The organism is Cyanobium sp. Aljojuca 7A6 (assembly GCF_024346455.1).
Classification (GTDB): Bacteria; Cyanobacteriota; Cyanobacteriia; order PCC-6307; family Cyanobiaceae; genus Cyanobium.
In genome coordinates, this window is sequence record NZ_JAGQCY010000007.1 from 1 (window position 1) to 56,319 (window position 56,319).

Annotated in this window: 50 protein-coding genes and 1 pseudogene (2 of these 51 cut by a window edge); 20 read left to right on the forward strand and 31 right to left on the reverse strand. The window is 67.8% G+C overall.

Features of this window, described 5'->3' with window-relative positions:
- Positions 1–210: 210 nt before the first annotated feature.
- From KBY95_RS07875 to KBY95_RS07905, 7 genes are all read right to left on the reverse strand, one after another.
- Positions 211–3,303 (reverse strand): type I restriction endonuclease subunit R, encoded by a 3,093-nt coding sequence (locus tag KBY95_RS07875; protein ID WP_254964411.1) that lies wholly within the window; start codon positions 3,301–3,303, stop codon positions 211–213.
- A 2-nt stretch (positions 3,304–3,305) separates the two neighbouring features.
- A complete protein-coding gene (locus tag KBY95_RS07880) occupies positions 3,306–4,043 on the reverse strand; it encodes an abortive infection family protein (RefSeq protein ID WP_254964412.1) in 738 nt (245 codons plus the stop codon).
- Positions 4,036–5,334, reverse strand: coding sequence for a restriction endonuclease subunit S (locus tag KBY95_RS07885; protein WP_254964413.1), 1,299 nt, complete (start codon positions 5,332–5,334; stop codon positions 4,036–4,038). Before KBY95_RS07885 ends, KBY95_RS07880 begins: the two co-directional genes overlap by 8 nt.
- Entirely contained in the window at positions 5,327–7,009 is a 1,683-nt protein-coding gene (locus KBY95_RS07890; RefSeq protein ID WP_254964414.1) for a class I SAM-dependent DNA methyltransferase, read from the reverse strand. The genes KBY95_RS07885 and KBY95_RS07890 overlap by 8 nt, the downstream gene beginning before the upstream one ends.
- Positions 7,010–7,260: 251 nt before the next feature.
- Positions 7,261–7,878 carry a hypothetical protein gene (locus KBY95_RS07895; protein ID WP_254964415.1) on the reverse strand — a complete coding sequence of 206 codons (618 nt, stop codon included), beginning with the start codon at positions 7,876–7,878 and terminating at the stop codon, positions 7,261–7,263.
- Positions 7,879–7,981: 103 nt separating this feature from the next.
- A complete protein-coding gene (locus KBY95_RS07900) occupies positions 7,982–8,698 on the reverse strand; it encodes a hypothetical protein (RefSeq protein ID WP_254964416.1) in 717 nt (238 codons plus the stop codon).
- A 188-nt stretch (positions 8,699–8,886) separates the two neighbouring features.
- Positions 8,887–9,858, reverse strand: a complete 972-nt coding sequence (locus tag KBY95_RS07905; protein ID WP_254964417.1) for an integron integrase — start codon at positions 9,856–9,858, stop codon at positions 8,887–8,889.
- A gap of 88 nt (positions 9,859–9,946) precedes the next feature.
- Here KBY95_RS07905 and KBY95_RS07910 point away from each other — a divergent pair, with 88 nt between their 5' ends.
- The 4 genes from KBY95_RS07910 to KBY95_RS07925 are packed head-to-tail and all read left to right on the forward strand — an operon-like array spanning position 9,947 to position 12,257.
- Entirely contained in the window at positions 9,947–10,201 is a 255-nt protein-coding gene (locus tag KBY95_RS07910) for a type II toxin-antitoxin system Phd/YefM family antitoxin (protein ID WP_254964418.1), read from the forward strand.
- On the forward strand, positions 10,185–10,586 hold the full coding sequence (locus KBY95_RS07915; RefSeq protein WP_254964419.1) for a type II toxin-antitoxin system VapC family toxin: 402 nt from the start codon (positions 10,185–10,187) through the stop codon (positions 10,584–10,586). Before KBY95_RS07910 ends, KBY95_RS07915 begins: the two co-directional genes overlap by 17 nt.
- Entirely contained in the window at positions 10,583–11,467 is an 885-nt protein-coding gene (locus KBY95_RS07920) for a GNAT family N-acetyltransferase (protein WP_254964420.1), read from the forward strand. The genes KBY95_RS07915 and KBY95_RS07920 overlap by 4 nt, the downstream gene beginning before the upstream one ends.
- Positions 11,468–11,504: 37 nt before the next feature.
- Positions 11,505–12,257 (forward strand): phytochelatin synthase family protein, encoded by a 753-nt coding sequence (locus KBY95_RS07925; RefSeq protein ID WP_254964421.1) that lies wholly within the window; start codon positions 11,505–11,507, stop codon positions 12,255–12,257.
- Here the strand turns inward: KBY95_RS07925 and KBY95_RS07930 are convergent.
- From KBY95_RS07930 to KBY95_RS07965, 8 genes are all read right to left on the reverse strand, one after another.
- Positions 12,190–13,296 (reverse strand): glycosyltransferase family 4 protein, encoded by a 1,107-nt coding sequence (locus KBY95_RS07930; protein ID WP_254964422.1) that lies wholly within the window; start codon positions 13,294–13,296, stop codon positions 12,190–12,192. The genes KBY95_RS07925 and KBY95_RS07930 overlap by 68 nt on opposite strands.
- Before the next feature lie 20 nt (positions 13,297–13,316).
- Positions 13,317–14,852: an amidophosphoribosyltransferase gene (gene purF, locus KBY95_RS07935; protein ID WP_396094929.1), complete on the reverse strand. Its 1,536-nt coding sequence runs from the start codon at positions 14,850–14,852 to the stop codon at positions 13,317–13,319.
- Positions 14,852–17,227, reverse strand: coding sequence for a phosphoribosylformylglycinamidine synthase subunit PurL (gene purL / locus KBY95_RS07940; protein ID WP_254964424.1), 2,376 nt, complete (start codon positions 17,225–17,227; stop codon positions 14,852–14,854). Before purL ends, purF begins: the two co-directional genes overlap by 1 nt.
- 28 nt (positions 17,228–17,255) lie before the next feature.
- Positions 17,256–18,128: an RNA methyltransferase gene (locus KBY95_RS07945; RefSeq protein WP_254964425.1), complete on the reverse strand. Its 873-nt coding sequence runs from the start codon at positions 18,126–18,128 to the stop codon at positions 17,256–17,258.
- Between the two features lie 4 nt (positions 18,129–18,132).
- Positions 18,133–19,305, reverse strand: coding sequence for a DNA polymerase III subunit beta (dnaN, locus tag KBY95_RS07950; RefSeq protein ID WP_254964426.1), 1,173 nt, complete (start codon positions 19,303–19,305; stop codon positions 18,133–18,135).
- 387 nt (positions 19,306–19,692) lie between these two features.
- Positions 19,693–20,751, reverse strand: coding sequence for a threonine synthase (gene thrC, locus KBY95_RS07955; RefSeq protein ID WP_254964539.1), 1,059 nt, complete (start codon positions 20,749–20,751; stop codon positions 19,693–19,695).
- Between the two features lie 94 nt (positions 20,752–20,845).
- The gene (locus KBY95_RS07960) at positions 20,846–21,472 is read right to left on the reverse strand and encodes an alpha/beta hydrolase (RefSeq protein ID WP_254964427.1); all 627 of its coding nucleotides are present in this window, start codon (positions 21,470–21,472) and stop codon (positions 20,846–20,848) included.
- Positions 21,473–21,508: 36 nt separating this feature from the next.
- Positions 21,509–23,449 carry an AarF/ABC1/UbiB kinase family protein gene (locus KBY95_RS07965; protein WP_254964428.1) on the reverse strand — a complete coding sequence of 647 codons (1,941 nt, stop codon included), beginning with the start codon at positions 23,447–23,449 and terminating at the stop codon, positions 21,509–21,511.
- 103 nt (positions 23,450–23,552) lie between these two features.
- Between KBY95_RS07965 and recN the strand changes: the two genes are divergently transcribed.
- The gene (gene recN, locus KBY95_RS07970; protein ID WP_254964429.1) at positions 23,553–25,271 is read left to right on the forward strand and encodes a DNA repair protein RecN; all 1,719 of its coding nucleotides are present in this window, start codon (positions 23,553–23,555) and stop codon (positions 25,269–25,271) included.
- A gap of 47 nt (positions 25,272–25,318) precedes the next feature.
- Here recN and KBY95_RS07975 read toward each other — a convergent pair whose 3' ends face one another.
- The gene (locus tag KBY95_RS07975) at positions 25,319–26,917 is read right to left on the reverse strand and encodes a B12-binding domain-containing radical SAM protein (protein ID WP_254964430.1); all 1,599 of its coding nucleotides are present in this window, start codon (positions 26,915–26,917) and stop codon (positions 25,319–25,321) included.
- Between the two features lie 269 nt (positions 26,918–27,186).
- On the opposite strand from KBY95_RS07975, the gene KBY95_RS07980 reads away from it, so the two are divergent.
- Complete coding sequence (locus KBY95_RS07980) at positions 27,187–29,157, forward strand: amylo-alpha-1,6-glucosidase (protein WP_254964431.1); 1,971 nt, start codon at positions 27,187–27,189, stop codon at positions 29,155–29,157.
- Here the strand turns inward: KBY95_RS07980 and KBY95_RS07985 are convergent.
- From KBY95_RS07985 to KBY95_RS07995, 3 genes are all read right to left on the reverse strand, one after another.
- Complete coding sequence (locus KBY95_RS07985; protein WP_254964432.1) at positions 29,123–30,520, reverse strand: glutamate decarboxylase; 1,398 nt, start codon at positions 30,518–30,520, stop codon at positions 29,123–29,125. The two genes, KBY95_RS07980 and KBY95_RS07985, sit on opposite strands and share 35 nt — an antisense overlap.
- Before the next feature lie 72 nt (positions 30,521–30,592).
- Positions 30,593–31,987 carry an autotransporter outer membrane beta-barrel domain-containing protein gene (locus KBY95_RS07990; protein WP_254964433.1) on the reverse strand — a complete coding sequence of 465 codons (1,395 nt, stop codon included), beginning with the start codon at positions 31,985–31,987 and terminating at the stop codon, positions 30,593–30,595.
- A 59-nt stretch (positions 31,988–32,046) separates the two neighbouring features.
- On the reverse strand, positions 32,047–32,580 hold the full coding sequence (locus KBY95_RS07995; RefSeq protein ID WP_254964434.1) for a hypothetical protein: 534 nt from the start codon (positions 32,578–32,580) through the stop codon (positions 32,047–32,049).
- Positions 32,581–32,656: 76 nt separating this feature from the next.
- Between KBY95_RS07995 and KBY95_RS08000 the strand changes: the two genes are divergently transcribed.
- From KBY95_RS08000 to KBY95_RS08020, 5 genes are read left to right on the forward strand one after another with little or no spacing between them, the layout of a single operon-like run.
- Positions 32,657–33,556 carry a helix-turn-helix domain-containing protein gene (locus KBY95_RS08000; protein ID WP_396122716.1) on the forward strand — a complete coding sequence of 300 codons (900 nt, stop codon included), beginning with the start codon at positions 32,657–32,659 and terminating at the stop codon, positions 33,554–33,556.
- A gap of 14 nt (positions 33,557–33,570) precedes the next feature.
- Positions 33,571–34,125, forward strand: coding sequence for a DUF4334 domain-containing protein (locus tag KBY95_RS08005; RefSeq protein WP_254964436.1), 555 nt, complete (start codon positions 33,571–33,573; stop codon positions 34,123–34,125).
- 59 nt (positions 34,126–34,184) lie between these two features.
- Entirely contained in the window at positions 34,185–35,120 is a 936-nt protein-coding gene (locus KBY95_RS08010) for an oxidoreductase (RefSeq protein ID WP_254964437.1), read from the forward strand.
- Between the two features lie 51 nt (positions 35,121–35,171).
- Positions 35,172–38,177 (forward strand): excinuclease ABC subunit UvrA, encoded by a 3,006-nt coding sequence (gene uvrA / locus KBY95_RS08015; RefSeq protein WP_254964438.1) that lies wholly within the window; start codon positions 35,172–35,174, stop codon positions 38,175–38,177.
- A gap of 3 nt (positions 38,178–38,180) precedes the next feature.
- Positions 38,181–38,672, forward strand: coding sequence for a TerB family tellurite resistance protein (locus tag KBY95_RS08020; protein ID WP_254964439.1), 492 nt, complete (start codon positions 38,181–38,183; stop codon positions 38,670–38,672).
- A 4-nt stretch (positions 38,673–38,676) separates the two neighbouring features.
- Here KBY95_RS08020 and KBY95_RS08025 read toward each other — a convergent pair whose 3' ends face one another.
- Both KBY95_RS08025 and purT read right to left on the reverse strand, forming a co-directional pair.
- Positions 38,677–39,615, reverse strand: coding sequence for an LCP family protein (locus tag KBY95_RS08025; protein WP_254964440.1), 939 nt, complete (start codon positions 39,613–39,615; stop codon positions 38,677–38,679).
- A 126-nt stretch (positions 39,616–39,741) separates the two neighbouring features.
- A complete protein-coding gene (gene purT / locus KBY95_RS08030) occupies positions 39,742–40,947 on the reverse strand; it encodes a formate-dependent phosphoribosylglycinamide formyltransferase (RefSeq protein ID WP_254964441.1) in 1,206 nt (401 codons plus the stop codon).
- A gap of 61 nt (positions 40,948–41,008) precedes the next feature.
- Here purT and KBY95_RS08035 point away from each other — a divergent pair, with 61 nt between their 5' ends.
- Positions 41,009–41,179 carry a hypothetical protein gene (locus KBY95_RS08035; RefSeq protein ID WP_254964442.1) on the forward strand — a complete coding sequence of 57 codons (171 nt, stop codon included), beginning with the start codon at positions 41,009–41,011 and terminating at the stop codon, positions 41,177–41,179.
- A 40-nt stretch (positions 41,180–41,219) separates the two neighbouring features.
- Here KBY95_RS08035 and KBY95_RS08040 read toward each other — a convergent pair whose 3' ends face one another.
- From KBY95_RS08040 to KBY95_RS08050, 3 genes are all read right to left on the reverse strand, one after another.
- Positions 41,220–41,468, reverse strand: coding sequence for a hypothetical protein (locus tag KBY95_RS08040; protein WP_254964443.1), 249 nt, complete (start codon positions 41,466–41,468; stop codon positions 41,220–41,222).
- Between the two features lie 61 nt (positions 41,469–41,529).
- Positions 41,530–42,606: a phospho-N-acetylmuramoyl-pentapeptide-transferase gene (gene mraY, locus KBY95_RS08045; RefSeq protein ID WP_254964444.1), complete on the reverse strand. Its 1,077-nt coding sequence runs from the start codon at positions 42,604–42,606 to the stop codon at positions 41,530–41,532.
- Between the two features lie 34 nt (positions 42,607–42,640).
- Positions 42,641–42,892, reverse strand: coding sequence for a DUF3134 family protein (locus KBY95_RS08050; protein ID WP_216907275.1), 252 nt, complete (start codon positions 42,890–42,892; stop codon positions 42,641–42,643).
- 65 nt (positions 42,893–42,957) lie between these two features.
- On the opposite strand from KBY95_RS08050, the gene KBY95_RS08055 reads away from it, so the two are divergent.
- Entirely contained in the window at positions 42,958–43,215 is a 258-nt protein-coding gene (locus tag KBY95_RS08055; RefSeq protein ID WP_254964445.1) for a hypothetical protein, read from the forward strand.
- 8 nt (positions 43,216–43,223) lie between these two features.
- Positions 43,224–44,471: an argininosuccinate synthase gene (locus tag KBY95_RS08060; protein WP_254964446.1), complete on the forward strand. Its 1,248-nt coding sequence runs from the start codon at positions 43,224–43,226 to the stop codon at positions 44,469–44,471.
- On the opposite strand, the gene KBY95_RS08065 is transcribed toward KBY95_RS08060, so the two are convergent.
- The 4 genes from KBY95_RS08065 to KBY95_RS08080 all read right to left on the reverse strand — a co-directional run bounded on the left by KBY95_RS08065 (position 44,434) and on the right by KBY95_RS08080 (position 47,069).
- Positions 44,434–45,138 (reverse strand): hypothetical protein, encoded by a 705-nt coding sequence (locus KBY95_RS08065; protein ID WP_254964447.1) that lies wholly within the window; start codon positions 45,136–45,138, stop codon positions 44,434–44,436. The two genes, KBY95_RS08060 and KBY95_RS08065, sit on opposite strands and share 38 nt — an antisense overlap.
- Positions 45,139–45,195: 57 nt before the next feature.
- The gene (gene rpsF / locus KBY95_RS08070; RefSeq protein ID WP_254964448.1) at positions 45,196–45,558 is read right to left on the reverse strand and encodes a 30S ribosomal protein S6; all 363 of its coding nucleotides are present in this window, start codon (positions 45,556–45,558) and stop codon (positions 45,196–45,198) included.
- Positions 45,559–45,651: 93 nt separating this feature from the next.
- Positions 45,652–46,119 (reverse strand): Tic20 family protein, encoded by a 468-nt coding sequence (locus KBY95_RS08075; RefSeq protein WP_254964449.1) that lies wholly within the window; start codon positions 46,117–46,119, stop codon positions 45,652–45,654.
- 35 nt (positions 46,120–46,154) lie between these two features.
- Positions 46,155–47,069, reverse strand: a complete 915-nt coding sequence (locus KBY95_RS08080; RefSeq protein ID WP_254964450.1) for a shikimate dehydrogenase — start codon at positions 47,067–47,069, stop codon at positions 46,155–46,157.
- Positions 47,070–47,245: 176 nt separating this feature from the next.
- Here KBY95_RS08080 and dnaK point away from each other — a divergent pair, with 176 nt between their 5' ends.
- On the forward strand, positions 47,246–49,156 hold the full coding sequence (gene dnaK, locus KBY95_RS08085) for a molecular chaperone DnaK (protein WP_254964451.1): 1,911 nt from the start codon (positions 47,246–47,248) through the stop codon (positions 49,154–49,156).
- A 92-nt stretch (positions 49,157–49,248) separates the two neighbouring features.
- Here the strand turns inward: dnaK and KBY95_RS08090 are convergent, their stop codons facing one another.
- Complete coding sequence (locus KBY95_RS08090) at positions 49,249–50,358, reverse strand: FAD-binding oxidoreductase (protein ID WP_254964452.1); 1,110 nt, start codon at positions 50,356–50,358, stop codon at positions 49,249–49,251.
- 157 nt (positions 50,359–50,515) lie between these two features.
- Positions 50,516–50,971, reverse strand: a pseudogene (gene psbQ / locus KBY95_RS08095) (photosystem II protein PsbQ); the annotation flags it as partial.
- A 124-nt stretch (positions 50,972–51,095) separates the two neighbouring features.
- Here psbQ and purU point away from each other — a divergent pair.
- Both purU and KBY95_RS08105 read left to right on the forward strand, forming a co-directional pair.
- On the forward strand, positions 51,096–51,950 hold the full coding sequence (purU, locus tag KBY95_RS08100) for a formyltetrahydrofolate deformylase (protein ID WP_254964453.1): 855 nt from the start codon (positions 51,096–51,098) through the stop codon (positions 51,948–51,950).
- Between the two features lie 8 nt (positions 51,951–51,958).
- On the forward strand, positions 51,959–53,260 hold the full coding sequence (locus tag KBY95_RS08105) for an O-antigen ligase (RefSeq protein WP_254964454.1): 1,302 nt from the start codon (positions 51,959–51,961) through the stop codon (positions 53,258–53,260).
- Here the strand turns inward: KBY95_RS08105 and KBY95_RS08110 are convergent.
- A complete protein-coding gene (locus KBY95_RS08110; protein ID WP_254964455.1) occupies positions 53,187–54,800 on the reverse strand; it encodes a radical SAM protein in 1,614 nt (537 codons plus the stop codon). The genes KBY95_RS08105 and KBY95_RS08110 overlap by 74 nt on opposite strands.
- A 149-nt stretch (positions 54,801–54,949) precedes the next feature.
- Here KBY95_RS08110 and KBY95_RS08115 point away from each other — a divergent pair, with 149 nt between their 5' ends.
- The gene (locus KBY95_RS08115) at positions 54,950–56,044 is read left to right on the forward strand and encodes a calcium/sodium antiporter (protein ID WP_254964456.1); all 1,095 of its coding nucleotides are present in this window, start codon (positions 54,950–54,952) and stop codon (positions 56,042–56,044) included.
- 59 nt (positions 56,045–56,103) lie between these two features.
- Positions 56,104–56,319 carry the 5' portion of a hypothetical protein gene (locus KBY95_RS08120; protein ID WP_254964457.1) on the forward strand. The gene runs 6 nt beyond the window's last position, so 216 of the gene's 222 nt are visible here — the first part of the coding sequence; the start codon lies at positions 56,104–56,106; its stop codon lies beyond the right edge, outside the window.
- A protein-coding gene (locus tag KBY95_RS16485; RefSeq protein ID WP_396094939.1) for a nucleotidyltransferase family protein crosses the window boundary here: on the forward strand, positions 56,235–56,319 show its 5' portion. 155 nt of this gene lie beyond the right edge of the window; 85 of the gene's 240 nt are visible here — the first part of the coding sequence; it begins with the start codon at positions 56,235–56,237; the stop codon falls past the right edge of the window. Before KBY95_RS08120 ends, KBY95_RS16485 begins: the two co-directional genes overlap by 91 nt.

Genomic DNA, 56,319 nt, shown 5'->3' on the forward strand with positions numbered 1-56,319 from the left:
GGCTGCGCGATCACGCAGCCCCCTAAACCAATTGGCATAGGCAGTCGTCTCCCGAACCTCCACCATTGGAGCATTGTATCCCAAGAGATACGAAAGCGCAACCCGCTCTTTTCGTCTGTCTAACGCTTCCGATCACCTGCCCGCCAGGCACTCTGCGAATGAAGATATGCCATAGGCGGCGGGTCAGGTGCATCGGATTGTTCGGCCTCCTTATGCATCTCCGGCAGAGACTGATGATTCACTGCCCACAGTCGAAAGCTCTGCCTGACGCAATACTAGAGCTGTTGCATCTTCAGCAAGATCTGGTGGATAGCCATACTTTGCTAGCAAACGCCGCACACTTCTCCGCAAGCCCGCTCTTACTGACTCGCGCTGCGTCCAGTCAAGCTTGGGCATTTTCTTAACCATCTCGGCAAGTTCACGCGCCATCAATCGGAGAGTGTCACTCTTCATTGCGGTTCTAGCTGACTCACTTTCGGCCAAGGCGTCGTAGAATGCAACTTCCTCACTGCTTAGGCCCAGTTCCTTCCCTTGGTTACGGACTTCTCGAAGGGTCTTTGCAAGATCGATCAATCTTGTGATCATCTCGGCAGTTGTAATCGCCTTGTTTGTGTAGCGAAGCATAGCGTCTTCAAGCGCCACGCGAAACTTCCTGCTCTGCACGAGGTTCGTGCGCTCCGTGATGCGTATCTGGTCGTTAAGCAGTTTGCGCAGCGTCTCCAGCGCCAGGTTCTTCTGCTCCAGTGCGGCCACACGCCCAAGGAATTCGTCGCTCAGGATGTCGAGGCGGGCTTCAGCCAGGCCCGCAACAGCGAACAAATCGATCACCTCGTCGGCTTCGACCGCGCCGCCGATCACCTGGCGTACAGCGGCGTCGATGTCACGCTGGCGGGCGTGGACTACGCCACCGCCTGAATCATCGGCCAGCCGCTTAAGGATCATCGCCACCACACGCTGGAAGAAGGCAAGATGCGGCGTAATCGCTTCGGCCTCGGGGCGAGGCACCGCAAGTGCGAAGGCCGCCGACAGTTCCTTGACCAGCGTGCGCAGGCGTTTCCAGCCGTCGTTCTGGCCGAACACATGATCGATCGCGCGCAGATACACCGGCAGTACATCCTGCGGTGAGGCATCAAGCGCCGGCTCGTAGGCGCAGCCGTGGAAGAAGCTGAGTAGCTTCTCGAAAGCAGCTTGCATCGCAGGGACGGCCTCGTCCTGCACGTTGCGGACAGCCTCGCCCGTTCCTCCGGCCTGGGTGTACGTCGCCAGGGCGTCGGCCAACTGGTCGGCCAACCCCAGTAAGTCCACGATCAATCCGCCGGGCTTGTCGCCGTAAACACGGTTCACGCGCGCGATGGCTTGCATAAGGTTGTGCCCGGCCAGTGGCTTGTCCAGGTACATGGTGTGCGCGGGCGGGCAGTCGAAGCCTGTCAGCCACATGTCACAAACAATCACCAGCCGCAGGTCGTCGTCCGCAGCCTTGAACCGTTCTGCAAGGCGCTTGCGCGCCGCCTTGGTGCGAACATGCTGGCGCAGCGGCTCTGGATCTTCGCTCGTGCCGGTGACGACGACCTTCATCGCCCCGCGCTCGTCGTCGGCGTCGTGCCAGTCCGGGCGCAGCGCTCGAATCGTCTCGTAGAGCCGAGCAGCGATGTCGCGGCTCATGGTGACGACCATCGCCTTGCCTTCCATCGCGGCTCGGCGCTTCTCCCAATGCTCGACGATGAATGCCGCAAGGCGTTCAATGCGCTCTTGGGCGCCAACCAGCAACTCCAACGGCACGCGGATCCGGTCCGGCGCCGGCTCCCCGCTACGGTCGGCGTTAACGACGCACTCGACCTCTTCCTCGGCGACACGCGCGCCCGCCTCGTCCAATCTAAGCTTGATGATGCGCGACTCGTAGTAGAGCGGCCGCGTGGCTCCGTCTTCCACCGCCTGGCGGATGTCGTAGACATCGGCGTACTCGCCGAATACGTGGATCGTGTTCTTGTCATCGCGCTCCAGCGGCGTGCCGGTGAACCCGACGAAAGTGGCGTTGGGCAGCCCCTCGCGCATCCAGCGAGCGCCGCCTTCGACGAAGCCGTACTGGCTCCGGTGTGCCTCGTCGGCCATCACCACCACATTCGAACGCTCCGAGATCACGCCGTGCGCCTCGGCGAACTTCTGGATCGTGGTGAACAACACGCCGCCCGCCGCGCGGTCGAGCAGCGCCTTCAACTGCTCGCGGCTCTCGGCCTGGACCGGAGACTGCCGCAGCAGCGCTCGCCCGGCGGCGAAGGTGTCGAAAAGCTGGTCCTCCAGGTCGTTGCGGTCGGTAATCATGACGACCGTCGGGTTGGTCAGGCGTGGCTCTCGGATCAACGCACCCGCCAGCATCAGCATGGTGAGCGACTTGCCCGAGCCCTGCGTGTGCCAGATCACGCCGCCGCGTCCGTCGCCCTCACCCGAAGGCGGCTTGAGGCGCGCCAGCACGCTGACCCGCGCCTTGCGCATTGCGCGGAACTGGTGATAACCCGCGATCTTCTTGGCGATCTCGCCGCGTTCGTTCTCCTCGAAGGTGACGCAGTTTCGCAGATAGTCCACCAGCGCCCGCGGCTCGAACAGTCCGCGGATCAGCGCCTCCAGCGTCGGCGCGCCGCCGCCGTCGTCGGCCAGCGGCCGCCAGGGCATGAAGCGGCTGCGCCCGCTGGTGATCGAGCCGACGCGGGTCAGCATCCCGTCCGAGACCGCAAGCACAATGTTCGGCAAAAACAGGTCGGGCGCGGCTTGCGCGTATCGGTCGAGCTGGTCAATGGCGACGCCAAGGTCGGCCTGGGTGTCGGTCGGGTCCTTCAACTCGATGACCGCGACCGGCAGACCGTTCAGGTACAGGGTCAGGTCCGGGCGAATGATCTTGCCCGACGCTCCGGCGACACTGAGCTGGCGCACGGCCAGCAGTTCGTTCGCGGCCGGATTGTCAAAGTCCACGAGCCGCGCCCGCCCGCCGCGTGTCTCGCCGGACTTCGGGTCGCGGTATTCGATCTCGACGCCATCGCTGAGCAGGCCGTGGAACCAGCGGTTGTTCTGGATCAGCGTCGGGTGCGGGGGGCGCGAAAGGATGCGCACGACCTCCTCTATGGACTCGTGCGGCAGATCGGGATTGAGACGATGCAGTGCCGCGCCGAGGCGGCCCTTCAGTAGGACTTCCGTCGCACTGCCGCGCTCGCCGGCGTCGTCGATCTCGACACCGCGCTTGATCGCAGCGCCGACGGCCCCGAAGTAGACGGCGGCGACATCTTCGACGAGCTGTTCGGTGGGTGAGGGCATCGTCATTCGGCCTCCTGCCCGTCATCACCGGGCTCAGCAGCGGTGGCGCCGATGCCGGCTCCACTGCCTTCGGAGAGGTACTCGTTCAGCGCGGCCTTGTACGCCTCTCGATCGCCGTGGAACAGCACCCGACTCGGCAACAGTTCAAGTTCACCTAGCCGTATCAATTCATTGTCACGGTCAAAAGCCTCATTGAAGTCGGTGTGGTCCTCGTAGTACACGCGCGCGCCGGGCGTCTGCATCAGCGCATCGCGGTGGATGCGGTAGAGAAACGACACGATGGTGTCCGCTGCCTGGGCCGCAAGCGTGGCCTGTCGAAGATCAAGCCGGGCGGAGAAGCCGTCGCGGCCATGGGAGGCCATGCCGTAACCGTTCCGGAGTTCACACAGTCCTTGGATGGTCTGGAGCAGCCCGCGGATCGTCTTCTCTACCGATTCGCGCGCCTTGGTCGGGTCGGGATGGTTGCGCGGCAGCAGCGCCAGGCGGTTGGTGGTCTCCCTAAGGAGCTTCGGCGCGTCCCAGTTTGTGTCCGCCTGCTGACCGATGTCTGCGAGCACCGTCTTGCACACCGACTCGACCAGCGTCTTGGAGAGGTCGAAGGCGAAGTCGGGCACGCTTTCCAGCGCGTTCTCTATGGCGTGGATCTGCTGTTCGATTGTCTCGGAGATGGGGCCATCGAGCACCGCCGCGCGGGCGCCGACCATCTGAAAGCGCGCAGGGGCTGTGGAGGGTTCAACCATGGCGCACCTCCACACGCAACTGGCCACTCAAGAGCTTAGGAAGCAAATAGTCGCGCATTTCGGCAAGCCTGCGAGATTCAAGTTGCGCCATCGCGCGAATCTCGAACAAAGGCGCGATCACCTGATTGCTTCGTTCTAGAAACATAGGCGGCGGCACCGCCACAAGCGCTTGGCTCAGATGGCCCCGCTTGATGTGGCCCATGGTTGTTGCCTTGCTCGCGGCGATGAGGCGAAATTCTGGCAGATGATGCTGGACCCACTCGAATACCAGCCATTGTGGGTACTCGTCCGAAGTTACCTTGAACAAGTGCTGATTCAATGCTCCAGGACCGCCAAACCAAAAAGCCGCTTCAAGCGTTCCGGACCAAGAGAACAGCAGGTCGCCGTCCCGTATCTTGTAAATCTCGCTGATGGAATCGTTGGAAGTGTCGGCTCCTTCCGTTGAACCCTTGCGAAGCTGGGCGATCTTGATGACCGGGAGATCGGTGCCGTCCTCGCGTGGAGGGTACTTCTGGAGTGCCAGTCCGTTGAGAAACTCTGCGACGCTATCGAGAGGCTTTATCTCCCACCCCAGCGGAACAGGGCCTATGGCGGAATCTACGAAGCGGGTTGGAAGGGCGTCGAAGACAGGCTGGGGCATTCCGGGAAAGGCAGAGCTGCCTTCGGCCTTGGCCTTGACCGGCTCGAAGTCCACGTACCACGCCCGGAAGATCGCCCGCCCCAGCCGCTCCAGCGCCCGCGCGGTCTGCCGGTTCTGTTCGATCTTGTCATCCAGCGCGCCAAGGACTCCGGCGATGGCGCGTTGTTCATCAATCGGAGGTAGCGTAGTTTCAAACTCGCAAATACGACCGGGGGATGTGTGGCGCACCGACGATCCTGACGCGGTGGCCAGAATGTGGTGTCTATAGTCGTCCGCACGTAGCCGATAGAATAGAAAGCGCTTATCCGCCTCGGCATCGTGTTTGATCTCGATGAGCCCTACTCGCTGATTGTGCAGGTAGCGTCTACCGACAGATTCGGGGATCAGAGCAGGATAGCCAAGAGTATCGCCAGCCTTGCTGAGATCGGTCATCGTCACAACCAGATCGCCAGCCTGAAGGACGTAGTCATCAGGCACCGGTCCCGCGTAATACTTCAATTTGGTGTCTTGGAAGCCACCACCGATGGCAAAGTTGCCTGGTGTGACGAGTACGTCTGGGGTCGTCTCGTCAGTGAAATACTCACCCTTGAATGCGAAGCCATGCTTCACATGGATGTAACTGCCAAGCGTGGGGCGACAAGCATCATTCATCTGCTTGGACCCTTGTGAGCTGCTCTCGAACCACCGCTGTAAACCGTTCGCTCTCCCCAAAGCACTCCTCCAACTCCGCCAGCAGGCGCGGGTACTTCTCCGCGAACGGCTCGCCATCGTCCTCCTGCTCCTCGGCGCCCACGTAGCGGCCGGGTGTGAGCACGAAGCCGCGCTTGTCTATGCCCGCGATCGTCTCGGCCTTGCAGAAGCCGGGGATGTCACGGTACTTCCACGCGCCGTGCTGGGCCTCGTTCCACCAGGCGGGCGCAGGCTCACCGCGCCACTGGCGGAAGGCGTAAACGATGCGGCCGAGGTCGGAATCGAAGTTTGGGTCGCCCATGCCGTCGGCCAGCATGCTCTCGCCGTCGTCGCCTCCGGTGAGGACGCGCAGCGTCCGGGTCTTCAGGGTGCCGAGCTTGTGGGCGTTGATGAAGAGGGTCTCGCCATTCCGCTCGCGTCCGCCGTGCTTGAGGTTCCTTCCACTCTTGTCGCGTGTAAGGAACCAGAGGCAGGCGGGGATGCCGGTGGTGAGGAAGAGCTGGGCCGGCAGCGCGACGATGCAATCCACCAGGTCGGCCTTGACGATGCGTTCGCGGATCTCGCCCTCGCCGCCGGAGCCGGTGGAGAGCGAGCCGTTGGCCATGACGAAGCCTGCCACCCCTCCGCCGCGGCCATTGGGCGGCGCGAGGTGGTGGATAAAATGCTGGATCCAGGCGTAGTTGGCGTTGCCGACAGGCGGCGTGCCGTATCGCCAGCGCCCGTCGTCGCCTAATAGCTTGCCGGACCAGTCAGAGATGTTGAACGGCGGATTAGCGAGGATGTAGTCGGCCTTGAGGTCGGGGTGGAGGTTGCGCAGGAAGCTGTCGGCGGGCTGGCTGCCGAGATTGGCTTCAATGCCGCGGATGGCGAGGTTCATGTGTGCCAGCCGCCAGGTGGTGGGGTTCGACTCCTGGCCGAAGATCGAGATGTCGGTCTTCTGACCGCCGTGCGCTTCCACGAAGCGTTCCGACTGCACGAACATGCCCGCCGAGCCGCAGCAGGGGTCGTAGACGCGACCTTCGTAGGGTTCGAGCATCTCGACCAGTAGCCGGACGATGCAGCGTGGCGTGAAGAACTCGCCACCGAGCTTGCCCTCGGCCTGGGCGAACTTACCGAGGAAGTATTCGTATACGCGGCCAAGGGTGTCGCGGGCCTTGGCGCGGTCGCCCTTGAAGCCGACGTCCGCGATCAGTTCGATCAGCCCCTTCATCTTCTCCGGAGCAATGCCGCGGCGGGCGTAGTCCCGCGGCAGCTTTCCCTTGAGGCCCGGGTTGTCTCGCTCTACTGCGAGGATGGCGTCGTCGATCAGCGTTGAGATGTCTGCGCGCGCGGCCTGGTTCTGAAGGTTCTGCCAGCGTGCCTCTGGGGGCACCCAGAAGACCCGTTCGGCGGTGTATTCGTCGCGGCTCTCCAGAAGGCTTTCTAGTTGCTGCCCTGTGATGCCATCAGCTTCCAACTCAGCTTGCAGCTCATCTCTGCGAGCTGCGAAAGAATCTGAAATGTACTTAAGAAATAGCAGACCTAAGACAACATGCTTGTATTCGGCTGCGTCGATTTGACCTCGAAGAGTATCAGCAGCCTTCCAGAGGGCTTCTTGATTGGCGAGGTCTGTGGGTTTGGATTCAGACGATGCCATAGAGGGGCTTAGCTTGACAGGGATTCTAGGCCGAGCAAGCCGAGGCAGCCAGAGGCAACGGAGCAGCCTTCGATGCGCATGGGCGACTGACCAGGAGTCTCGCCGGAGTGATACCGACAGAGCTACTAACATGAAAAACGCAATGGGTTCTTAAGGCTGTTGACGGGCAGGCCGAACGCTCAAGATCAGCGGCGGGCTTGAAGCTGGATCGCAAGTTGGTAACTCTTGCTCCCGTCCGCTGAATCTTGATGTTAGGCGGTCCTCGCTGAAGTGGATCCGTTTGGGCCGGCTGCTCGTGCCACAGCTCCGGGGAGGTCCTCAAATGAAACCGCTGTTGGGCAAAGCCTCTGAAGCGTGCCTAGAGAGATCATCTTTTGGTTACTACACGATTCGTTAAGTACGGGCGTTCCGAGCACATAGAACTCCCACTGATTCACATTGAGCGGATCGATCGATTCCTGTGCGATGTGGGCATGAACTGCGAAGACGTAGACGTCAGCTGGCCTGGCTGCTTCTGTAGCCGAAATGTTCGTTGAGGCATCCCAGCTGAGCTTGGGAGCAATGTCGAAGCCAACGCTCGAGAGCCTCGCTTGGGCCCAGGACTGAATAAAGCCTGAAGCCTTGACCTCAACTTTAATGCCGGAATCGGTGACCAAATCGTAGGCATCCCACTCAGTTTGAACGCCGCTATCGGCACCCAGCGCATGCGCTACCAGAAACTCAGCAAGGATGCCACGCTGCGAGTTGCTGATGAGATCCGAGCCTGACCATTGCCAGAACTGGTGCAGGGAGACACCTAGAGGTGCGCCATTCGCGTGCAGAGGCTCTAACCCACTCTTGCGCTCAGTTTCGATTCGTCCGAGGTTCATCTTGAGACTACTCCCATCTGCCTAACGCTCGCCATCACCAGGCCGCAGTGATACTGGACTATAGATAGTAACCATCCGGCGGCGGCTCTGGTGCATGGCGGTGTTAGGCGATTGCGCTCTTGGTGCACCTAACTGATGATATCAAATTGCCAATCTCATTGCCGAAAAGTGCAATGTAGCTGTCGCTTAGGCCTCGCGAACTGCTGGGGTGCGGCAGGGACACTATGCTGCACCTCTGAAAGCTTTGGAAGCCAATCCTGAATCTGCGGCCAGAAAACTCCTTCTGTACTTTTCGTAGCGGATTGGTCTCCGCGCCTACAATCGCGGAAAATCGAGCCAAGATCGACGACTTCTGAAGAACGTCAATCATTACAGACCCCATGAAGAGGATTACGGCTGGATCCAGCTCCGACACGAGGAATAGGAAGTTATCAACCTGCGCAGGATCAGAAAGCTTGGAGTTAAAGCTCCCCTCAATGTGGTGTCCATTGGTATTACACCAGTTGGTCTGCACAATGCATTTTTCAAAGGGGCCGCCCAGGCCCTCACGATCTAGCGGATGCCCCCATAGCTCGAACCACCGGTGTATGCGATTGTCATAGCGCCATGCCAATGCGCGACTTCCATGTGCCGGTGTTTTATTTGAGAAGGTGGTCTCTGCATCTGGATCAAAAAATGGCGCAGGGTTCCCTTCTGCAAAAAGACGCTGATCATCTAAGCTGAACCCCCACTCGTAGCCACAGATTAGAATCCCGCGCTTGTCGTTAAGCCCTAGAAAGAGACTGTTTGCGAGGTTTAGTTCTTTGGTCACCGTAGCCATCTCCTGATTCGCCTAACTCTTTATTGGGCGGTTCCGTGAACCACAGAACTTCCTGCGCCCCTTTCCGTGAACCACAGCTGACGCCAGCGAAACATCGGACGAAAATCCTTTCCTGCACAGCGATCTTAATTGGATGGCCAAGTCTTTTGGCAGTGGTTCACGGGTCCGATAACCACATGTAGCCATGACTACATCAAGTCTGCTGGACTGCAGACAGCCAGCGGCCCTCGGTTCAGCACATGGGTGTAGATCATGGTGGTGCTCACATCCTGATGGCCCAGCAGTTCCTGGATCGTGCGGATGTCTTGCCCCCGTTCCAACAGGTGGGTCGCGAAGGAGTGGCGGAAGGTATGGCAGCTGGCCGCTTTCGTCAGCCCCGCCTCAGCCACAGCCAGCTTCACAGCCTTCTGCACCACGCTCGGATCGAGGTGGTGGCGGCCCTGGGTTCCTGAGGCCCGGTCTCGCCAGCGGTTTTGTTGGGGAAACACCCATTGCCAGGCCCACTCCCGATCCGCCTTCGGGTATTTCCTCGCCAGGGCGTAGGGCATCACCACCCGGCCCCAGCCCGCCGCCAGATCACCCTGATGCAGCTGGCGCACCCTCCGCAGATGCTCCTGCAGCTCGGGCACCAGGCTCTGCGGCAGCAGCGTCAGCCGGTCCTTGCCGCCCTTGCCGTCGCGCACCGTGAGCTCCCGTCGCTGAACATCGAGATCCTTCACGCGCAGGCGCAGCGCCTCCATCAACCGGAGGCCACTGCCGTAGAGCAGCCCCACCACCAGTGCCGCCTCTCCCTCCAGTTGTTGGCGCACCGCCCGCACCTCCGCTTCGCTGAGCACCACCGGCAGCCGGCGCCGTGTTCGCGCCCGCACCACCCCCTCCAGCTCCAGATCCCGCTCCAGCAGCTCCCGGTACAGAAACAGCAGCGCCGCCAGCGCCTGGTTCTGGGTGGAGGCGCTCACCTGCAGCTCCACCGCCAGGTGGCTCAGGAAGGCGTTCACCTCGGCGCTGCCCATCTCGCGCGGGTGGCGCCTGCCGTGAAACCGGAGGAATCGCCGCAGCCACTGCTCGTAGGTGTTCACGGTGCGGCGGGCGTAATGGCGCATCTGCAGCTCTTCGCGATAGCGCTGGATCAGGCCTGGGGCGCGGCTGGCGTCGGCCATGGGCTCGAGAGTTTGGGGGCCTCTTGAGAGTTCCCCAGCCGGGCCCACTCCCCCTAATCTGTACAGACCCCATGTACAGACGCCCTCCATGGCGCGCGTCTCGGTGACCCACCTGCGCCAGAACCTGCCGGCCTGGCTCAAGCGCGTGCAGGCCGGGGAAGCGATTCAGGTCACCTCCCACGGGCGGGTGATTGCCCGCATCGAGCCGGAACACGACCCGGCCGAGGAGGCCCGCCGCTGGCTGGAAGGGCTGGGCGGCAGCGTCACCCTGGGGGATGTCGTCGCCCCGATCGCCGATGGCGACGCCGATCTCGAAGGCACCGGTGATGCTGACCATCTGTGACACCCATGTGCTGCTGTTCTGGGCCCATGAGCCGGCCCGGCTGTCCCGCCGTGCCGCGGCGGCTCTGGAGCAGGGGCGCGCCCAAGGGCAGCTGGCCATCGCCGACATCAGCCTCTGGGAGCTGGCCCTGCTCCACGAGCGCGGACGCCTGAGCCTGCCGGACGACGTGCCCCCGGCCCTCTACCTGCGCCGCCTGCTCGAAGCCCTGCGGCTGGAGGTGCTGCCGATCACCGCCGAGATCGCCCTGCTCTCCCGGGGCCCCCAGTTCCGCCATGGCGACCCGGCCGATCGCCTCATCGCCGCCACGGCCCTGCAGGGCCGCCGGCCCCTGATCAGCGCCGACGAGAAGCTCCGCGCCATTCCGGAGCTGGAGACGATCTGGTGAGCTCCCCCCTCGCCATCCGTCCCCTGCAGAGCGCCGACATCCCCGCCATCACTGGCTGGGCCAGGCGGGAGGGCTTCGCGCCGGGGGTGGGCGATGTGGCCATCTACCGCCAGACCGATCGCCAGGGCCTCTGGGTGGGCTGGCTCGGTGACGAGCCGGTGGGGTGCATCGCCGGTGTCCGCTACAACGCCGCCTACGGCTTCATCGGCCTGTTCCTGGTGGTGCCCGCCCAGCGGGGCCGGGGCTACGGGGTGCAGCTGTGGCGCCACGCCCTCCAGCACCTGGCCGACGTTCCCTGCGTCGGCCTGGAGGCCGCCCCCGACCGGATCGACGACTACGCCGGCTGGGGCTTCGCGCCCGCCTCCCCCACCACCCGCTGGCAGCGGCTCGCCGCCACAGACAACCCCGCCCCGCCGCCCGCCGCGCCGGAGCCCCCCTGGTGCCTGCTGGAGGGCGGCGCCATCCCAGCCGCCGCCGTGCAGCGTTTCGATGCCGAGCGGGAACCCTCGCCCCGCCCCCACTTCCTGCGCCAGTGGCTGCGGCATCCGGCCGGCACCGTGCTGGCCCTGGTGGATCGCAGCGGCGCCTGCCACGGCTTCGGCCGGGTGCGGCCCTGCCTGCTTCCCGACGGCGACGGCTGGCGCGTCGGGCCCCTGGTGGCGGACAGCCCTGCCGCCGCCCGGACCCTGCTCGAAGGCCTGCTGCAGCGCCATCCCGGCACGGTGCTGATCGATGCCCCCGGCGCCAATGCCGCCGCCGCCCCGCTGCTGGCGTCGCTGGGGTTCACCCCGGCCTCCCGCACGTTGCGCATGTACCGGGGCGTACCGCCGGCCGTGTCGCTGGCGGACGTGTATGGGCTGGCCTGCCTGGAGCTGGGCTGACCCCCAGCCCAGCAATGGCTCCCCTACCTTCGATCCCATGCCATCGCGCTCGATCCTCCCGTTCCCCGGCCTGGTGCTGCTGTCGCTGGCCCTGGCGGCGCCGCTGCGTGCCGCGCCGATCCCCCTGATGGAGCCGGCGGGCATGGAGCTGCTGGTGGCCAGCAGAGAGCGGGCCGACTACGGCCCCCTGGCCGAACAGTTCCTCACCCAGGCCAACCTCGCCTACTGCGGTGTGGCCAGTGCCGCCATGGTGCTCAACAGCCTGGCCGTGCCCGCCCCCGCCGTGCCGGGCTACGGCCGTTACCGCTTCTGGACCCAGGAGAACGTCTTCGAGGTGCCGGCCGGCCGCACGGTGGTGAGCGCCGAGGTGGTGCGGCGCCAGGGCATGACCCTGGCCGAGCTGGCCGGCCTGCTGGAGGCCCACGGGGTGACAGCCGAAGCGATCCACGGCGACCAGCTCAGCCTCGAGCAGTTCCGCGCCCTGCTGCGCGCCAACCTCAGCCAGCCCGGCGACCGCCTGCTGGCCAACTACCTGCGCCCGGCCCTCGGCCAGGCCGGCGGCGGCCACATCGCGCCGCTGGCGGCCTTCCATGCCCCCTCCGACAGGGTGCTGATCCTCGATGTGGCCCGCTACCGCTACCCCTCGGTGTGGGTCCCGGTCGCCGACCTGTGGAAGGCGATCCGCACCGTCGACTCCACCTCGGGCCGCAGCCGCGGACTGGTCACGATCCGGCAGGCGCCTGGGGCGACACCGCCTCCAGAAACCGTTCCGCCACCCGGTCCCAGCTGAAGGGCGTTACGTGCTCGCGGCCGTAGGCGCGGCAGCGGGCCTGCAGTTCGGGATCGGTGAGCAACTTCAGCAGGGCCTCGGCCAGCGCCTGAGGATCCCGCGGCGGCACCAGCAGGCCGGCCCGGCCGTGGGGCACCACCTCCGGTATCGCCGTGGCCGTGGTGCTCACCACCGGCAGCCCACTGGCCATCGCCTCAAGAAACACGATCCCGAAGCCCTCCTGGATCGACGGCAGGCAGAACACCGCGCTACGCCGGTACCACTCCCGCACGGCCCCGTCGTCGGCCAGGGCCCCCAACAGCTGCACCATCGCCCCCAGCCCCAGCCGCTGCACCAGCTCCCGCAGCGCCCCGTGCTCCGGCCCGTCGCCGATCACCACCAGCCGGGCACTCGGCAGCCGGGCGTGCACGCTCTGGAAGGCCGTGATCAGATCCCCCACCCGCTTGCGCGGGTACTGCCGCGCCACGCAAAGCACCGTGTGGGGCTCGCGGGCCCCATCCAGGGCGGCCAGGGCAGCAGCGTCCGCACCCGCCGGGTTCCACAGCCCGGTGTCGATGCCCTCCGGCACCAGCCGCAGCCGCCCCGCCGGCACCCCGTAGTGCTCTTCGATGCGTGCGCAGCAGTAGCGGCTGGTGGAGAACACCAGCGGCGCCCGGCGGGCGTTGAGGCGCTCCAGCCGCGACAGACCCCAGAGCATCCGCCGCGGCCAGCCGCTCTCGCAGCGCGACTCCTCCGCCAGCACTCCCTTGATGCAGCACACGTAGGGCACCGGGCAGCGGTGCGCCACCCGAAAGCCGTCGATGTCGAAGCCCACCACCAGGTCGTAGCGGCCCGCGGCGGCCGCCAGGCGGCGGGGCAGGCTGAGGTTGAACCAGAGGCGGCGCAGCAGCAGATTTCCAGGCCAGGCCCCCTCGGGCACCAGGCGCTCCACCTGGTGGCCCCGGGCGACTAGAGCCCCGGCCAGGCCGCCGATGGCGGCCGCGGTGCCGCTGCCCTCGGCCACGTCCTGCAGCCAGGAATCGAGAAAGGCGATGCGCATGCTGGGGCCGGCCGCCGGGCCTACACCCGCGCCGCCAGGCCGGTGGGCTCGAGCATCAGCTTGCTGTTGCGCACCTCCTCATCCATCTCGATCGGGTAGTTGCCGTCGAAGCAGGCGGTGCAGAAATGGCTGGAGTTGGCCTGGGCCGCCTCCACCATGCCCTCCTTGCTCAGGTAGCTGAGTGAGTCGACGCCGAGGTGCCGCTCGATCTCCTCCAGCGTCAGCCGGGCGGCGATCAGGTGGTCCTGGGTGTCGGTGTCGATGCCGTAGAAGCAGGGGTGGGTGACAGGGGGCGAGCTGATCCGCATGTGCACCTCGGTGGCACCGGCATCCCGCAGGGCCGCCACCAGCTTGCGGCTGGTGGTGCCGCGCACGATCGAGTCGTCGATCACCACCACCCGCTTGCCGGAGAGCACATCCGGCAGGGGGTTGAGCTTCACCCGGATGCCCGCCTCCCGCATCGCCTGGGTGGGCTGGATGAAGGTGCGGCCCACGTAGCGGTTCTTGATCAGGCCATCGGCGAAGGGGATGCCGCTGGTGTGCGAATAGCCGATCGCCGCCGGGATGCCCGAATCGGGCACACCGATCACGATGTCGGCCGCCACGGGGTTCTCCCGGGCCAGCACCTCGCCGATCCGCACCCGGTAGCTGTACAGCGATTCGCCGAAGAAGCGGCTGTCGGGACGGGCGAAGTAGATCATCTCGAAGACGCACAACTTGCTGGGCTCCTCGCACCAGCGCTGCCGCTCGGGGATCGGATCGGCCTGGCGGAAGTGGATCAGCTCACCGGGCTGGACGTCATCCACAAAGCTGGCGCCGATGATGTCGAGGCCGCAGCTCTCGCTGCTGGCCACCCACTGGCCCTGCTCCGGTTCGCCCAGCATCCCGAACACCAGCGGCCTTATGCCGTGGCCGTCCCGCAGGGCGAACAGGCCGTCAGGGGTGCCGATCACCAGGCTGAAGGCGCCGCGGCAGCGGGCCGCCGCCGCCCGGATCGCCGCATTCCAGCCCAGGCCGGAATCCACCGCCTCCTGCAGCGCGAAGGCGATCAGCTCCGAGTCGGTGGTGGAGGTGAACTCGCCGGCCATGTGGTCGAGCGAGACCCGCAGCTCCGCCGCATTCACCAGGTTGCCGTTGTGGGCCAGGGCCAGCGGCCCCAGGCGCGTCATCAGCACCACCGGCTGGGCGTTGCAGACCTTGCTGCTGCCGGTGGTGGAATAGCGGTTGTGGCCCACGGCCAGCTGGCCCGGCATCCGCTCCAGCAAGCCCTGGTCGAACACCTGGCTCACCAGGCCCATGTCCTTGTGCAGCCGCACCTTCACATCGTCGAAGACGGCGATGCCAGCCGACTCCTGGCCCCGGTGCTGCAGGGCGTACAGCCCGAAGTAGGTGAGATTGGCCACCGCCTGACCCGGAGCCAGCACGGCGAACACGCCGCAGGCCTCCTCCGGCTTGTCGGGGCGGTCGCTCTCGGTGATTCCCGTGGGCTGCGCATCGCGTTGATCGGCGCAGGGCACGGGGTGTCTCACTCTGGGGGAAAGTTCATCTTCGCCCATTACCTGTCGGGTGGGGGCCCGGCTTTCCGCAACCGGTCAGGGATCGCCTGCTCGTAGGTGTCGCGCAGCTGCTCCACCGCCAGCTCCAGCAGCGGCTGGCCGCCCCGGGCCAGGCCCAGGCACCCATCCGCTGTCACGGTGCCGAGGCGCTGGGCCGGAACGGACGCACCAGCCTGATCAGCCTCAGCCAGGGCCGCGCGCCAGGCCGTCTCCTGCTCGGGCGCCACGCTCACCAGCAACCGCGCCCCGCCTTCGGCAAACAGCAGCCGATCGGGCCGCGCCGCACCGGCGGGCAGCTCCAAGCGGGCCCCCAGGCCGGAGGCGATGCAGGCCTCCGCCGCCGCCACCGCCAGACCACCATCGGAGAGGTCGTGGGCGGAGCACACCAGACCGGCGCCAATGGCCTGGCGCAGGAAACCCTGCACCCGCCCCTCCAGGGCCAGATCCACCAGGGGCGGGCGGCCCGTGAGCCGGCCGTGCACCACCTCCAGGTAGCTGCTGCCCCCCAGCCCCAGGCTCCCGTCGCCGATCTCCTGGAGCGGCACCCCCAGCAGCCAGATGGCATCACCGGCCTGGCGCCAGGCCAGCCCCGTCACGTGGGCCAGGTCGTGCACCAGCCCCACCATGCCCACCACCGGGGTGGGGTGGATCGGCTGCATGCGGCCATCCGGCAGGCGGGTCTCGTTGTACAGCGAGACGTTGCCGCCGGTGACCGGCGTGGCCAGGGCGCTGCAGGCCTCCGACAGGCCGCGGCAGGCCATCGCCAGCTGCCAGTAGCCGGTGGCGGTGTCGGGGGAAGGAAAATTGAGGTTGTCGGTGACGGCCAGGGGTTCTGCCCCGGTGCAGGAGAGGTTGCGGGCCGCCTCCGCCACCGCCGCCATGGCGCCCCGCTCCGGATCGAGCGCCACCCAGCGGTTGGGGCAGTCAACCGTCGCCGCCACGCCACGCGTTGCCGCCGCCATCGCCCCCGGCCCCTGCTGGGGCCGCAGCCGAACCACCGCCGCATCGGCACCGCCGGGCAGCACCACGGTGTTGGCCTGCACCTGGTGGTCGTACTGGCGGTACACCCAGCGCTTGCTGGCGATGGTGGGGTCATCCAGCAGCCGCAGCAGCGCGTCGCCCCAGCCCAGCGCTCCCTCAGCCAAGGAAAGTCCGCCGGCCGAGGCCGCCGGCAGCTCGGCTTCGCTCCAGGTCCAGTGGGCCTGAATCTCGGCCGGGGGTTCGGCCAGCAGCTCGTGGTGGTTGATGGGGGTGTCGTCCGCCAGGGCGCTGGCGGGCACCTCGGCCGCCACCGCGCCGTACTGCAGCACCCGCACCACGTTCTCCTGCAGCACCCGGCCCACCACCGCCGCCTGCAGGCCCCAGCGGCGGAAGCGCTCCATCAGGGGCTCCTCCCGCCCCGCCGCCACCACGAACAGCATCCGCTCCTGGGATTCGCTCAGCAGGAATTCGTAGGCGGTCATGCCGCTCTCCCGCGCCGGCACCCGATCGAGGTCGAGCTCGATGCCCAGCCCACCCTTGGCCGCCATCTCCGAGCAGCTGCAGGTGAGGCCGGCGGCGCCCATGTCCTGGGCCGCCACCACATCGCCGCTCTGGAAGGCCTCCAGGCAGGCCTCGATCAGCCCCTTCTCCAGGAAGGGATCGCCCACCTGGACGGCGGGCCGGTCGTCGAGGGAGGCCTCGGTGAGCTCGGCGCTGGCGAAGCTGGCGCCGCCCATGCCATCACGGCCGGTGGTGCTGCCCACGTAGACCACCGGATTGCCCACGCCCACCGCCCCGGAGCAGACGATGTCGTCGGTTTCCATCAGGCCCAGGGCCATGGCGTTCACCAGTGGGTTGCCGCCATAGCTGGGGTCAAAAGCCACCTCCCCCCCCACCGTCGGCACCCCCACGCAGTTGCCGTAATGGGCAATGCCGGCCACCACCCCCTCCATCAACCCCACGTTGCGTTCGTCTTCCAGCGGCCCGAAGCGCAGGGCGTTGAGCAGGGCGATCGGGCGCGCCCCCATGGTGAAGATGTCCCGCAGGATGCCCCCCACCCCGGTGGCCGCCCCCTGGAAGGGCTCCACGGCCGAGGGGTGGTTGTGGCTCTCGATCTTGAAAGCCAGCCGTTGCCCCTCACCCAGATCCACCACACCGGCGTTCTCGCCCGGCCCCACCAGGATGCGCGGGCCGGTGGTGGGGAACTGGCCCAGCAGGGGGCGGGAGTTGCGGTAGCAGCAGTGCTCCGACCACATCACCCCGAACATGCCCAGTTCGGCCCGGTTGGGGGGCCGCCCGAGGCGACGCACAATCTCGTCGTAATCGCCCTGGCTCAGGCCCTCCTTGCGCAGGGCCTCCGGCACCGAGAAGGACGGAGTCGAGGCAGAAACCACCGGAGGGCGCGGCAACGGCCCTCCAGTATCAGATCCAGGGGTCGTCGGCTTCGCGGGGCTCCCGGCCCCGGTAGCGATCGCGGCGGGGCGCCGGCTCCTCCAGTGGCGGCTGGCGGGGCGTTTGCCGGGTCGGTTCCGGTGGATCTTCCTGTTCCTCCTCCTCCGGCCAGTCCTCGAGCGGGTCGGGATCGTCCCGGTCGCTGGCGTAGCGCTCGTCGGGATAGAGATCATTCGGATAGCGATCGCGGGGGTCGCGCTCGGGCCAGGGGATCTCCTCACGCAAGGCCTCCGGCCAGGGGGGCTCCTCCAACCAGCCCTCGAGCCGCTCCTCGACCCGGCCGCCCACCTGCTGCACCTGTTCCTTCCAGCGCTGGGAGCGGCGCAGCAGCTTCTGGCGCACACTGGCCCGGGCCACCGGCAGATCATCCAGCCCCCGCAGGGCGGTGAACACCCGGCCGGGCTGCTGGTCGACGATCCGGTCGGGACTCAGGCGCCAGCGACTGGAGCCCGGCAACCGCGGATCGCTGCGGGACACCAGATAGTGCAGGATGCGGCCGCTGCGCAGCTCCACGGCAGCATCGGCCACCATCCCCAGGGGCACGCCATCGGCACCGGTGAGGGCGGCCTCGATCAGGGTCGGCAGCCGTTCGAGGCTGGCTGCATCCGTTTCCGCCGGCTCCCCCTTCACGAACACCTCCTGCTCCCCCAGCCCCCGCAGCTGGTCGAGCCGCCAGACCAGCCGCTTCTGGGCGAAGGCCGAGGGCCGGCTGGCCCAACCCAGCAGCCGATGCACCGGTGGATGCATCCAGGCCAGCACCCCCGCGCCGCGCTCAAGGCCCTGATCACAACGCACCTGCCGACGCAGCAGGTCGCTCAGCAGCAGCTGCTCGGGAAGACCCACGGGCTCAGCTGGTGCGGATCTGGACCGGCATCACCAGGTAGGTGAAGGCCTCGTCGGCCCCCACCGGCGCCAGCACGGCCGGGGTGGTGGCAGCATTGCACTGCAGCACCACCTGGTCGGAGGCCATGGCCTTGAGGCCATCCAGCAGGTAGCGGACGTTGAAGGCGATCTCGATCGCCTCCCCCTCGATCGTGGCCGCCAGCGATTCGGAGCCACTGCCAACGTCCTGGGCGTCGGCCCGGATCGTGGCCGTGCCGGCGGCGGGGTCGGCGCTGATCTTGACCACGTTGTTGTGCTGGTCGGCCAGCACGGCCACCCGCTCCAGGGCGGCGATGAAGGCGCGACGGTCGAGCACCAGGCGACGCTGGAACGCGGGCGGAATCAGCTGGCGGTAGTTGGGGTAGGTGCCATCGAGGCTGCGGCTGGTGAGCACCTGATCGGCGGAGAGCACCACCACCTGGCCCCGCTCGCAGAACAGGCTCAGGGGCTCCTGGGAGCCGCGGCCGGAGAGGATCCGCTCCAGCTCCCGCAACGACCGGGCCGGGACCGTGACGGCGAAATCCGCCCCCTCGGCGCCGGTGGCATCCGGATCGGGACTGGCGGCGGCTTCCACCGCATGGGAGAGGCGTTGCACGGCCAGACGGTGGCCATCGGTGGCGGCGCATTCCAGGCCTTCGCCATCCAGCCGCAGGTGCACGCCGGTCAGCAGCTGCTTGTTCTCATCCGGGCTGCTGGCGAACAGGGTGGCCCTCAGCCCCTTCACCAGGGCCTCGGCGTGGAAGCGGATCGGGGTGCCGCTCTGGGCCAGGGGCAGGTCGGGATAGTCATCGGCGGGCATGCCCCGCATGCGGTAGCTGCCCGAGAGGTTGGTGAGCTCCAGCTGCTCCTCGCCTTCCGGGCAGCTGAGGCTGATCGGGCTGTCGGTGGCGAGCTTGGCCACGATCTCGCCGAACATCTTCGCCGGCAGGGTGATGGCGCCGCTGGTCTCAACGGCGGCGGGCAGGCTTGTCTGGATGCCGAGGCTGAGATCAAACCCGGTGAGGCTGAGGCGGCCGGTGCCCGCATCGGCGGTGAGCAGCACGTTGGCCAGCACCGGGTGGGTGGGCCGCGTTGCCACTGCCCGGCTGACCAGCTGCAGGCTGGCGTTGAGTTCAGCCTGGGAGCAGACCAGCTTCATGGCGGGTGCCGGCGACGGCGGAACGGCGTTCTAGAGGCCCCACGGTTTCACAGGGCGCGGCAAAGCGCAACGGGTGGTCTCCCGACTGTTCAGAGGATCAATCAAGGATTGAAGAAAGCAAAAACAGCCCGTCGTCGTAGGGGCGGGGGAAAACGGGTAAACAGGTTGTCTTCCTCTGGTATCACTGGCTTTTTTCGGATTGATGACTGGGGAATGGGCCGAACAAGTGAGCCGTTTTGAGGGTTTTTCCCCCGAATCCCGGGCCTGGGGAATCTGCCGACCGCCCAGGGGGGTATCCCCGCCCCGGACTCTCCCGTCGGGACGGGGGGAAACTCCCAGGATTTCCCCAGACGGTTGGGCCACCGGCAGACGCCTAAAGGCGGCGGCTCAGAAGCCCATCACCTTGGCCACGGTCTCGGTTTCGGGGGCGATGCCCGTGTGGAAGGTGGCGTCGTTGTTCTCGATCGCCGTCGTCGGGTCCTTGAGGCCATTGCCCGTGAGCACGCACACCACCGTGGCGCCGGCGGGCACCTCCTCCCGTCGCTTCAGCAGGCCCGCCACCGAGGCGGCGCTGGCCGGTTCGCAGAAGATGCCTTCCCCCTGGCCCAGCAGCTTGTAGGCGTCGATGATCTCGGCATCGGTGACAGCCATGAAATCGCCGTTGCTCTCCTTCTGCACCTTGAGGGCGTTCTCCCTGTTCACCGGATTGCCGATTCGGATCGCCGTGGCGATGGTGTCCGGCTGCTCCACCGTGTGCCCCAGCACCATCGGCGCCGAACCGGCGGCCTGGAAGCCCATCATCCGCGGCAGGACCGTGCTGTGGCCCGCCTGGCGGTACTCCTTGAAGCCCATCCAGTAGGCGCTGATGTTGCCGGCGTTGCCCACCGGGATGCACAGCCAGTCGGGGGCCTCGCCGAGGGCATCGATCACCTCAAAGGCGGCCGTTTTCTGCCCCTGCAGGCGGTAGGGGTTGAGCGAGTTCACCAGGGTCACCGGGTAGCGGTCGGCCACATCCCGCACGATCGCCAGGGCCCGGTCGAAATTGCCCTGCACCGCCAGCACTTCGGCGCCGTAGAGCAGGGCCTGGGCCAGCTTCCCCTGGGCCACGTAGCCATCCGGAATCAACACGAAGGCCCGCATGCCGCCCCGGCTGGCATAGGCCGCCGCCGCCGCCGAGGTGTTGCCGGTGCTGGCGCAGATCACCGCCTCCGAGCCCGCCTCCTTGGCTTTGCTGATGGCCATCGTCATGCCCCGGTCCTTGAAGGAGCCGGTGGGGTTGAGGCCGTCGTACTTGAGGAACACCTTCACGCCCCGTCCCACCCGTTCGGCGATCACCGGCGCCGGAATCAGGGGGGTGGCCCCCTCCCGCAGGGTCACCACCGGCGTGGCGTCACTGACGGGCAGCCAGGAGCGGTAGGCCTCGATCAGCCCTGGCCAGTCCTGCATGGTGGGCTGCCGGCCCAGGCGTCGCAGGGCTCGTAGCAGGGGCACAGCGGACAGCGGCGAAGCTGACGTCAATGTAAGGCTCCGGTCTGGGGCGTCAGGGGGCGGGTGTGGGTGCCGCCGGGGTGGCGGGTGCCAGGGGGGCCGGCGCCGTGGGGGCCGGCTGGGGCTCGTTGCCCCGCAGACCGTCGAGGGGAGATTCCGAGAAGAAGCGCACCAGTTCGCTGATCGAGGAGGCCTTGGAGATCACAGCCATCAGGGCTGGAATGCTCACCTCCAGTTCCTGGGTCGGGTAGGCGCGCAGGAAGGTGATGGCCGACAGCGACCCCTTGCCCTCGTAGGTGCCCAGCACCATGGCGGCGCGCAGGGCGGGCACACCGGCAGCTGGGGCCCTCAGGGGGAACAGGATCCTCGCCAGGCGGGCCAGGATCGCCTCGCCGATGCGGGTGTTGAGCAGGCGGCTCATCAGAACGATCGGCAGCCGCACCGATTCATTCAGCAGCTTGCTGACGTCCTTGGGGTCCTGGCGGCCCAGGCGCAGTACGTCCGCCAGCAGGCCCCGGGCCTCGCCGGTGGTGGCCAGATGCTCCAGATCCGCGACCGGGATTGAGCGGCGGAAGGCACCGCTGGTGAACACCAGGTTCTGGGCTGCGAACGCCGCCGGCGTCGACCAGCACAGCCCCAGACCCAGGACAGCGGCCACGAGCCTTCGCCGCTTGTTCACACGTGTCTCCCTTGTATTGCGCTGACTCTACGGATCTCAGGCCCCGGTGACTCCGGCGGCCTGGCGCACCTCCCGGGTCACCAGCACATCCCGCAGCAGGTGCACCACGCCCCGTTCCGCCAGACCCTTGGCCACCTGCAGACCCATGCGGCGCAGATCCGGCTCCCCCAACACCCGCGGCAGGCGCTTCAGCAGCAGGGATGGCTCGAAGCCGGGCAGGTCGCGCAGGATCGCCAGCAATTCCTGGATCGGTTCGAGGTCCATCAGCGGCGTCGTGGCCGGGGCGGGGGGAAGGGCGCGCAGCCCCGGCGGCAGGAAGCGGCTTGGCAGCCGCCGGCCGATGCGCAGGGTGGTGTTCCAGGCCAGGGCATCCATCTGCTGCACCACCGCATCGACGAGCTGCTGGCGCAGCAGGCCGCCGGTGGGGGAGAAGAGGAAATCGAGCACCTGGTCGAGCAGGCCTTCCAGGTCCAGCTGCTCCTGGAGCGAAGCACTGGCCACCAGGCTTTCGAGCCGCTGCCAGCGGAATTCATCGCCGTCGTAGAGCATCTCCCGCAGGCTGCGGCGCAGCTCGGGATCGGGATCCTCCATCAGACGGCGGGCGAAGTAGGGATAGGCGGCGCCGAGGATCTTGAAGTCCGGGTCAACACTCAGGGCAATGCCTTCGAGGGTCACCAGGGAGCGGATGATCAGGGCGTAGTAGGGGGGGACCTGGAAGGGGAACCGGTACATCACGCCGGAGAGGTCATCGGTCACCGCCTTGAAATCCATGCGGCTCACACCCATCTCCAGGGCCTGGCCGAACACGGTTTCGAAGGCCGGCACGATCGGTTCGAGATCCACCGCCTCGCCAAGGAAGCCGAGCTGCACGAAGTCTTTCGAGAGGGCGCCGAAATTGCGGTTCACCAGGTGCACCACGGCCTGGATCAGGCCGGTGCGCGCCTCCCGCGACACCTCGCTCATCATGCCGAAGTCGAGGTAGGCGAGGCGCCCGTCGGCAAGGGCCAGCAGGTTGCCGGGGTGGGGATCGGCGTGGAAGAAACCATGCTCCAGCAACTGCTGCAGGCTGCAGTTCACCCCCACCTCCACCATGTGGTCGGGGTCGACACCGAGGGCGCGAACCGCCTCGAGGTTGGTGAGCTTGACGCCGTCGATCCACTCCATCGTCAGCACCCGGCGGCTGGTGGCCTGGCGGTAGATCGCTGGGACGGCAATGCGGGGATTGTGGCTGTGCAGACGGGCGAAGGTTTCGGCGTTGGAAGCCTCGTTGATGTAGTCCATCTCCTCGAACACCCGCTTGCCGAGTTCGTCGATCAGCCCCACCAGATCGCTCTTGATCAGCCCCACATTCCGGTTCAGCCAGGAGGCGATGTTGCGGACGATGTAGAGGTCGAGGGTGATCTGCTCCCGCAGGCCGGGCCGCTGCACCTTCACCGCCACCCTCTCGCCGGTCAGCAGCACGCCTCGGTGCACCTGGCCAAGGGAGGCGGCGGAGATCGGTTCCTTCTCCAGTGACGCGAAGATCGACTCCACCGGGGCCTGCAGGTCCTCCTCGATGCAGGCCATGGCCAGGGAACTGTCGAAGCCAGGCAACTGGTCCTGCAACTGGGCCAGCTCCTCCAGCAGCACCGGCGGAATGATGTCGGGCCGGGTCGAGAGGGCCTGGCCGGCCTTGATGAAGGCGGGGCCGAGGGCCACCAGCAGTTCGGCGCACTCCCGGGCCCGCCGCCGGGCCCGGCCGGGGTTGGCCAGCTGGCCGGTGACCTTGTCGACGCCCACCACCAGCAGGTAGAGGCCGATCGGCACAAGCGTCTGCCAGACCCGGCGCACCAGACGCATCGGGTGGCCGGCGTAGAGGCGGGTGATGGCGGCCGGGTCGTAGCTGAGCAGGCCCGCCGCCTCCAGGAAGTCACCCATCTCGACCTCGGCGGGCAGGCGCTCGGAGGTCGCGGCGGGGGCTGGGGGGGAGGAAACCATGGCTGGGTGCACCGCCGCGGCGCCGGCAGGCGAAACCCCCTTCTAAACGAAAGTCACAGCCGCTACGGTCGGGCCACGTACCGATCGCTCGCCGGAGGCCTGGGTGCTCACGGGTCTGCGCCTCGAGAACATCGCCCTGATTGAGCGACTGGAGCTGATCTTTTCGGCCGGGTTCACCGTGCTCACCGGCGAAACCGGCGCCGGCAAGTCGATCCTGCTCGATGCCCTCGATGCCCTGCTCGGCGGTGCCCAGGGCAGCCAGGGGGCCCGCCTGCTGCGGCGCGGCGCCGAGCGGGGTCGCATCGAGGCCTGCTTCAGCCTGTCTCCCCCCGTGCGCGACTGGCTGGAGCGCCAGGAGCTGGAGGCCGAGGAGGGCGAGCTGGTGCTCAGCCGCGACTGGCGGCTCCAGGAGGGCCGGCTCACCAGCCGCCACCGGCTCAACGGGGTGGTGGTGGGCCGCAGCCAGGTGCTGGAACTTCGGCCCCTGCTGCTCGACCTCACCGTCCAGGGCCAGACCCAGCAGCTGGGTCGCCCCGGCCAGCAGCGCCGTTGGCTGGATCGCTTCGCCGGTGATGGTGTGGCCCCGGCCCTCGAGGCCAGCCGCGGCGCCTGGCTGACGTGGAAGGGAGAGGCCGAAGCACTGGCCCGTGCCCGTGCCGACCGGGAGCGTTTTGCCCTGGAGCGGGACCGCCAGGAGGAGCTGCTGGCGGAGCTGGAGGCCGCCGCGCTGGAGGATCCCGCCGAGCGCCAGCGTCTTCAGGGTGAGCAGGACAGGCTGGCCCATGCGGTGCGGCTGCAGGAAGGCGTGATGACGTTGATGGGCCGGCTGGTGGAAGGGGCCGAGGCGGCCCCGTCGGTGCTGGATCACCTGGCCGCCTGCGACCAGGAGCTGCAGACCATGGCCGCCCTCGACGCCGGCGTGGTGGCCCTGCACGGGGCTTGCGCTGACGCCCTGGCCGGACTGCAGGATCTCGCCCGCGACCTCGACCGCTACGGCTCCCTGCTGGAGAGCGACCCCGAGAGCCTGGCCCTGCTGCAGGAGCGCATGGCCCAGCTCAAGGCCCTGGAGCGCCGCCACGGCCAGACCTTGCCCGAACTGATCGCCCGCCGCGACAACCTGCGCGAGCAGCTGGCCGGGGCGGACGCTGAGGCGGCCCTGGCGGCCCTGGAGGCCGCCGAAGCCGCCGCCCGCCAGGGGCGTGATCGGGCCAATGCCGCCCTCACCCGTGCCCGCACCGTCGCCGCCCGCGGCCTCGAGCACCAGCTGATGGAGGCCCTGCGGCCCATGGGGCTGGCCAACGTGCGCTTTGCCGTGGCCCTCAGCGCCGCCGAGCCCAGCGAGGAGGGGGCCGATGCGGTCCAGTTCCTGTTTTCCGCCAATCCGGGCCAGCCGCCGGCGCCCCTGGCGGAGGTGGCCTCGGGTGGCGAGATGAGCCGCTTCCTGCTGGCCCTCAAAACCTGCCTGGCGGCGGCCGACCCCCATGTCACGTTGCTCTTCGATGAGATCGATGCGGGCGTGAGCGGCCGCGTCAGCGGTGCCATGGCCCAGCTGCTGCGGCGCCTGGCGGAGCAGCGCCAGGTGTTCTGCATCACCCACCAGCCCCTGGTGGCCGCTGCGGCCCAGCACCACTTCCGGGTCAGCAAGAGCGTCGAGGCCGGCCTCACCCACACGCGGGTGTCCCACCTGCGGGACACTCGCGAGCGCCAGGCGGAGCTTGCGGAACTGGCCGGCGGCGATTCCGGCGAGGCCCACAGCTACGCCGCCAGCCTGCTGGGCCTTGAGGGCACGAGCGTTCCCGACAAGGTCAACCGGGCGGCGTAAGCCCCCCACCCTTGTGCCACCGACAGGACATCCGACCGTTCAGATCCTTACGGCGATGTGCCAGTGGCGATCTCGATCCGCGGCCGATCCATCAGTGCCAGCCGAGCCAGCTCCTGTTCACGGCCATAGGCGGCCAATTGCGTTTCGATCTGCAGCCGCACGATGTCTCGATACTCCATGAAATGCTCGTTGTGGGCGCAGACAGCGAGGTATTGCTCCGTCACCTTGGGGTTGGCCCGGAGAATGTGGATCAGGTGGTGCCAGAAGGCCCATCGGGTGGAGCGTTTGATGCCCTGGCGCCAGCAGACGATCAGCAGCGCCCGGAGCACCGCCAGCTCGGGAAGCTTGAAGGCGCTTCTCACCCTGGGTGGGCCGAGTTTCAGGAAGTAGCGATGCACCCGATCGAGATAGGCATGCGGTTCGTAGAGCTGGCAGAACGCTTCCACATACTCCTGGGCAATGCCTTCCACCGGCCGGGTCGGCACGAAGTTCATCAGGGTGGTCTGGTTGATGTTGCCGACTTTGTCAATCAGTCGTCCTTCCTTCTCCAGCCTGTGCCATAGGGCCGTATGGGGAAGTGCCTGCAGCATGGCGAAGGTGGTTGTGGGAATCCCAGCGGCCTCGGAGAAGGCGACGATCCGCTGGCCGGCGCCTTCCTTTTCGCCATCGAAGCCGATGATGAATCCTGCGATCACCCGCAGACCGCATCGGGTCACCTTATCGACCGATTCGAGCAGGGGTGAGCGCATGTTCTGGAATTTCATCGTGGCCGCCAGACTGTCCGTGTCCGGGGTCTCGATGCCCATGAAGACGGCGGCAAAGTTGCAGGCCAGCATCTGATCAATGAGCTCCTGATCATCAGCCAGATCAAGGGAGGCTTCTGTATCGAAGCGGAACGGATACCCATGGTCCCTCTGCCATTGCTCAAGGGCCGTGAGCATCATCTTGACGTTGCGCCTGTTGCCGATGAAGTTGTCATCCACCATGAACACGCCACCGCGCCAGCCGATGGCGTAAAGGCGGTTGAGTTCGCTGACGAGTTGTTCCGGCGTCTTGGTGCGGGGTTTGCGTCCGTAGAGCACGATGATGTCGCAGAATTCGCACTGGAAGGGACAGCCGCGCGAGAACTGCACACTCATCGAGTCATAGGCACTGAGCTCGAGCAGGTCGTACCGGGGGATGGGGGTGGCGGTGACATCCGGTTTCACGCCCTCGGAGCTGAAGCGGCCGCCTTTGTCGCCCCGATTCCAGGCCTCCACGAACAGCGGCAGGGTGATCTCCCCTTCATCGAGGATCAGGTAATCGGCGCCAGCGGCCACGAGTTCTTCAGGTGTGGAGCTTGGGTAGGGTCCCCCGACAGCCACCGGCTTGCCATGGTGCCTGGCCAGGTTGATCTGGCGAATGATGTCGTCTTTCTGGACGATCATTGCCGACATGATCACGAGATCAGCCCACTGCCATTGCTGCTCCGAGACCGGCCTGATATTGACGTCCGCCAGCTTGAAGGTCCAGTTCTGGGGCAGAATGGCGGCAACGGTGATCAAGCCGAGCGGCGGCAGCAGAACCTTTCGGTTCACCAGCTCAAGAATCTTCTCGTAGCTCCAAAATGTCTTCGGGAATTCTGGGTAAACAAGTAGAACGTTCAAACGGGGGTATCCATGGCTGGCGCTGAGTATCAGCAGAATCTAACCAGATAAAATCCTTCCTAGCACGGAAAGCGCGCTTTCCCTTTCCAGCCGACGTACAGGTCATCGTTCCTGAGCAAGGAGAAACCGCTGGAACCCACGGGATGGCGCGGTCTCCGTTGCCATCGATTGAGGAGTGCTTTGCAGCCAACCAAGTATTCCAAGATGAAGAACTTCAGGACTATGATCATTCTCCAAGGCTTTTGTAAGTGCTATAGGATTCTTGGAGATTGGCGATACCAACCTCACCACCGCCACCACCACCGTCGGCTGAGCGGGAGTGGCTGGTCACCAACGGCCTGGGCGGATACGCCATGGGCACGGTGTCGGGGGTGCCGAGCCGCAGCTACCACGGCCTGCTGATCGCGGCCCTCTCACCGCCGGTGGAGCGCACCCTGCTGGTGAGCCAGCTGCAGGAGTCGGTGGATGGGGATTCGGGCGCCTGCGGGCCCCTGCAGATCGTGTCCTTTGCCCTTGAGGGCAGCGTGCCCCGCTGGCGCTTCGCCTGGGGAGAGACCCTGCTGGAGAAGCGGGTCTGGATGGCCCAGGGGGCCAACACCACCCATGCGAGCTACCGGCTGGTGCGCGGCGGTCCGCTTGAACTCCGCCTGACGGCCTTTGTGCAGCACCGCTCGCACCACGGCGGCGAACGTCCCGCGTTGGCCCTGGCGCCGTTGCCAAGGGGCGTGGCGGTGCGTCCGCTGGGGGCGGCGCCGTTCGTGCTGGTCAGCGACCGGGGCGACTGGTGCCTGGAGGACCCACCGCTCTGGGAGGAGGGCGTCCCCCTGGCAGCGGAGGCCGAACGGGGGCTGGTGAGCACGGCCGAGCAGCTGCGGGCGGCCACGCTCACCGTCACCCTCAGCGAGCAACACCCGTGCATCACCGTCGTGGCCAGCACGACGGAAGCGCCGACCCTCGATGGTGAACAGGCCCTGGCGCAGCGCCGCGACCACGAGGACGCTCTGCTGCGCTCCTGGCAGGCCGCCAATCCCATCCTGGCGCCGTCGGCACCGGCCTGGATCCGCCAGCTGGTGTTGGCCGCCGATGCCTTCGTCGTGGAGAGGTCGATGGACGGCCGTGCTGGTGAGCGGCTGGGGGCCTCGCTGATCGCCGGCTACCCCTGGTTCAACGACTGGGGCCGCGACACGATGATCAGCCTGGCGGGCCTCACCCTGGTGACGGGCCGCTGCGGCTGGGCCGAGCGCATCCTGCGCACTTACGCGGCCCACATCAGCCACGGGCTGATCCCCAACAGCTTCCCCGACCGGGCCGACCAGCCCCTGGACCGACGCGCCTACAACACGGTGGACGCCACGCTGTGGTTTTTCCAGGCCCTGGCGGAGCACCGGGCGGCCAGCGGCAGCGACGCCCTGGTGCGGGAGCTCTTTCCTCGGCTGGAGACGATTCTTGAGCACCACGTGGCCGGCACCTGGTTCGGGATCCGCATGGATCCGGCCGATGGGCTGCTGAACGCCGGGGAGGGGGAAACCCAGCTCACCTGGATGGATGCCAAGCCCCGCGACCGGGCCATCACCCCCCGCCACGGCAAGGCGGTGGAGGTCAATGCCCTGTGGGTGAACGCCCTGCGCACCATGGCGGGCTTCTGCCGGCTCACCGGGGCCGATCCCGGCCGTTGGCAGGCCCTGGCGGATCGGGCCTCGGCGGGCTTCCAGCGCTTCTGGAACCCGCGGCTGGGCTGTTGCTGCGATGTCATCGACGGGCCCTCCGGAAGCCCCGATGAGCGGCTGCGGCCCAACCAGCTGCTGGCCCTCGCGTTGCCGGAGCCTCTACTCAGCCCAGCTCAGGCCGCCAGCGTGCTGGCGCTCTGCGGCCGGCGGCTGCTGACGCGCCACGGGCTGCGCACGCTTGATCCGGCCGATCCCGACTACCGGGGCCACTACGGCGGCGACGCCCAGCGCCGGGATGGGGCCTACCACCAGGGCACGGTGTGGGCCTGGTGGCTGGGGCCCTTCGCCCGGGCCCATTTCGTTGTGCACGGCGATGCGGCCCTGGCGCTCTCGTACCTGGAGCCCATGGCCGATCACCTGAACATGGCGGGGCTGGGCAGCCTGAGCGAGATCTTCGATGGCGACGCCCCCCATGCCCCGCGGGGCTGCATCGCCCAGGCCTGGTCGGTGGCCCAGGTGCTGGCGGCCTGGACGGCGATCAGTGGTGGAATCCCGAGACCTCCGGGCCGCTGAGGGCGCTCTGGCTGGGGTGGCTGGCGAAGCCATTGAGCGACTGGCGGATGTTCTCCAGCAGCAGATCAGCCAGGTCCCGGCTGACGCCGTGGCGCACCAGGATGCGTTGCACGGTGATGTCCTCGCAGTGGGACGGCAGGGTGTAGGCCGGCACCTGCCAGCCGCGCACCCGCAGGCGGTCGGCGAGGGCGTAGAGGTTGAAGTTGACGTCGCTTCCCTCTCGGATCTTCCAGCAGATGGCAGGGATGCCTGATTGATCATCAGCGCCGAAAATGATCTCGAACGGCCCCAGCTTGCCGATTTCCACAGCCAGGTACTGGGCCGTGGCGTAACAGGCGGCATGCACCTTGCGGTAGCCCTCCCGGCCCAGGCGCAGAAAGTTGTAGTACTGGCAGACCACCTGGCCCCCCGGCCGCGAGAAATTGAGGGTGAGGTCGCGCATGTTGCCGCCCAGGTAGTTCACCCAGAACACCATCTCCTCGGGCAGATCGGTGGTCTGCCGCCACAGCACCCAGCCCACCCCCAGGGGCGCCAGGCCGAACTTGTGGCCGGAGGCATTGATCGAGCGCACCCGCGGCAGGCGGAAATCCCACACCAGATCAGGGGCGCAGAAGGGAGCCAGGAATCCGCCGCTGGCGGCGTCCACGTGGATGGAGATGTCCAGGCCAGTGCGGGCCTCCAGGCCATCGAGGGCGGCCGCCAGCGCCTGCACCGGTTCGTACTGGCCGGTGAAGGTGACCCCCAGGGTGGGCACCACGCCGATGGTGTTCTCGTCGCAGTACGGAAGGGCCGCTTCGGGGGACAGGATCAGCTGACCGGGCTGCATCGGGATTTCACGGTGTTCAATGTCCCAGTAGCGGCAGAACTTGTGCCAGCAGATCTGTACCGGCCCGGTCACCAGGTTGGGCCGGTCGATGGGCTTCCCCTGCCGTTGGCGCTCCGCCTCCCAGCGGCGCTTCATCGCCAGGCCCCCGAGCATGGCCGCCTCGCTGGAGCCGGTGGTGGAGCAGCCGATGGCGCCGTTGATCGATGGGGCGTGCCAGAGGTCGGCCACCATGCGGGCGCAGCGGGCTTCGATCTCAGCGGTCTGGGGATATTCGTCCTTGTCCTCGATGTTCTTGTCGATGCACAGATCCATCAGGGCGTGCACTTCGTCCTCCACCCAGGTCTGGCAGAAGGTGGCCAGGTTCTGGCGGGAATTGCCATCCAGCATCAGCTCGTCGCGAATCGCGGCAAACACGGCGCGCGGGTTGTGTTCCTTCGGGGGGAAATGGGTCTTGGGCAGGGTGACCGAGAGATCGGACGACGAGTAGATGTCGTCCTCCAGCGAATAGCGGGCCGCCGGCTTTTCGTGGAGGGTCATCGATCGCAACGGCGCTTTCCTGGCCAATTCAGGCTAGGAGCCGTGCTGGCCCCGTGCCGCCGGCCTTCCGCTTCAGGGGGCTGGGGTGGGGGCACCGCCCCCGGGAGCCCCCCCGAACCGCCAGCGCAGACCACCGCCGTAGGAGATCTCATTGCCATTGCTCCAGAACGAGCCGCCCACATCGGCATAGAGCGACAGGCTTTCGGAGGCTTCAAACTCGAGATTCAGGCCCACTTCCAAGGCACTGGCGCCCCGGTTCTGACCCAGAAGGGTCAGCGATCCGGGTTCTGGAACCTGGGCGAAGGAGGCCGTGAGCTGGTGCTCCTGGTCGGCATTCCCCATCACGTCGTACGCGTAGCCGATGCTGAGGCGTGGAATCAGCCGTGACTGATTCGACAGACTGATCGGTACTTCCAAGGTTCCCCCGAGGCCCAGCACGAGCGAATCAGCCTTGTGACTGTTGACTGCAAGATTCAAGGAGTTGGCGCCGGTTTCATTGATGGCCCCCTGGCTGTATTTGGCGTAGGACACGAGGGCCCGTGGCTTGAGCCTGATGGCGTCGCGCTGGGGGGCCGGTGGGTTTTCGCCGCCGGCTGGCCGGGCTGGGTTCAGAACCCAGTCGTATTCAGAGGTCAAGGCCAGGCTGAGGCCATGGCCAGCCCATCGCGCCTGGGCCGTGCGATCGATCGTCCCGAACTGGATCGGACGGTTGGACCGGTTCTGGAAACTGGAGTAACCAGCCAGGGCAGCAATCTTCCAGGCTGGTCCAGGCGTGTACAGGCCGTAGACGGCACCTGAATAGGTGTCCGCATCGATGGTCACGTTGCTGAACTGGTAATTGGACAGTCCGCTGGTTCCATAGCCGAAGACGCCACCCAGGCGCCAATCGGGAGAGAGGCGATACTCCAGGCCATAGGTGGACTGGAAGATCTGATAATCCAGGGAGGCCAGGCCGCCGGTTCCCCTCAGGGACGCCTGGGTGTTGGAGGCATCCAGCATCAGGGCCCAGCGGTGACCGTCGCGCCATGAGCATCCAGGGGAGGGCGGCTCGGTGGCGGACGGCTTGTCGGCGTTGCCCTCAGCGGCTGGCGGTTGTCTGCAGCTCCCGTTCTCCGGGCCGAAGGACATCTTCTGGGTGGACAGAGCCAGTTGCAGGGCGTCCTGGCGGAAACGTTCCAGGGTCTCCAGACCCACCGAGATCTGGCTTGCGTAGGGCTCGGCGATCACCTGCTCAAAGGATCGATTCACGGCTGCCTGGCTGGGCAGGGCGTTCACAGCGGCCAGGACACCATTGAAGTCGGCGTTGCTGGTGGCGCCCACCACGGTCGGCTGACCCGTCTGGCCGGTGACGACATAGTTGGTCACCCCCTGGCCCAGGCCCGCGGCCACCGGCTGCTGGGGACCAGGGGAATTGGCCAGAATGCTGGAGGCGGCGCCACTCACATTCGGGTTCGGGGATGTCGGCACGGCCTGATAGTTCAGGATCAGCAGATCTGCCGTCCTGCCGAGGCAGTTGGAACTGGAAGTCACGCTATTCCAGTAGCAGAGATCCCACTGACCGAGTCGCAGAAGCGGTGTGTAGCCATAGGCGGCGCCAAGGGGTGTCTGCAACCGTGAGCCGTATCTTCGGCCGCTTGCTGCTGTCCCCACCAGGCCGTGTTCAGCAAGCGCGGATCGATGCCTCTGGGCGAATCCGGTGCCACGAAAAACTCGTAGTCGATCTGATACTGAACACCATTGGCTCCGATCGAGAGCATGGTGTCCGCCCTGGCCGGATCAGGGCCGCCAACCAGGGCACCCAGGGTCAACAGGCCGCCGATCGCCGAGATCGAAACGCGCTGCCTTTCCTTGACCATGCCAGAGATCGTTACCTCCAGCCAGCCTATGCATTGGATGCGGAAAGACAATAAAACCCTGGGATCTTGTTCATCAATTCCAGGGATGAGTGGGCGTCCAATGTAAGAAAAACGCAAGTCTTGCTGTTGGAGGCGATGATCCCAGGGTGTCGTCTCTCTTGCCCAGCTGATGCCGACAGCGGCGGTTGTCCTGCCGCTGTACAACGGAACGAGACGCACCCGTGCCCTGGCCGTTCTGTCGCCGCTGCAGTTCCTTTAGGCACCGGGCCTGAGCACGCTTCTGCGCAGCGACGATTTCGGCGCCTGGGACAGCCTCGTCGCCGGCACCCTGGGCCACCACCGCAGCCGACTGCTGCCGGGTTCACCTCCCTTCAGGGCCCATATCCGTTGGGGGGCTGTTGCGGAATTTGAGGTGCTGCTGCTGCACGGGAGTGGCCGGGTGGAGCTGCAGCGGCAGCAGGGCGGCCATGGGGTGCTCTTGTTGCCACTCCAGGGACTGACGCAGGAATGGGTCAACGGGATCGAGCAACTGGCCGAACCGGGCATGGCCTTGTTGTTCCGTCCCGGCGATGCCATGCGGGGTTGCACCAGCGACACCATCACCGGCCTCTCGATCCTGATCCCCGAGGCCTGCCTGCCAGGGGCTGCACCACCCTCACCCCTGCTCAACCAGGGGCCGGTTCATCGTCGGCTGATCACAGCAGGGCTGCAGCTGGCCATGGCCGCGGCCTGGCAACCCGAAGGCTCCGAGCATGCCGCCGCGGCCCTGGTGGAGGCCCTGCACCCGTGGAGCCACCCGCCCGATCCCGACCAGGACGGGGATCGCCTCAGCGCCCGTCGCCGTCGCCAGGCCGTGGCCGACGCCTGCGGCTGGATGGAGGTCCACCTGGGCCGTCGCGTCAGCCTCGAGGAGCTGGGCCTGGCCTTGGGGATCTCCGTCCGGACCCTGGAGTACGGCTTCCGGGAGCAGCTGGGCCGGTCGCCGATGGCGGAGCTGAAGCGGCGACGCTTGCGGCGCCTGCGGCAACTCCTGCAGGAGGCTGACCACGATCACCGCAGCGTCGCCGAACTGATGCAGGCCGCCGGACTGCTGGCCTGTGGTGTCACGGCGGCGGAGTACGGCCGCTGCTGGGGGGAATCGCCGCGGCGCACGCGGCAGCGACGGACAATGGCCCCCTGACGCGCGAACCTGCCGTGGGTTCTCCCACCCCCATCGCCACCACCGCCGAGGCCTTCGCCCGCTTCGACGGGCTCCCCCCCGTGGAGATCCCGTTCATGCTCGGTGCCTGGACGGGGGAGAGCGTCCCCACCGGCCACCCCCTCGACGGCGCCCTGGAGGCCTTCCACTGGCATGGCAAGCGCTTCGACAGTGCGGAGGCGGTGTATCCCCTGGTGTTCACCACCCTCGGCGGGGGGCTGGCCTGCCTGGAGCCGAAGACGCTGGGCCCCGGTCTGCGCCTGAGCGAGCATTTTCCCGTGCCGAAATCGGCGTTGGTCGGCCGCCTGTTCCAGCTGCTGATACCCCTGCTGAGCACCGCCGACTCCAGTGCCCGGCTGCGGATGACCAGCTTTCGCGGTTTGGTCAGCGCCACCATGCTTTACGACCATCTCCCCATCAACGATGTCTTCCGCCAGCTGGACGACGACACCGTGCTGGGGGTGATGGACTTCAAGGGCATGGAGCAGCCGTTCTTTTTCCTGCTCCGCCGCGAAGGTCCGGATCCGTCACATTCCGTTACGATTTCCTGAGGGAGTCCCTCTCCTGGTGATGGATCTCTCCGCAACGCCCTGCCCTTCTGCTGATCACCATGCGCTGGACTGCCGCCGACATCCCTGACCAGTCCGGGCGGATCGCCCTGGTCACCGGTGCCAACAGCGGGCTGGGCCTGGAAACCGCCCGGGCCCTGGCGGCCAAGGGTGGCACCGTGCTGCTCGCCTGCCGTTCGCTGGCGAAGGCGGAGCAGGCCCGCGAGGAGCTGCTCACGACGGCGTCCTCCACTGGCGCTCTCGACGTGCTGCACCTGGATCTGGCTGATCTGACCAGCGTGGCCGCCGTCGCAGGGATCGTTGCCGAACGCTATGGGCGCCTCGATCTGCTGATCAACAACGCCGGCGTGATGGCCCCGCCCCGCCGCCTCACCCGCCAGGGCTTCGAACTCCAGTTCGGCACCAACCACCTCGGCCACTTCGCCCTCACCCTCGCCCTGCTGCCCCTGTTGCGCGACCGGCCCGGTGCCCGGGTGGTCACGGTCACCTCCGGGGCCCAGTACTTCGGTCGCATCGCCTTCGACGACCTCCAGGGCGAGCGCCGCTACGACCGCTGGGGCGCTTACGGCCAGAGCAAGCTGGCCAATGTGATGTTCGCCCTGGAGTTGCAGCGGCGCCTCGCCGACCAGGGAAGTCCCGCCCTGTCCCTGGCCGCACACCCCGGCTTTGCCCGCACCAACCTTCAGCCCGCCTCCATCGCCGCCACCGGCTCCCGGCTTGAGCCCGTCGCCTATCGGTTGATGGATCCCCTGTTCCAGAGCGCCGCCATGGGAGCCCTGCCCCAGCTGTTCGCCGCCACCGCCCCAGAGGCCAAGCCCGCTGGCCACTACGGCCCCGACCAGTGGGGCGGCCTGCGGGGCTGGCCCACCGAGGTGCGCATCGCCCCGGCCGCCCTCGACGCCGACCAGTGCCGGCGCCTCTGGGATGTCAGCCAGCAGCTCTGCGCCGAAGCGGCGCCCCTGCCCGCCCTGGCCTGAGCCTGTCCCAGGGTCGACCCCCGTAGACTCATCGGCTGCCGACCACCCCTTATGCCCCGCGCCCGCGCCGGAACCACCAGCAAGAGCGCGGCCCCTGGAAACGGCACCTCCGGCGAGCCCCCGGAAGCCGCCCTGCGCACCTTGAACGGCGGCAGCCTCGAGGATGTGATCCGGGTCCGGGGGGCCCGCCAGCACAACCTGCGCAATGTGGATCTCACCATCCCGCGCAACCGCATGGTGGTGTTCACCGGGGTGAGCGGCAGTGGCAAGAGCTCCCTGGCCTTCGACACGATCTTTGCCGAGGGCCAGCGGCGCTACGTGGAGAGCCTCTCCGCCTACGCCCGCCAGTTTCTTGGCCAGGTGGACAAGCCGGATGTGGATGCGATCGAGGGGCTGTCGCCGGCGATTTCGATCGACCAGAAATCCACCAGCCACAACCCCCGCTCCACGGTCGGCACGGTCACGGAGATCCAGGACTACCTGCGGCTTCTGTACGGCCGCGCCGGCGAACCCCACTGCCCCCAGTGCAGTCGCTCGATCCGGCCCCAGTCCATCGACGAGATGGTGGACCAGATCCTCACCCTGCCCGAAGGCACCCGCTACCAGTTGCTCGCCCCGGTGGTGCGAGGCAAGAAGGGCACCCACGTGAAGCTGCTGGCGGGCCTGGTGTCCGAGGGCTTCGCCCGGGTGCGGATCAACGGTGAGGTGCGCGAGCTGGCCGACAACATCGAGCTCGACAAGAACCATGCCCACCACATCGAGGTGGTGGTCGATCGGCTGGTGGCCCGTGAAGGCATCAACGAACGTCTCACCGACTCCCTGCGCACCGCCCTGAAGCGCGGTGAGGGCCTGGCTCTGGTGGAGGTGGTGCCCAAGGCCAACGAGCCCCTGCCTGAGGGTGTGGAGCGCGAACGGCTTTACTCCGAGAACTTCGCCTGCCCCGTGCACGGGGCCGTGATGGAGGAGCTGTCCCCCCGTCTGTTCTCCTTCAACAGTCCCTACGGCGCCTGCCCCGACTGCCACGGCATCGGCCACCTGCGCAAGTTCACCATGGAGCGGGTGGTGCCTGACCCCTCCCTGCCCGTGTACGCCGCCATCGCCCCCTGGAGCGACAAGGAGAACAGCTACTACTTCTCGCTGCTGTTCAGCGTCGGCGAGGCCTTCGGCTTCGAGCTCAAGACCCCTTGGAACCTGCTCACCGAGGAGCAGCGCCAGGTGCTGCTGCAGGGCAGCGAGGAGCCGATCGCCATCAAGGCCGACAGCCGCTACCGCAAGAGCGAGGGCTATGTGCGTCCCTTCGAGGGGATCCTGCCGATCCTGGAGCGTCAGCTGCGCGATGCCAGTGGCGAATCGGTGCGCCAGAAGCTGGAGAAGTACCTGGAGCTGGTGCCCTGCGAAAGCTGCCATGGCCTGCGGCTGCGGCCCGAAGCCCTGGCGGTGCGTGTGGGGCCCTATGCCATCCACGAGCTCACCTCGGTGAGCGTGGCCGTCACCCTGGAGCGCATCGAGGCCCTGATGGGCGTGGGGGCCAGTGAAGGGGCAGAGCCCCTGCTCAGCAGCCGCCAGATCCAGATCGGCGATCTGGTGCTGCGGGAGATCCGCATGCGCCTGCGCTTCCTGCTCGATGTGGGCCTCGATTACCTGAGCCTTGATCGGCCCGCCATGACCCTCTCCGGCGGAGAGGCCCAGCGGATCCGCCTGGCCACGCAGATCGGCGCCGGCCTCACCGGCGTGCTCTACGTGCTCGACGAGCCCAGCATCGGGTTGCACCAGCGCGACAACGACCGCCTGCTCGCCACCCTCACCAAGCTGCGGGACCTGGGCAACACCCTGATCGTGGTGGAGCACGACGAGGACACGATCCGCGCCGCCGACTACCTGGTGGACATCGGTCCCGGTGCCGGTGTCCATGGCGGCCACATCGTCGCCGAGGGTTCCCTCGAAGACCTCCTCATCGCCGAGGACTCCCTCACCGGGGCCTACCTGAGCGGCCGCCGCTCCATTCCCACCCCCGCCGAGCGCCGCGATTCCGGCAGCCGCCGGCTCACCCTGTCCAACTGCACCCGCAACAACCTCCAGGGCATTGATGTGGAGATCCCCCTTGGCCGGCTGGTGTGTGTCACCGGGGTGAGCGGCAGCGGCAAGAGCACCCTGGTGAACGAGCTGCTGCACCCAGCCCTCGAGAACCGCCTCGGTCTGAAGGTGCCTTTCCCCTCCGGGCTCGAGGAGCTGCGGGGCATCAAGGCGATCGACAAGGTGATCGTCATCGACCAGTCGCCGATCGGCCGCACCCCCCGCTCCAACCCCGCCACCTACACCGGCGCCTTCGATCCGATCCGCCAGGTGTTTGCCGCCACGGTGGAGGCCAAGGCCCGTGGCTACCAGGTGGGCCAGTTCAGTTTCAACGTCAAGGGGGGACGCTGCGAGTCCTGCAGCGGCCAGGGGGTGAACGTGATCGAGATGAACTTCCTTCCTGATGTCTACGTCCAGTGCGACGTCTGCAAGGGGGCCCGCTACAACCGCGAAACCCTGCAGGTCACCTTCCGGGGCCACACCATCGCCGACGTGCTCGAGATGACCGTGGAGCAGGCCGCCGAGGTGTTCGCCGCCATCCCCCAGGCCGGCGACCGACTCAGCACCCTGGTGGACGTGGGGCTGGGCTACATCAAGCTGGGTCAGCCCGCGCCCACCCTCTCCGGCGGTGAGGCCCAGCGGGTGAAGCTGGCCACCGAGCTCTCCCGCCGCGCCACCGGTAAGACCCTCTACCTGATCGATGAGCCCACCACGGGCCTCAGCTTCTATGACGTCCACAAGCTGATGGATGTGATGCAGCGGCTGGTGGACAAGGGCAACTCAATCCTGGTGATCGAGCACAACCTCGATGTGATCCGCTGCGCCGACTGGCTGATCGACCTTGGTCCGGAGGGCGGCGACAAGGGCGGCCACATCGTCGCCATCGGCACCCCCGAGTCCGTGGCCGAAAATGCCGCCAGCCATACCGGCCGCTACCTGCGGCACGTGCTGGAGCAGCATCCCCCCATTCCCCTCGCGGCCTGACCCATGGCTGAACTCACCCCCGCCCAGGCGGCCCTGCTGCGCATCGTCTGCACCGTCGCCTGGGCGGACGGTGAATGCTCTACCGCCGAGCGTGAGCTGCTCGCCGAGCTGGTCGCCCGCCATCTGCACGGCGACAGCCCCAACCTCGTCGATGAAGCGAAGCTGGAGGCCTTTCTGGCCGAGAGGCTGCCGGTGGCCGGCCTGGACGCTCTGGTGGACCAGCTCGGCAGCTCCGATGCCCGCCAGCTGGCCCTGAAACTGAGCTACATGATGGTCCGGGTGGGGCGGCGCTCGCCGGCCGAGTCCAGCATCAATGCCCAGGAACGGCTGGCCTACCGCCACCTGGTCGAGCTGCTGGGCCTTGATGACGCCAAGATCCAGGAGATCGAGTGGGCCGCTGAAGCCGACTTGCCGAAGAAGGAGGGTCTGGCCCAGCTCCTGGCCGAGCTCACCGCCGGCTGGCGCAGCCCCGACGACGGCCGGGGCCCCGCCTGAAGCTTCAGGGGAAGGGGACCTCGCCGCTGCCGCTGGAGTGGGCCTGGTTGCTGTCGGGCATCCAGTAGCTGAGGTCGTTGTGCCAGTAGAGCCGGCCCGGCACCCGCTGGGTGCTCAGCTTGGTCCTGCCGAGGGCGGACATCAGCTGGGTCAACTCGATCGGCGAGAGGTCGGTGACCATGTCGTTGCCGGCGATCTCAAGCAGGGCCGGCAGCCTGGCGATCGTGGCCGGATCGGCGAGTTTGCGGAACACCTCGGCCATCACCAGCCGCTGGCGATCCATCCGGCCCAGGTCGCCTTCGGGATCATTGCGGAAGCGCAGGAAGCCTTCCAGGTCGTTGCCCTTGAGCAGTTGCTTGCCGGGGTAGAGGTCGATGTAGAGGCCCTGGGCGTTGTCGACGTAGTACATCCGCTTGGGCACGTCCACCTCGACGCCTCCGAGGGCTTCGGCCAGCTTGTTGACCGCGCCGAGATTCACCTTCAAGTAGCGGTCGACGGGAGCCGACAGCAGGCTGCCCACTTCATCCTTGGCGGTCTGGATGCCGCCGAGGGCGAACAGGGCATTGGCCTTCACCACCCCCAGCTGGGGTGAATCGATGAAGGTATCCCTCGGCACCTGGGTGATGTGGGTGATGTCACCGTCGAGCCGCACGGTGAACATCACGTCCGTGTTCTCACCTACGGTGTCGCGACCGAGCACCAGGATGCGGCGGTTTTCGACGGAGAGGGGATTGAGCACCGCCCCGATGCCTTTGGGGGTGGGAATCAGCCCGGCCAGGAACGGGGCAAGCCGCGCCGGAATGGGTCCGGCCAGCACGGCTCCCACGGCCACACCCAGCCCGAAGGTGACCAGGGGGCGGCGCCGTGACCGGTGCTGGGCCGGCGGCCGATGCTTGGGATCGGGCCTGGGGCTGGTGTTCTCAGGGAGCGCCACGGCCCCCATGTCTCGCTTCTCCCGTGCCTTCCGGGAGCGCGCGAGCCTTGAGGATGAATGGGCCTGAGTCATTGTGCTACCCGCAGGGGCGCACCATAGGGCTCGAAGTGTCGAAAAACCAGTGGTGGCGACGGTTTAGCTGCTGGTCTGCACCTGAACGTGCGCGGCGGCCCCATCGGCACGCCGGCGGGCCTCAGCCTCATCTTCGCCGCGGGCCAGGGCCACCCCCAGGCGCCGCCAGGGCCGGACGTCGGGTTTGCCGAAGATCAGCACCTGGGTGTCCGGCACCGCCAGAGCCTGCTCCAAGCCCAGGTAGCTGGGTGTGCCGGCCCCGCTGGGGGCTTCCGGTCCGGCCAGGATGACCCGCGAGGCCGCCGCTCCGAGGCTGCGGATCGCGGGAATCGGCAGACCCAGCACCGCCCGCAGATGCAGCTCGAATTCGCTCAGGTTCTGGCCCACCAGCGTCACCAGGCCGGTGTCGTGGGGCCGGGGCGAGAGCTCGGAGAACACCACCTCTTCAGCACCGGGTTCGCCGCAGAGGAAGAACTCCACCCCGAACAGGCCGGCGCCGCCCAGGTCGTCGGTGACGGCCTTCGCCATCGCCTGGGCCGCCGCCAGCTGCCCTGCCCCCAGCTGGGCCGGTTGCCAGCTGCACTGGTAGTCGCCCCTTTCCTGGATGTGGCCGATCGGCGGGCAGAAAAGGGTGGGTCCCTGCCATTGGCGCACCGTCAGCAGGGTGATCTCCAGGTTGAAACGCAGGAACTCCTCCACGATCACCCGCGTGCCTGCGCCCCGGGCTCCTGCCATGGCCCCGTTCCAGGCGGCTTCGATCTCTCCAGGGCCGTGCACGACGCTCTGCCCCTTGCCTGACGAGCTCATCACCGGCTTCACCACCACGGGCCAGCCCAGGGGGGCCGCCGCTGCCGCCAGTTCCGCGGCGCTTTCGGCATAGGCGAAGCGGGCGGTGCGCAGCCCCAGCCCCTGGGCGGCCAGGTCGCGGATGCGGTCGCGGTTCATGGTCACCGCCGTGGCCCGGGCGGTGGGAATCACGGTGAGGCCCTCGGCCTCCAGCTCCGCCAGGGCATCCACCGCCAGGGCTTCGATCTCCGGGATGACCACGTCGGGGTGATGGCGCCGCACCACCGCCTTGAGGGCCTCGGGGTCGGCCATGGCCACCACCTCGCTCACCTGCGCCACCGCCATGGCGGGGGCCTCGGCGTAACGGTCGACGGCGATCACCCGGCAGCCCAGCCGCTGGGCGGCGATGGCCACCTCCTTGCCGAGCTCGCCGCTGCCCAGCAGCATCACCGTCCGTGGGAAGGGAGAAGGGCCAGGTGCCATGGCAGGGAAGCGGGTCGGGCGATCCTGACGCGGCGCGCGCCCTTTCCCCTAACGTGCCGCGATGCTTGTGGCTCTCCTCCCTCTAGCCTTCAGCACCGCTGGCGATGCAGCCAACGGGCTGCTGCCCTTCGGCTGGGATGTGGCGGGTTTCCAGAAATGGACCCTGATCTACCTGGGCGTCTCCTCCCTGGCCTTCGTGGTGGTGTGGCTGGTGGGTTACGTCCGTCGTTGAGCGCCATTGCAGCCGTCCCGCGGGGGGCGGTGATCGGTGATCACTGTTTGGTCTCGTCCAGCAGGGTGAGCTGGCTCTCGGCTGATTCCTCACTCACAAACCCGTAGGCCCCGAACACGGCGGGATCGGGGTGGGTGATGCGCTGGCCCTCCGGGTGGCGTTCCACCTTGAAGCCCTCGCCGGCCATGCGGCGCATCAGAGCTGAGGCCTCCTCAAACCGTGCCGCCATGGCCTCCAGGCTGGCGCAGTCGGCGGTTAGGCCCGTTTCCTTCCAGGTGAAAAACGCCATGGCCCGGGGTGCGACGGAACGGTCGGCGGGGGTCGACGCGAGCGACGACAGGGAAGGCTGCTCAGGGCAGCAGGACCAATCCCACCAACACCAGTATCAGGCTGACGCCCCAAAGGCCGAGCACCACGCTCTGCTCCGGCAGTCCCCCCAGCTCGAAATGGTGATGCAGGGGCGCCATGCGGAACAGCCGCCGTCCCTGGCCGTCGGCGCCCTTGGTGGCCTTGAACACCCCGACCTGCAGGATCACCGAGAGGGATTCGGCCAGGAACACCCCCCCCATCAGCAGCAGGGGCCAGAGGCTGTCGCTGAGCAGCGCCACCGACGAGAGGGCGGCCCCCATGGCGAGGGAGCCGGTGTCGCCCATGAACACCCTGGCTGGATGCCGGTTCTGGCTCAGGAAACCGAGCCAGCAGCCCGCCATCGCCGTGCAGAAGGCGGCCAGCACCGGATCTCCCCCATGGCCCCGCAGCATCAGCTGCAGCCCCATGCCGGTGAACACGACGGCGCCGCAGCCGGCGGCCAGGCCATCCAGCCCATCGGTGAGGTTGGTGGCGTTGCTCTCGGCCAGGAACACGAACAGGGCCAGCGGCCAGATCAGTAACCCGAGGGTGAGCACCCGGCCGAAGGGCAGACCCAGATCGCCGGGCATGCCGCCACCCAGCCAGCCGCCCTGGTGGGCCCAGACCAGGAAGGCCACCGCGGCCAGGGCCTGGAGCAGGAGCTTGCCCCGGGGGCTGAGGCCGGTGTTGGTGCGGCGGGTGAGGCTGCGCCAGTCGTCGACGGCGCCGATGGCCATGTAGGCCAGGGTGACCGCCGCCAGCGCCAGCAGGCGGGGATCCTGCGGGCTGATCAGCCCCCCCACCAGCACCCCCACAGGAACCACCAGCAGGCCTCCCATCGTGGGTGTGCCCGCCTTGCTGTGGTGGGCCTGGGGACCCTCATCGCGGATCACCTGGCCCAGCTTCAGGGCCCGCAGCCGGGGCACCCCCAGGGCCGCGACGCCAGCGCTGACCAGGGCCGCCACCACCAGGGGCAGGGTCAGCATGGAGTTGGCCACCAGGGCATCGCTGGCCAGGCACGCGGCCAGCAGGATCAGGGCGAGCAGGGCCGCAGGCGTGCGGCCGTCGCGGGAGGCCATCGGAGAGGCTGCAGGGTGATGACGGATCGGACCGTCAGTCCTCCCAGTCTTCCTCCGAGGGTTCGTCCGCCGGGCTGTAATCCTCTTTCTCGCCCATCAGTGCCGACAACTCCTCCTCTTCCACCGTGCTCACATCGGTGCTGGCCGTTTCCTCGTCGGCCACCAGGCGGCCGCTGGCCTCCAGCAGGCTCAGCAGGTCGGGCTCATCCCGCAACGGCAGCACCGGTGCAGGCTCGTTGCGCCGGTAGCGGGTCAGGGAGGGGTTGATCGTGTCGAGAATGCTCATGCCGTCAGGCTGGGTCGTCAAGGACCGACTCATCACCCTACCGCGTGACCCATGAGCACCTCCAAATGACCACCGCCAAGATCCTGGACGTGGGCCGTCTCTGGTCGGCGGCCCTCGTGCTCAGCACCCTGCTGGCCGCGGCCGCCGTCCGCTGGCCCCGGCCCCTGCCGATCCTGCCGGCCGTGGTGGCCGCCCTGGTGCTCGGGCCGCCCCTGCTGCTGGCCCTGGTGGTGTTGCTGCGCTGGCGCCTGCCGGCGGCGGACCAGGGGGGAGAATGCCCCGAGGCGACAGAATCGGTCGCCACAGCGCAGGAGCGTCACTGATGGCGGAGATGGGGCAGCAGGTGGCGGGCGGTGCGCCGCCGACAGGAACGCCGCGCGCGGAGAGGGTGGTGCTCGCCTATTCCGGCGGGGTCGACACCAGCGTCTGCATTCCCTACCTGCTGCGGGAGTGGGGCGTGAAGGAGGTGATCACCTTCGCCGCCGACCTGGGTCAGGGAGATGAACTCGAGCCGATCCGGCTCAAGGCCCTGGCCGCCGGTGCCAGCCGCTCTCTGGTCGACGACCTGATCGATCCGTTCATCCGTGAGTTCGCCTTTCCCGCCATCCGGGCCAATGCTCTCTACGAGGGCCGTTATCCCCTTTCCACGGCCCTGGCTCGCCCCCTGATCGCCCGCCGCCTCGTGGAGGTGGCCCGGGAGGTGGGTGCCGATGCGGTGGCCCACGGCTGCACCGGCAAGGGCAACGATCAGGTGCGCTTCGATGTCGCCATCGGTGCCCTGGCCCCCGACCTCAAGGTGCTGGCGCCGGCGCGGGAATGGGGCATGAGCCGGGAAGAGACGATCGCCTACGGCGAGCGCTGTGACATTCCGGCGCCGGTGAGCAAGAAATCCCCCTATTCGATCGACCTCAACCTGCTGGGCCGCAGCGTCGAAGCCGGGCCCCTGGAGGATCCAATGGTGGAGCCGCCCGAAGAGGTCTTCGCCATGACCCGGTCCGTAGCGGACGCCCCGGCCGAGGGGCAGGTGGTGGAGATCGCCTTCGAGCAGGGCAATCCGGTGGCGATCGACGGCGAGCGCCTCGATCCGGTGGCCCTGATCCGGCGGGCCAACGCCCTGGCGGGGGCCCATGGCTTCGGCCGCCTCGACATGATCGAGAACCGGGTGGTGGGCATCAAGAGCCGGGAGATCTACGAAACCCCCGGCCTGTTGCTGCTGATCCGCGCCCACCAGGAGCTCGAAAGCCTCACCCTGGCTGCCGACGTGCTCCGCTACAAGCGCCAGATCGAGATGAGCTGGGCGGACCTGGTGTATCAGGGCCTCTGGTTCGGCCCCCTGAAGGACGCTCTTGACGGCTTTCTTGATCGCACCCAGGCCACGGTGAATGGCCTGGTACGGATCCGGCTGCAGAAGGGCAGCGCCACGGTGGTGGGGCGCTCCAGCGCCAGCGACAGCCTCTATGTGCCCGACATGGCCACCTACGGGGCCGAGGACCTGTTCGATCACCGCGCCGCCGAGGGCTTCATCTACGTCTGGGGGATGCCTACGCGGTTATGGGCCGCCCGTCGTCGTGGCGACTGATTTTCTGGGTTGTTCCATCGGCCTCCGGCCCGCCCAGCCGCAGGGCCCGCTTCAGGGCCTGGCCCCAACCCTCCTTCCTGGCCACCGTGGGCAGCAGCAGGGGCTGGGGGCGTCCTGACCCGGGGGGCGGCACGTCGGCGGCCGGATTGAGGCTGTAGAGCCGTTCCCGCAGGGCCTGGTTGTCGTCGAGAAGATGCTTCTGGTGCTCCAGCACTGTGGCCAGGCGTTGCTGGAACTTGCGCTCGAAGATCTCGGGCAGGTCTTCGAGCATTTCGTGCAGGGCCTTGATCTCATCCCGGGCGGCCGCCAGCTCCATCTCGAGCTGCTGGGCCTCTGGGCCGGTGGTGGTGATAGCGAGGCTGGACGGACCAGGCCCAGCCGCCTTTGGGGCCTGGGGAGGGGCCGGTGGCTGGTCCGGGGCCAGGAGAATCGGCTCGGCGTCGATCGCGTCCCTGGGGCTGGAATCCGCTTCACCGCCCGCAGCAACCACCTCGCCGAAACTGAAGCTGGCGGGTGGCGCCGGCGCCTGGCCGTGTGTCAGCACGCTCGGCGCCGACGGCGCCTGGTTGGCGGGCCAACCGGAGGGGCTGTAGGCCGGCTGAGCCGGAACGGCACGGGGGGGACTCTTCCCGTCCGGATTGGCGTCCTCCTTGTCCGTCGCAGTCATCGCCTACCACCCATTGGGCGGACTGTAGGCCCAGTGCTCAGCGATGAACAACCGGGATCAGACCGCCGCCGGTTCGGTGGGAGCCACGTCCACGGCAGCGCCGGGGGCGCTGCGGGGGGGAGGCATCGGGCCGTCCTGGATCACTGTCAGATAGCGGATCACGTCTTCGGAGAGACGCATGGCCCGCTCCAGCACAGCCACTTGCTGGCCATTGCCACTGTGGTTGAGCTGCACGTAGATGCCTTCGCGATGCTTGGCGATCGAATAGGCCAGCCGGCGCTTGCCGCGCATCTGCGTGTCGAGCACTTCGGCGCCGGCCTCAATCACGAGGTCGCGGTACTTGGCCACGTGGGTCTCGACTTCTTCCTCCGGGATGTCCGGCCGGAGGATGTACATGGTTTCGTAATAGGGCTGCGTCATGGTCGCCTGTGGAGGGGCTGAGGGGCACGGAGCCCGTCAGCGACGGATTCAAGAACCTATCGCAGCACCGTCGGCTCCTTGTGCAGGGGGGGATCAGTAGAGCTGCATCCGCACCGCTTCGGAGACGGTGGGGATGTCGGCTTCCTTGCCCCGCAGGCTCTGGATCACCGAGAACAGCACCAGCAGCAGGGTGCCGAGGAAGATCGTGTTGGAGAGGGTGCGGATCGCGAAACCGGCGCCGAGGGGAGCCAGCACCGTGTCGAAGGCCAGGCTGAGCAGCACCAGCACGATGTCGATCAGGATCGCCTGCAGCACGTTGAAGCGGATCGGGTAGGGCACCTTGGGGTTGCGCACCACCAGCAGGAACAGCACCAGGAACAGCACCAGCCCGCCGAAGGGAACGGCCCGCTCCAGCACCACCAGGGGCAGGGCCGGCAGGGCGACCCACTGCAGCAGTGGGAACATGTCGAACAGGGCCTGCCCGAAACGCAGGGCGTCGCTCAGGGGCAGCAGGTAGGCCAGGGCTCCCAGCAGCCGCTGCCAGATCGGAGGACCTTCCATGGGGGCTCTGGGAAAGGCAGGACAGTGCCTGCAGGCTAGGGGCCCTCCAGTCTGGCCAGAGCCGCGGTCCGCATGGCGATGACCGGCATCTCCTCGAGCCCGCTCCAGAGCCGCAGGGAGGCGGCCCCCTGCTGCACCAGCATCTCCAGGCCGTCGATGCTGCGGCAGCCCTGCTCCTGGGCCAGGCGCAACAGGGCCGTGGGTCTGGGGGTGTAGATGAGGTCGTAGACGGTGGCCGCCGGCGACAGCGCCGCCATCTGGTCGGGGCGCAGGGGTGAGCGTTCCGCCGCTGTGGGATCACGGGCTGAGGCCATGCCCACCGGCGTCGTGTTCACGACCAGATCGGCACTCGCCAGGGCGGCGGCCAGGGGGTCCGGTGAGCCGGCCGTGTCGGCCTCCCAGGCCAGGGGCACCAGGCCAGGGGCCCAGTCGGAGCAGGAGCGGACGAAGGGCTCCAGGCGCCTGGCATCGCGGCCCGCCACTCGGATGCAGTCCACGCCCAGGTCCACCAGACCCGCTACCACGGCCCGGGCGCTGCCGCCACAGCCCAGCACCAGGGCCTCGCGGGCCGTGAGCGCCTGCAGGGGCGCCAGGAACCCTTCCACATCGGTGTTGGTGCCAAGCCATCCCCCGCCCTCGCGTCGCACCAGGGTGTTCACGGCCCCCAGCCGCCGGGCCAGCGGCGTCAGCGCGTCCGCCAGTTCGGCAGCGGCCTGCTTGTGGGGCAGGGTGACGTTGAGGCCGCGGCAGTCGATCGCCGCCAGGGCCCGCAGCACCACGGCCAGGTCCGCCGCCGCCACCGGCAGGGCCAGGTAGGCCCAGTCGAGGCCCAGCGCGGCGATGGCCGCGTTGTGCATCGCCGGTGAGAGGGAATGGCGCACCGGATCCCCCAGTACCCCCACCAGGGCCGTGCCGCCACCGATCGCCGGTGCTGTCGGGGGGGTCACCATGGGCTCGCGGGAGCAGCTGCCGCCCGACCGTAGATCCGCCGGATCCCAGGCTCCGACAGGCCGCCGGCTCCGTACCGGTACGGCATCGGTTCGGGAACCACACCTCGCCCGAGTCAACCCCTGATGCGGAAGATGGCTGAAGCCAGACATTCATCCACACCAGGAGGTGGTTATCCATGGGCAAGGTCGTCGGTATTGACCTCGGCACCACGAACAGCTGCGTCGCCGTGATGGAGGGCGGCAAGCCCACGGTGATCGCCAACGCCGAGGGTTTCCGCACGACGCCCTCGGTGGTCGCCTTCACCAAGAACCAGGACAAGCTGGTGGGGCAGATCGCCAAACGCCAGGCGGTCATGAACCCGGAGAACACCTTCTATTCCGTCAAGCGTTTCATCGGCCGCCGGGTCGATGAGGTGAACGAGGAATCGAAGGAAGTGAGCTATGGCGTTGAGAAGGCCGGCTCCAACGTCAAGATCAAGTGCCCGGTGCTCAGCAAGCAGTTCGCTCCCGAGGAGATCTCGGCCGAAGTGCTGCGCAAGCTGGCCGAAGACGCCGGCAAGTACCTGGGTGAGACCGTCACCCAGGCGGTGATCACCGTCCCCGCCTACTTCAACGACTCCCAGCGGCAGGCCACCAAGGACGCCGGCAAGATCGCCGGCCTCGAGGTTCTGCGCATCATCAACGAGCCCACGGCCGCGGCCCTGGCCTATGGCCTGGATCGCAAGAGCAATGAGCGCATCCTCGTGTTCGACCTCGGCGGCGGCACCTTCGACGTCTCCGTGCTCGAAGTGGGCGATGGCGTCTTTGAGGTGCTTTCCACCAGTGGCGACACCCACCTGGGCGGCGACGACTTCGACAAGGTGATCGTTGATTACCTGGCCGACAACTTCAAGAGCAACGAAGGCATCGATCTGCGCCAGGACAAGCAGGCCCTGCAGCGCCTCACCGAGGCCGCCGAGAAGGCCAAGATCGAACTCTCCAGTGCCACCCAGGCCGAGATCAATCTGCCTTTCATCACCGCCACCCCGGAAGGCCCCAAGCACCTCGACCTCACCCTCACCCGGGCCAAGTTCGAGGAACTCGCCTCCAAGCTGATCGACCGTTGCCGGGTGCCGGTGGAGCAGGCCCTCAAGGACGCCAAGCTCTCCACCAGCGAGCTCGACGAGATCGTGATGGTGGGTGGCTCCACCCGCATCCCCGCGGTGCTGGAGCTGGTCAAGCGGATCACCAACAAGACCCCCAACCAGACGGTCAACCCGGATGAGGTGGTGGCCGTGGGTGCCGCCATCCAGGGCGGCGTGCTCGCCGGCGAGGTCAAGGACATCCTGCTGCTCGACGTCACCCCGCTCTCCCTGGGCGTGGAGACCCTCGGCGGTGTGATGACCAAGATGATCACCCGCAACACCACGATCCCCACCAAGAAGTCGGAGGTGTATTCCACCGCCGTCGACGGCCAGACCAACGTGGAGATCCACGTGCTCCAAGGTGAGCGTGAGATGGCTTCCGACAACAAGTCGCTGGGCACCTTCCGCCTCGACGGCATCCCCCCGGCCCCCCGCGGCGTGCCCCAGATCGAAGTCACCTTCGACATCGACGCCAACGGCATCCTCAGCGTCACCGCCAAGGACAAAGGCAGCGGCAAGGAGCAGAGCATCTCCATCACCGGAGCCTCCACCCTCAGCGACAACGAAGTCGACAAGATGGTGAAGGACGCTGAAGCCAACGCCAGCGCCGACAAGGAGAAGCGCGAGAAGATCGACCTGAAGAATCAGGCCGAAACCCTCATCTACCAGGCCGAGAAGCAGCTGGGCGACCTGGGCGACAAGGTGAGTGCCGAGGACAAGGCCAAGGTGGAGGCCTTCTCCGCCGACCTCAAGGAAGCCCTTGAGAAGGACGACAGCCCGGCCATCAAGGCCAGCCTTGAGCAGCTCCAGCAGGCCCTCTATGCCGCCGGTGCCTCCGTGTACCAGCAGGCCGGGGCCGAGGGTGCTCCCTCTGGCGCCGCCCCTGGCGGCAATGGCAATGGCAACGGCAACGCCGCCGCCGCCGATGACGTCATCGACGCCGAGTTCACCGAGAGCAAGTGATCCCTGGGCCGCCCGGCCCGGATCCTGCCGCACCAAGCCCCCCTCGGGGGGCTTTTTTCATGGGCCCCCGCGTGCATGGCCCGCCGCGGTCGTCAGGCGTCCCGGTGGCCGGCCTCGATCCGTTCGGCCACCCAGGCGGCGCTGGCCGGCGCCAGCAGCACCCCATTGCGGTAGTGGCCAGTCGCCAGCAGCAGTCCCGCGGCCGGCTGCTCCAACAGGGGGGCCGGCTGGCCGACCGGGCGCGGCCGCAGCCCTTGCCAGTGGCGCACCACCCGTGCCCCTCGCAACCACTCCGGCGCCGCGTCCCCCAGCTGGCGCAGCTGAACCAGCTCATCTGGGTCGGCCCTGCTGCCCGGTTCCAGAGTCGCCCCCAGCCACAGCCGCCGGCCCCCCTCCAGGTCCGGACGGGGCACCAGATTGAGGCCGCGCCACACCACCGTCCCAGGCCAATGGGAGGGGAGGGGTGCCTCCAGTTCCAGCTCCAGGGCTTGGCCCAGCACGGGCTCCAGCGCCCAGCGGTCACGCTCCTTGCCCAGGACACTCTCCAGCAGGGTGCTGGCGGCGGTTCCCGGCGCCAGCACCACCCAGGCCGCCTGCTCCACGCCGCCGCCGGCCAGCTCCACCCGCCAGCCGCCCCGCTCCGGCTGCAGGGCGACGGCCGCCTCCGCCCGCAGCGCCAGGCCCCGTTGCCTGCCGTCCGCCGCCAGGGCGGCCAGGGCGGCACCGGGGTCGATCTGGCCATCGCGGCCGCAGTGGAGCCCTGCCAGGGTGGGTTGGGGCAGGGTGGGCTGGAGCGGTTCCAGCCGCTGCTGGTCCCAGGGCTCCAGGGGCAGGCCCAGGGCCCGTTTGCGCGCCCCCAGCGCCACCAGCCGTTCCACTTCGGCGCCATCGGCGGCCAGCAGCAGCACCCCGGCCCGGTAGGGGATCGGATGCCCCCGCTGGGCCAGATCGCGGCGCCACTGGCTCCAGAGCTTCTGGCTGCGCTGACGCAGCTCCCAGGCCCGGCCGCGGTCGCGGTGGAAGCTGTCGGCCATCAGCACGCCGAGGGCAGCCCGGCTGCCGCTGCGCTGCACGCCCCCCGGGTCGTCATCGCCCGTGCCACCACCGGCCAGGCCCGGATCCAGCAGCATCACCTGATGGCCCCGACCCTGGAGCCACCAGGCGCAGGCCAGGCCCACGATCCCGGCCCCCACGACGATCACCGTGCTGGAGGCGCCGCCGGTTGGCGGCCCTTGCGGAGGGCCGGCTTCAGGCGTCGGCGTTGCTCACGGAGACCGGCTGGGGAGCCGGGGTGGTCGGCGAGGGGGCGGGGGGCACGGCGTTCGACAGCTTGTCTTCGGCGGCGAAGGCTTCCGCCATGGCGACGGCCTCGGCCGGGATCACCTCGGCATAAGCGCTGAAGCCGGTGGCCACCTTGATGTAGTCCTTGCGGAGGTTCTCGCCGTCCTGCAGACGGGCGGCCTCATCGAGCTTGGCGAGGGAGGCTTTCAGCTTCGTGGCCCGCTTGCCGGCCTCGGCCCGGTCGGCCGGCAGCAGGCGCTGGTTGATGTAGAGCATCTGGCGACCCAGATCCTGCATCGGACCGTGGATCAGGTTGCGGGTGAACACCCAGTTGCGGTCGTTGACCAGATCGGCCAGTTCGGGCAGGCGCTCCTTCGAGGCCAGGAACCCTTCGGCCTGGCGGGCGATCAGGGTCATGTCCGCGGGGCTGATCGTCGGGGGCTTGCGGCTCTGGTCGCCCGAGCAGGCCACCAGAGAAACGCTGAGCACCAGGGCCACGGCGAGCAGGCCAAGGCGGCGCAGGCCAGCCATCAGGGAGATGGGCGCGGAGATCGACGCGACGGCCATGGGACGGTGCTGTGACGTGGCTGGCGCAGCGACTTTACCGGCCCGCCTGCGCCACCATGACGGTCCCGCCCGCTCCGTTCCGGAACCATCGATGCGTGCCCCCACGGCGATCCTGCAGCTGATCTGCCCCGATCGGCCAGGGCTGGTGAGCGAACTCTCGGGCTGGGTGGCCGCCAACGGCGGCAACATCCTCCACGCTGATCACCACACCGATGCGGGGGCGGGGCTGTTCCTGAGCCGGATCGAATGGGCTCTGGAGGGCTTCGGTCTGCCGCGGGAGGCCATCGTTCCGGCCGTGGCCGCCCTGGCGGGGCGTCTCGGCGGCGAGGGCCAGGTGCACTTTTCCGATGTCCTGCCCCGGGTGGCGATCTTTGCCAGCCGTCAGGACCACTGCCTGGTGGATCTGCTCTGGCGCACCCGCTCCGGGGAACTGCCGATGCAGGTGCCCCTGGTGGTGTCCAACCACCCGGATCTGGCAACGCTGGCAGCTGATTTCGGTGCCCGCTTCGTGCACCTGCCAATCACGGCGGCCTCCCGCTCGGAGGTGGAGCAGGGCCAGCTGGCCCTGCTGGAGGAGGAGGGGATCGAGCTGGTGGTGCTGGCCAAATACATGCAGGTGCTCAGCCCCGCCTTCCTGGCCCGCTTCTCCCAGGTGATCAACATCCATCATTCTTTTTTGCCTGCCTTCCAGGGGGCCCAGCCCTATCACCGCGCCTGGGAGCGGGGGGTCAAGCTCATCGGCGCCACCGCCCACTTCGTCACCGAGGAGCTGGATGGGGGCCCGATCATCGAGCAGGCCACCATGCATGTCGGCCACCGTGACGAGGTGGAAGACCTGATCCGCAAGGGCCGTGACACCGAAAGGCTGGCCCTGGCCAGGGCTGTGCGTCTGTTTCTGCGCCGACAGGTGATGGTTTATCGCGGCCGAACCGCTGTGTTTGATTGAGCGGTGCCATGGGACCCGCCACTGCTCCGGTGATCCGTTTTTCCGCCCTCGACGACCGCCTGCAGGCGTCTCGCCCTGACGCCGCCACCCCGCTGGGCTGGCGTTGTTTCCAGCTGGGGCTGTTCCTGTTGGCCAGCAGCGCCTTCCTGGCCGGTCTGGCCCTGCTGCTGGCCCTGATCCTGGGCAGCCGCGGCCGCCGGCCCGTCCTTGAGGACCGCGCCAATGGTGTGCTTCTGGTGGCGGCGGTGCTGATGGTGCTGGGCTGCTTCCGGGCCGCCAGCAACGAACTGGCCTGGCTGGGGATGGGCAACTGGCTGCCCTTCTTCTGGGGTTTCTGGGGCTTCCAGGTTTATCTCGGCACCCCCGCCGCCCGCCGCCGGGTAGCGCTGGCCCTGGTGGCGGGAACGGTACCGGTGATCCTCACCGGCCTGGGCCAGCTCTGGTGGGGCTGGAGCGGACCCTTTCAGTGGCTGGGAGGTCTGATCATCTGGCACATCAAGGCCGGGGGCAATCCGCCGCAGCGGCTCGCGGGACTGTTCGACTACGCCAACATCGCCGGGGCCTGGATGGTCCTGGCCTGGCCCTTCACCCTGGCGGCCCTGCTCGAAGTTCGCCAGGGCTGGCGGCGCCGGGGGGTGGTGCTGGTGATCGCCGCCAGCCTTGTGGCGGCGGTGTTCCTCACCGATTCCCGCAATGCCTGGGGGGCCCTGATGCTGGCGGTGCCCCTGGTGGCGGGGCCGGGCAGCTGGCTGTGGCTGCTGCCAGCGCTGCTGGTGGTGCTGGCGGTGATCGGTGTGGCCACCCTGCCCTGGGTGCCCCTGGGCCTGCAGGAGCTGGCCCGCCACCTGGTGCCCGAAGCGATCTGGGGCCGGCTGATCGACCTTGAGCACGGCGGCCAGCGTCCGCTGGCGATCACCCGCCTGGCCCAGTGGCAGGTGGCCGTGGGGCTGATCGCCGAACGGCCCTGGCTGGGTTGGGGGGCGGCCGCCTTCAGCATCATTTACCCGATGCGCACCGGCTTCTGGCATGGCCACCCCCACAACCTGCCGATCGATCTGGCCTTGAGCCACGGGGTGCCGGTCGCCGTGCTCGTGGTGGGGCTGGTGCTGTGGCTGCTGGGCCGGGCCGGCTGGCTGGGCATGGCCGGCGGCAGCCTGTTCGATCGGGCCTGGTGGGCGGCGACCCTGGTGCTGGTGGCCCTGCACGCCACCGACATTCCCCTCTACGACAGCCGCGTCAATGTGGCGGGCTGGGTGCTGCTGGCGGGTCTGCGCTGCTATCGCCAGCCAGCGCCTCCTGCCGATGCCTGAGCAGGGTGGCCGGCGGCAGGGGTCCTTCCAGATGGGTCCAGGGCAACACCCGCTGCTCAGCCCAGGTGGCATGGACCACCTCCTCCCAGGGGGGCGGCATCGGTAGGGGGAACGGCAGATCCGTGGGCATCGCCACGTCCCCGGCCCGCGCCGCCCGGTAGGCCTTCTTCCAACCGCCCTGGCTGTCGTGCTGGCCCCGCGCCGCGGCGATCACCGGCGCCAGGCGGCGGTCGCTGCGGGAGAGCAGGGCCTGGATGACGCTCCAGCCGTAGCTCTCCGGCCGCAGCTCGATGCCCTTCGGCTGCAGGCGCCGCGCCAGCCGCTGCAGGCGTTTCTCCGCCTCCGGGCGCACCCCCTGCCACTGGAAGGGGGTGTGGGCCTTGGGCACGAAGGTGCTCACCCCCAGGCTGAGCCGCAGGCCCGGGGTGGCTGTCTTCAGGGCCAGCAGCAGGTCGGCGGTGGCTTCGATGTCGGCGTCGTCTTCGCTGGGCAGCCCCGCCATGCCATAGAGCTTCAGGCCGCTGAGGCCACCCTCTTTGGCGTAGCGGGCCGCGGCGAAGATCTCCTCGCCGCTCAGCTTCTTGTTCACCACCCGGCGCATCCGCTCGCTGCCGCTTTCGATCGCGATCGTGAGCGACTTGCTCCCCCGCCGGGCCAGGATCCGCCCCAGCTGGGGGGTCACGGTAGCCGCCCGCACCGAGCTGACGCTCACCCGGGTGCCCTCGAAACGGTCCTGATCGAGCCAGCTCAGCAGGTCGGCGAACTGGGGGTGCTGGGTCACCGAGGCCCCCAGAAGGCCGAGCCGCTGCGTCACCGCCAGCCCCGTCTCCACCGCCGGGATCAGGCCGTCGTCGAGGGAGGCGGTGCGGAACGGCAGGGTCAGGTAGCTGGCCAGGCAGAAACGGCACAGCTCCGGGCAGCTGCGGGCCACCTCCACCATGTGGATCGACGGCCAGGCCGCCTCCGGCGTGATCACCGTGGAGTGGCTGAGGGTGTTGCCGCGCCAGGTCTGCTTGGCGATGGTCGCCGGCAGGCCCGGCCCGATCGGCTCCACTCCCAGCAGCGCTCCCTCGCTGTCGTAGCGGGGGGCGTAGAGCGCCGGCACGTAGACCCCGGGAACCTTGGCCAGGAGGCACAGCCGCTCGGAACGGGGCAGGGCACGCCCGGCCTGGAGCGCGTCGATGAAGGCGGGCAGCAGCAGCTCTCCGTCGCCGAGCAGCACCACGTCGAAGAAGGGGGCCAGGGGTTCGGGGTTGGCGGTCAGCACCGGGCCGCCGCCGAACACGATCGGATCGTCCTCCCCCCGCTGGTGACTCCAGAGGGGGATGCCCTGGCGCTCGAGCAGATCGAGCAGCACGGGGCCGTCGAGTTCCCAGCTGAGCGACAGACCGAACAGGTCGCAGTGCCGGTGTGGCGGGTCCCCCTGGTCGGTGAACAGCCGGCGCACATCGAGGTCGCTGCGGCGCGCCAGGCTGGCCCACACCACCTGGTACCCCAGGCTGGTGATCCCCACCGAATAGCTGCTTGGGAAAGCCAGCACGGTGCGCAGGGCATCGGCGACCGGTCGGGCTGGCTGGAACAGCAGGGTTTCCTGATTCAGGGGGGCGTCAGGGTGGGGAGCTCCAGCGTGTCACTTTGGACGACCCGGCGTTGCTTACCTAGAGTGGGGGGCTTTACAAAGTTCCTTCGATGCCCACGCTGCCAAGTTCCGTCGAGATCATCCTCGGGATCCTGGTGCTGTTTGGCGGCGGGGAGTTGTTCGTGGCTGGTTCCGTCGCCCTGTCCCTGCTGCTGGGCATTCCCCAGCTGGTGATCGGCCTGACGGTGGTGTCGCTGGGTACCAGCGCCCCGGAACTGTTCGTGAGCCTGATCTCCACATTCAATGGCGACGCCGACCTGGCCGTCAGCAACGTGGTGGGCAGCAACATCTTCAACATCCTGGTGGTGCTCGGCGCCAGCGCGGCCATCGTCCCCCTGCGGGTCAGGAGCCGCCTGGTGCGCCGGGACGTGCCGCTGCTGCTGGGTATCTCCATGGCCGTGTGGGGGATGGCCTCCGCGGGCCGCGTCACCTGGCAGGCCGGGGTGGCGTTGCTGTTCGCGATGGTGGCCAACGTCGTCTGGGAGATGCGCACCGCCTCGGAAGATTCTGAGGCGGCCGAAGAGGACATCGAAGACGAACGGGCCACTCCGATGGTCGCCTCCCTGAAGCTGGCCGCCGGCCTTGCCCTGCTGGTTGTGGGCTCGCAGCTGCTGGTGAAGGGGGCCACCACGGCCGCCGTGGCCCTGGGGGTGAGCCAGACGGTGATCGGCCTGACGATCGTGGCGGCCGGCACCTCCATGCCCGAGCTGGTCACCTCCGTGGTGGCCGCCTACCGGGGCAGGGCCGACCTGGCCATCGGCAACGTGGTGGGCAGCAACCTGCTCAACCAGGTACTGATCCTGGGCCTCTGCGCCGTGGCCTCCGGCAGCAAGGGGCTGGCGGTGGATCCGGTGATGATCAGCCGCGACCTGCCGATCATGGTGGCCACCACCCTGGCCTGCCTGCCGATCTTCTGGAGCAACGGGACGATCTCCCGCCTTGAGGGCTGGCTGCTGCTGGGGCTCTACGGCCTCTATCTGGTGGAGCAGGTCCTGTCCGCCACCGCTGGCGGCGAGATCGTCGACAACACCTACCGGTTCGTGGTGCTGGTGGCGGTGCTGCCCCTGCTGATGGTGTTCCTGGTCTGGCAGGTGCTGCGCTGGAAGCAGCAGCGCAAGCTCCTGGCCGTTCAAGGCGGCGAATAGCAACCGAGGGCAGGTCGGCGGCGCTGGGCCCCTGCGTTCTGCGGCGGTAGCGTTTCTCCATGGCTACTGCCTCTGCACAGTCGTTCGAGCCGCCCGCGATTCCCTGGCGTCAGCCGCAGCAGCTGTCGCCTCTGCTGGATCTCGGCCCCGGCCTGGATCCGGAGGTCTGTCGTCTGGCCCTGTCACGGCTCTGTGCCGACACCGAGCTGATGGCGGTGCTGGCTTCGGCTCGCGGGCCCGGGGCGAGGCGCGCCCCGATTCCGACCTTGACCTGG

Excerpts from the sequence above, each read along its gene's own strand:
- purU (WP_254964453.1), top strand. The coding sequence starts at position 51,096 with ATGCGTGCCCCCACGGCGATCCTGCAGCTGATCTGCCCCGATCGGCCA.
- KBY95_RS07915 (WP_254964419.1), top strand. The coding sequence starts at position 10,185 with ATGCTGACCATCTGTGACACCCATGTGCTGCTGTTCTGGGCCCATGAG.
- KBY95_RS08055 (WP_254964445.1), top strand. The coding sequence starts at position 42,958 with ATGACCACCGCCAAGATCCTGGACGTGGGCCGTCTCTGGTCGGCGGCC.
- purF (WP_396094929.1), bottom strand. The coding sequence starts at position 14,852 with ATGGGCGAAGATGAACTTTCCCCCAGAGTGAGACACCCCGTGCCCTGC.
- KBY95_RS07885 (WP_254964413.1), bottom strand. The coding sequence starts at position 5,334 with ATGAATGATGCTTGTCGCCCCACGCTTGGCAGTTACATCCATGTGAAG.
- KBY95_RS08105 (WP_254964454.1), top strand. The coding sequence starts at position 51,959 with ATGGGACCCGCCACTGCTCCGGTGATCCGTTTTTCCGCCCTCGACGAC.
- KBY95_RS07895 (WP_254964415.1), bottom strand. The coding sequence starts at position 7,878 with ATGAACCTCGGACGAATCGAAACTGAGCGCAAGAGTGGGTTAGAGCCT.
- KBY95_RS08075 (WP_254964449.1), bottom strand. The coding sequence starts at position 46,119 with ATGGAAGGTCCTCCGATCTGGCAGCGGCTGCTGGGAGCCCTGGCCTAC.
- rpsF (WP_254964448.1), bottom strand. The coding sequence starts at position 45,558 with ATGACGCAGCCCTATTACGAAACCATGTACATCCTCCGGCCGGACATC.
- KBY95_RS08010 (WP_254964437.1), top strand. The coding sequence starts at position 34,185 with ATGCGCTGGACTGCCGCCGACATCCCTGACCAGTCCGGGCGGATCGCC.
- KBY95_RS07880 (WP_254964412.1), bottom strand. The coding sequence starts at position 4,043 with ATGGTTGAACCCTCCACAGCCCCTGCGCGCTTTCAGATGGTCGGCGCC.
- KBY95_RS08050 (WP_216907275.1), bottom strand. The coding sequence starts at position 42,892 with ATGAGCATTCTCGACACGATCAACCCCTCCCTGACCCGCTACCGGCGC.
- thrC (WP_254964539.1), bottom strand. The coding sequence starts at position 20,751 with ATGCAGGACTGGCCAGGGCTGATCGAGGCCTACCGCTCCTGGCTGCCC.
- mraY (WP_254964444.1), bottom strand. The coding sequence starts at position 42,606 with ATGGCCTCCCGCGACGGCCGCACGCCTGCGGCCCTGCTCGCCCTGATC.
- KBY95_RS08115 (WP_254964456.1), top strand. The coding sequence starts at position 54,950 with ATGCCCACGCTGCCAAGTTCCGTCGAGATCATCCTCGGGATCCTGGTG.
- KBY95_RS07930 (WP_254964422.1), bottom strand. The coding sequence starts at position 13,296 with ATGCGCATCGCCTTTCTCGATTCCTGGCTGCAGGACGTGGCCGAGGGC.
- KBY95_RS07985 (WP_254964432.1), bottom strand. The coding sequence starts at position 30,520 with ATGACCCTCCACGAAAAGCCGGCGGCCCGCTATTCGCTGGAGGACGAC.
- KBY95_RS07875 (WP_254964411.1), bottom strand. The coding sequence starts at position 3,303 with ATGCCCTCACCCACCGAACAGCTCGTCGAAGATGTCGCCGCCGTCTAC.
- KBY95_RS07900 (WP_254964416.1), bottom strand. The coding sequence starts at position 8,698 with ATGGCTACGGTGACCAAAGAACTAAACCTCGCAAACAGTCTCTTTCTA.
- KBY95_RS08060 (WP_254964446.1), top strand. The coding sequence starts at position 43,224 with ATGGGGCAGCAGGTGGCGGGCGGTGCGCCGCCGACAGGAACGCCGCGC.
- uvrA (WP_254964438.1), top strand. The coding sequence starts at position 35,172 with ATGCCCCGCGCCCGCGCCGGAACCACCAGCAAGAGCGCGGCCCCTGGA.
- KBY95_RS07965 (WP_254964428.1), bottom strand. The coding sequence starts at position 23,449 with ATGGTTTCCTCCCCCCCAGCCCCCGCCGCGACCTCCGAGCGCCTGCCC.
- KBY95_RS07905 (WP_254964417.1), bottom strand. The coding sequence starts at position 9,858 with ATGGCCGACGCCAGCCGCGCCCCAGGCCTGATCCAGCGCTATCGCGAA.
- KBY95_RS08080 (WP_254964450.1), bottom strand. The coding sequence starts at position 47,069 with ATGGTGACCCCCCCGACAGCACCGGCGATCGGTGGCGGCACGGCCCTG.
- KBY95_RS07910 (WP_254964418.1), top strand. The coding sequence starts at position 9,947 with ATGGCGCGCGTCTCGGTGACCCACCTGCGCCAGAACCTGCCGGCCTGG.
- KBY95_RS08065 (WP_254964447.1), bottom strand. The coding sequence starts at position 45,138 with ATGACTGCGACGGACAAGGAGGACGCCAATCCGGACGGGAAGAGTCCC.
- purT (WP_254964441.1), bottom strand. The coding sequence starts at position 40,947 with ATGGCACCTGGCCCTTCTCCCTTCCCACGGACGGTGATGCTGCTGGGC.
- KBY95_RS07890 (WP_254964414.1), bottom strand. The coding sequence starts at position 7,009 with ATGGCATCGTCTGAATCCAAACCCACAGACCTCGCCAATCAAGAAGCC.
- dnaK (WP_254964451.1), top strand. The coding sequence starts at position 47,246 with ATGGGCAAGGTCGTCGGTATTGACCTCGGCACCACGAACAGCTGCGTC.
- KBY95_RS08020 (WP_254964439.1), top strand. The coding sequence starts at position 38,181 with ATGGCTGAACTCACCCCCGCCCAGGCGGCCCTGCTGCGCATCGTCTGC.
- KBY95_RS08025 (WP_254964440.1), bottom strand. The coding sequence starts at position 39,615 with ATGGGGGCCGTGGCGCTCCCTGAGAACACCAGCCCCAGGCCCGATCCC.
- KBY95_RS07925 (WP_254964421.1), top strand. The coding sequence starts at position 11,505 with ATGCCATCGCGCTCGATCCTCCCGTTCCCCGGCCTGGTGCTGCTGTCG.
- KBY95_RS08035 (WP_254964442.1), top strand. The coding sequence starts at position 41,009 with ATGCTTGTGGCTCTCCTCCCTCTAGCCTTCAGCACCGCTGGCGATGCA.
- dnaN (WP_254964426.1), bottom strand. The coding sequence starts at position 19,305 with ATGAAGCTGGTCTGCTCCCAGGCTGAACTCAACGCCAGCCTGCAGCTG.
- KBY95_RS08040 (WP_254964443.1), bottom strand. The coding sequence starts at position 41,468 with ATGGCGTTTTTCACCTGGAAGGAAACGGGCCTAACCGCCGACTGCGCC.